The sequence below is a fragment of the Paraglaciecola arctica BSs20135 genome (genome assembly GCF_000314995.1).
Taxonomy (GTDB): domain Bacteria; phylum Pseudomonadota; class Gammaproteobacteria; order Enterobacterales; family Alteromonadaceae; genus Paraglaciecola; species Paraglaciecola arctica.
In genome coordinates, this window is sequence record NZ_BAEO01000058.1 from 1 (window position 1) to 57,671 (window position 57,671).

57 protein-coding genes are annotated in these 57,671 nt (G+C 40.5%); 31 read left to right on the top strand and 26 right to left on the bottom strand.

Annotation, left to right across the window (positions count from 1 at the left end):
• Nucleotides 1-690: phytanoyl-CoA dioxygenase family protein (locus GARC_RS19265; RefSeq protein ID WP_039990096.1), on the bottom strand; the 690-nt coding region annotated here is incomplete at its 3' end.
• Nucleotides 691-1,005: 315 nt separating this feature from the next.
• Between GARC_RS19265 and GARC_RS19270 the strand changes: the two genes are divergently transcribed.
• Both GARC_RS19270 and GARC_RS19275 read left to right on the top strand, forming a co-directional pair.
• Nucleotides 1,006-1,698: a DUF4097 family beta strand repeat-containing protein gene (locus GARC_RS19270; RefSeq protein ID WP_007623398.1), complete on the top strand. Its 693-nt coding sequence runs from the start codon at nt 1,006-1,008 to the stop codon at nt 1,696-1,698.
• A gap of 529 nt (nt 1,699-2,227) precedes the next feature.
• Nucleotides 2,228-4,081, top strand: coding sequence for a GGDEF domain-containing protein (locus GARC_RS19275; RefSeq protein ID WP_007623403.1), 1,854 nt, complete (start codon nt 2,228-2,230; stop codon nt 4,079-4,081).
• Nucleotides 4,082-4,233: 152 nt separating this feature from the next.
• Here GARC_RS19275 and GARC_RS19280 read toward each other — a convergent pair whose 3' ends face one another.
• Nucleotides 4,234-5,838, bottom strand: a complete 1,605-nt coding sequence (locus GARC_RS19280) for a methyl-accepting chemotaxis protein (RefSeq protein ID WP_007623405.1) — start codon at nt 5,836-5,838, stop codon at nt 4,234-4,236.
• A gap of 390 nt (nt 5,839-6,228) precedes the next feature.
• Here GARC_RS19280 and GARC_RS27775 point away from each other — a divergent pair, with 390 nt between their 5' ends.
• Nucleotides 6,229-6,384, top strand: coding sequence for a type II toxin-antitoxin system YafO family toxin (locus tag GARC_RS27775; RefSeq protein ID WP_161603938.1), 156 nt, complete (start codon nt 6,229-6,231; stop codon nt 6,382-6,384).
• Nucleotides 6,385-6,535: 151 nt separating this feature from the next.
• Here GARC_RS27775 and GARC_RS19285 read toward each other — a convergent pair whose 3' ends face one another.
• The gene (locus GARC_RS19285) at nt 6,536-7,192 is read right to left on the bottom strand and encodes a TetR/AcrR family transcriptional regulator (RefSeq protein WP_007623410.1); all 657 of its coding nucleotides are present in this window, start codon (nt 7,190-7,192) and stop codon (nt 6,536-6,538) included.
• Between the two features lie 144 nt (nt 7,193-7,336).
• On the opposite strand from GARC_RS19285, the gene GARC_RS19290 reads away from it, so the two are divergent.
• Nucleotides 7,337-8,434, top strand: a complete 1,098-nt coding sequence (locus GARC_RS19290) for an HlyD family secretion protein (protein WP_007623411.1) — start codon at nt 7,337-7,339, stop codon at nt 8,432-8,434.
• Nucleotides 8,435-8,449: 15 nt separating this feature from the next.
• Complete coding sequence (locus tag GARC_RS19295) at nt 8,450-10,000, top strand: DHA2 family efflux MFS transporter permease subunit (RefSeq protein ID WP_007623412.1); 1,551 nt, start codon at nt 8,450-8,452, stop codon at nt 9,998-10,000.
• A gap of 340 nt (nt 10,001-10,340) precedes the next feature.
• Here GARC_RS19295 and GARC_RS19300 read toward each other — a convergent pair whose 3' ends face one another.
• The 3 genes from GARC_RS19300 to GARC_RS19310 form a co-directional block, all read right to left on the bottom strand.
• A complete protein-coding gene (locus tag GARC_RS19300; protein WP_007623413.1) occupies nt 10,341-10,946 on the bottom strand; it encodes a hypothetical protein in 606 nt (201 codons plus the stop codon).
• A gap of 101 nt (nt 10,947-11,047) precedes the next feature.
• Nucleotides 11,048-12,280, bottom strand: coding sequence for an amino acid permease (locus GARC_RS19305; protein WP_007623414.1), 1,233 nt, complete (start codon nt 12,278-12,280; stop codon nt 11,048-11,050).
• Between the two features lie 8 nt (nt 12,281-12,288).
• A complete protein-coding gene (locus tag GARC_RS19310) occupies nt 12,289-12,876 on the bottom strand; it encodes an OsmC family protein (protein WP_007623416.1) in 588 nt (195 codons plus the stop codon).
• Nucleotides 12,877-13,293: 417 nt separating this feature from the next.
• On the opposite strand from GARC_RS19310, the gene GARC_RS19315 reads away from it, so the two are divergent.
• Both GARC_RS19315 and GARC_RS19320 read left to right on the top strand, forming a co-directional pair.
• Nucleotides 13,294-13,926 carry a PEP-CTERM sorting domain-containing protein gene (locus GARC_RS19315; protein ID WP_007623418.1) on the top strand — a complete coding sequence of 211 codons (633 nt, stop codon included), beginning with the start codon at nt 13,294-13,296 and terminating at the stop codon, nt 13,924-13,926.
• A 380-nt stretch (nt 13,927-14,306) separates the two neighbouring features.
• Complete coding sequence (locus tag GARC_RS19320; RefSeq protein WP_161603939.1) at nt 14,307-14,867, top strand: ankyrin repeat domain-containing protein; 561 nt, start codon at nt 14,307-14,309, stop codon at nt 14,865-14,867.
• Nucleotides 14,868-15,185: 318 nt separating this feature from the next.
• Here the strand turns inward: GARC_RS19320 and GARC_RS19325 are convergent, their stop codons facing one another.
• The gene (locus tag GARC_RS19325) at nt 15,186-15,632 is read right to left on the bottom strand and encodes a hypothetical protein (RefSeq protein WP_007623423.1); all 447 of its coding nucleotides are present in this window, start codon (nt 15,630-15,632) and stop codon (nt 15,186-15,188) included.
• A gap of 435 nt (nt 15,633-16,067) precedes the next feature.
• Here GARC_RS19325 and GARC_RS27055 point away from each other — a divergent pair, with 435 nt between their 5' ends.
• Complete coding sequence (locus GARC_RS27055; RefSeq protein ID WP_007623426.1) at nt 16,068-16,226, top strand: hypothetical protein; 159 nt, start codon at nt 16,068-16,070, stop codon at nt 16,224-16,226.
• Nucleotides 16,216-16,803, top strand: coding sequence for a Fic/DOC family protein (locus GARC_RS19330; protein WP_007623428.1), 588 nt, complete (start codon nt 16,216-16,218; stop codon nt 16,801-16,803). The genes GARC_RS27055 and GARC_RS19330 overlap by 11 nt, the downstream gene beginning before the upstream one ends.
• A 374-nt stretch (nt 16,804-17,177) precedes the next feature.
• Here the strand turns inward: GARC_RS19330 and GARC_RS19335 are convergent, their stop codons facing one another.
• The 8 genes from GARC_RS19335 to GARC_RS19370 form a co-directional block, all read right to left on the bottom strand.
• Nucleotides 17,178-18,755 carry a hypothetical protein gene (locus GARC_RS19335; RefSeq protein ID WP_007623432.1) on the bottom strand — a complete coding sequence of 526 codons (1,578 nt, stop codon included), beginning with the start codon at nt 18,753-18,755 and terminating at the stop codon, nt 17,178-17,180.
• A 367-nt stretch (nt 18,756-19,122) separates the two neighbouring features.
• Nucleotides 19,123-19,875, bottom strand: coding sequence for a S1 family peptidase (locus GARC_RS19340; protein ID WP_007623435.1), 753 nt, complete (start codon nt 19,873-19,875; stop codon nt 19,123-19,125).
• Nucleotides 19,868-20,173 (bottom strand): CU044_2847 family protein, encoded by a 306-nt coding sequence (locus tag GARC_RS19345; RefSeq protein ID WP_007623438.1) that lies wholly within the window; start codon nt 20,171-20,173, stop codon nt 19,868-19,870. The genes GARC_RS19340 and GARC_RS19345 overlap by 8 nt, the downstream gene beginning before the upstream one ends.
• A gap of 570 nt (nt 20,174-20,743) precedes the next feature.
• Complete coding sequence (gene rluB, locus GARC_RS19350) at nt 20,744-21,601, bottom strand: 23S rRNA pseudouridine(2605) synthase RluB (protein WP_007623439.1); 858 nt, start codon at nt 21,599-21,601, stop codon at nt 20,744-20,746.
• Entirely contained in the window at nt 21,601-22,272 is a 672-nt protein-coding gene (scpB, locus tag GARC_RS19355; RefSeq protein WP_007623450.1) for an SMC-Scp complex subunit ScpB, read from the bottom strand. The genes rluB and scpB overlap by 1 nt, the downstream gene beginning before the upstream one ends.
• On the bottom strand, nt 22,265-23,131 hold the full coding sequence (locus GARC_RS19360; RefSeq protein ID WP_007623451.1) for a segregation and condensation protein A: 867 nt from the start codon (nt 23,129-23,131) through the stop codon (nt 22,265-22,267). Before GARC_RS19360 ends, scpB begins: the two co-directional genes overlap by 8 nt.
• Nucleotides 23,132-23,148: 17 nt before the next feature.
• Nucleotides 23,149-23,769: an L-threonylcarbamoyladenylate synthase gene (locus tag GARC_RS19365; RefSeq protein ID WP_007623452.1), complete on the bottom strand. Its 621-nt coding sequence runs from the start codon at nt 23,767-23,769 to the stop codon at nt 23,149-23,151.
• An 84-nt stretch (nt 23,770-23,853) separates the two neighbouring features.
• A complete protein-coding gene (locus tag GARC_RS19370) occupies nt 23,854-24,693 on the bottom strand; it encodes a PHP domain-containing protein (protein WP_007623453.1) in 840 nt (279 codons plus the stop codon).
• A 350-nt stretch (nt 24,694-25,043) separates the two neighbouring features.
• On the opposite strand from GARC_RS19370, the gene GARC_RS19375 reads away from it, so the two are divergent.
• The 14 genes from GARC_RS19375 to GARC_RS19440 all read left to right on the top strand — a co-directional run bounded on the left by GARC_RS19375 (nt 25,044) and on the right by GARC_RS19440 (nt 37,195).
• Nucleotides 25,044-26,642: an anthranilate synthase component 1 gene (locus GARC_RS19375; RefSeq protein ID WP_007623454.1), complete on the top strand. Its 1,599-nt coding sequence runs from the start codon at nt 25,044-25,046 to the stop codon at nt 26,640-26,642.
• Nucleotides 26,642-27,289, top strand: coding sequence for an aminodeoxychorismate/anthranilate synthase component II (locus GARC_RS19380; protein ID WP_007623455.1), 648 nt, complete (start codon nt 26,642-26,644; stop codon nt 27,287-27,289). Before GARC_RS19375 ends, GARC_RS19380 begins: the two co-directional genes overlap by 1 nt.
• Nucleotides 27,290-27,294: 5 nt before the next feature.
• The gene (trpD, locus tag GARC_RS19385; protein WP_007623461.1) at nt 27,295-28,308 is read left to right on the top strand and encodes an anthranilate phosphoribosyltransferase; all 1,014 of its coding nucleotides are present in this window, start codon (nt 27,295-27,297) and stop codon (nt 28,306-28,308) included.
• Between the two features lie 18 nt (nt 28,309-28,326).
• Nucleotides 28,327-29,712, top strand: coding sequence for a bifunctional indole-3-glycerol-phosphate synthase TrpC/phosphoribosylanthranilate isomerase TrpF (trpCF, locus tag GARC_RS19390; RefSeq protein ID WP_007623462.1), 1,386 nt, complete (start codon nt 28,327-28,329; stop codon nt 29,710-29,712).
• 180 nt (nt 29,713-29,892) lie between these two features.
• The gene (gene trpB / locus GARC_RS19395; protein ID WP_007623463.1) at nt 29,893-31,080 is read left to right on the top strand and encodes a tryptophan synthase subunit beta; all 1,188 of its coding nucleotides are present in this window, start codon (nt 29,893-29,895) and stop codon (nt 31,078-31,080) included.
• Nucleotides 31,073-31,891 carry a tryptophan synthase subunit alpha gene (gene trpA, locus GARC_RS19400; RefSeq protein ID WP_007623464.1) on the top strand — a complete coding sequence of 273 codons (819 nt, stop codon included), beginning with the start codon at nt 31,073-31,075 and terminating at the stop codon, nt 31,889-31,891. The genes trpB and trpA overlap by 8 nt, the downstream gene beginning before the upstream one ends.
• Before the next feature lie 34 nt (nt 31,892-31,925).
• Nucleotides 31,926-32,225, top strand: a complete 300-nt coding sequence (locus GARC_RS19405) for a YciI family protein (protein WP_007623465.1) — start codon at nt 31,926-31,928, stop codon at nt 32,223-32,225.
• An 18-nt stretch (nt 32,226-32,243) separates the two neighbouring features.
• Nucleotides 32,244-32,654, top strand: coding sequence for an alternative ribosome rescue aminoacyl-tRNA hydrolase ArfB (gene arfB, locus GARC_RS19410; protein WP_007623466.1), 411 nt, complete (start codon nt 32,244-32,246; stop codon nt 32,652-32,654).
• Nucleotides 32,655-32,802: 148 nt separating this feature from the next.
• Nucleotides 32,803-33,255 (top strand): hypothetical protein, encoded by a 453-nt coding sequence (locus GARC_RS19415; protein WP_007623467.1) that lies wholly within the window; start codon nt 32,803-32,805, stop codon nt 33,253-33,255.
• A 127-nt stretch (nt 33,256-33,382) separates the two neighbouring features.
• Nucleotides 33,383-33,916, top strand: coding sequence for a glycine zipper 2TM domain-containing protein (locus GARC_RS19420; RefSeq protein ID WP_007623469.1), 534 nt, complete (start codon nt 33,383-33,385; stop codon nt 33,914-33,916).
• Nucleotides 33,917-34,074: 158 nt separating this feature from the next.
• Entirely contained in the window at nt 34,075-34,308 is a 234-nt protein-coding gene (locus tag GARC_RS19425; protein ID WP_007623470.1) for a PepSY domain-containing protein, read from the top strand.
• Nucleotides 34,309-34,380: 72 nt separating this feature from the next.
• Nucleotides 34,381-35,055 carry a response regulator transcription factor gene (locus GARC_RS19430; protein WP_007623471.1) on the top strand — a complete coding sequence of 225 codons (675 nt, stop codon included), beginning with the start codon at nt 34,381-34,383 and terminating at the stop codon, nt 35,053-35,055.
• A gap of 17 nt (nt 35,056-35,072) precedes the next feature.
• The gene (locus GARC_RS19435) at nt 35,073-36,404 is read left to right on the top strand and encodes an ATP-binding protein (RefSeq protein WP_007623472.1); all 1,332 of its coding nucleotides are present in this window, start codon (nt 35,073-35,075) and stop codon (nt 36,402-36,404) included.
• A gap of 140 nt (nt 36,405-36,544) precedes the next feature.
• A complete protein-coding gene (locus GARC_RS19440; RefSeq protein ID WP_007623474.1) occupies nt 36,545-37,195 on the top strand; it encodes a LiaF domain-containing protein in 651 nt (216 codons plus the stop codon).
• A gap of 184 nt (nt 37,196-37,379) precedes the next feature.
• Here GARC_RS19440 and GARC_RS19445 read toward each other — a convergent pair whose 3' ends face one another.
• From GARC_RS19445 to GARC_RS19460, 4 genes are read right to left on the bottom strand one after another with little or no spacing between them, the layout of a single operon-like run.
• Entirely contained in the window at nt 37,380-37,787 is a 408-nt protein-coding gene (locus tag GARC_RS19445) for an acyl-CoA thioesterase (RefSeq protein WP_007623475.1), read from the bottom strand.
• On the bottom strand, nt 37,777-38,721 hold the full coding sequence (locus GARC_RS19450; protein ID WP_007623478.1) for a dienelactone hydrolase family protein: 945 nt from the start codon (nt 38,719-38,721) through the stop codon (nt 37,777-37,779). Before GARC_RS19450 ends, GARC_RS19445 begins: the two co-directional genes overlap by 11 nt.
• Nucleotides 38,714-40,288, bottom strand: a complete 1,575-nt coding sequence (locus GARC_RS19455) for a BCCT family transporter (RefSeq protein ID WP_007623480.1) — start codon at nt 40,286-40,288, stop codon at nt 38,714-38,716. Before GARC_RS19455 ends, GARC_RS19450 begins: the two co-directional genes overlap by 8 nt.
• On the bottom strand, nt 40,288-42,465 hold the full coding sequence (locus GARC_RS19460) for a TonB-dependent receptor (protein ID WP_007623481.1): 2,178 nt from the start codon (nt 42,463-42,465) through the stop codon (nt 40,288-40,290). The genes GARC_RS19455 and GARC_RS19460 overlap by 1 nt, the downstream gene beginning before the upstream one ends.
• 167 nt (nt 42,466-42,632) lie before the next feature.
• Here GARC_RS19460 and GARC_RS19465 point away from each other — a divergent pair, with 167 nt between their 5' ends.
• The 4 genes from GARC_RS19465 (at nt 42,633) to gloA (ending at nt 46,456) form a co-directional block, all read left to right on the top strand.
• Entirely contained in the window at nt 42,633-43,625 is a 993-nt protein-coding gene (locus tag GARC_RS19465; RefSeq protein WP_007623482.1) for a GlxA family transcriptional regulator, read from the top strand.
• A 121-nt stretch (nt 43,626-43,746) separates the two neighbouring features.
• A complete protein-coding gene (locus GARC_RS19470; RefSeq protein WP_007623484.1) occupies nt 43,747-44,637 on the top strand; it encodes a BKACE family enzyme in 891 nt (296 codons plus the stop codon).
• Complete coding sequence (locus GARC_RS19475; RefSeq protein WP_007623486.1) at nt 44,637-45,620, top strand: L-carnitine dehydrogenase; 984 nt, start codon at nt 44,637-44,639, stop codon at nt 45,618-45,620. Before GARC_RS19470 ends, GARC_RS19475 begins: the two co-directional genes overlap by 1 nt.
• 284 nt (nt 45,621-45,904) lie before the next feature.
• Nucleotides 45,905-46,456 (top strand): lactoylglutathione lyase, encoded by a 552-nt coding sequence (gene gloA / locus GARC_RS19480; RefSeq protein WP_007623489.1) that lies wholly within the window; start codon nt 45,905-45,907, stop codon nt 46,454-46,456.
• Nucleotides 46,457-46,649: 193 nt separating this feature from the next.
• On the opposite strand, the gene GARC_RS19485 is transcribed toward gloA, so the two are convergent.
• Entirely contained in the window at nt 46,650-47,708 is a 1,059-nt protein-coding gene (locus tag GARC_RS19485; protein WP_081587586.1) for an AI-2E family transporter, read from the bottom strand.
• A 129-nt stretch (nt 47,709-47,837) separates the two neighbouring features.
• Here GARC_RS19485 and folX point away from each other — a divergent pair, with 129 nt between their 5' ends.
• Together folX and GARC_RS19495 are read left to right on the top strand one after the other, a co-directional pair.
• A complete protein-coding gene (gene folX, locus GARC_RS19490; RefSeq protein ID WP_007623493.1) occupies nt 47,838-48,203 on the top strand; it encodes a dihydroneopterin triphosphate 2'-epimerase in 366 nt (121 codons plus the stop codon).
• 17 nt (nt 48,204-48,220) lie between these two features.
• Complete coding sequence (locus tag GARC_RS19495) at nt 48,221-49,123, top strand: TIGR01777 family oxidoreductase (protein ID WP_007623495.1); 903 nt, start codon at nt 48,221-48,223, stop codon at nt 49,121-49,123.
• 75 nt (nt 49,124-49,198) lie between these two features.
• On the opposite strand, the gene GARC_RS19500 is transcribed toward GARC_RS19495, so the two are convergent.
• Together GARC_RS19500 and GARC_RS19505 are read right to left on the bottom strand one after the other, a co-directional pair.
• Nucleotides 49,199-51,733 (bottom strand): ABC transporter permease, encoded by a 2,535-nt coding sequence (locus GARC_RS19500; RefSeq protein WP_007623497.1) that lies wholly within the window; start codon nt 51,731-51,733, stop codon nt 49,199-49,201.
• A 4-nt stretch (nt 51,734-51,737) separates the two neighbouring features.
• The gene (locus GARC_RS19505) at nt 51,738-52,457 is read right to left on the bottom strand and encodes an ABC transporter ATP-binding protein (RefSeq protein WP_007623499.1); all 720 of its coding nucleotides are present in this window, start codon (nt 52,455-52,457) and stop codon (nt 51,738-51,740) included.
• A 1-nt stretch (nt 52,458) separates the two neighbouring features.
• Between GARC_RS19505 and GARC_RS19510 the strand changes: the two genes are divergently transcribed.
• Nucleotides 52,459-53,100, top strand: a complete 642-nt coding sequence (locus tag GARC_RS19510) for an arylesterase (RefSeq protein ID WP_052151536.1) — start codon at nt 52,459-52,461, stop codon at nt 53,098-53,100.
• 63 nt (nt 53,101-53,163) lie between these two features.
• Nucleotides 53,164-53,346: a hypothetical protein gene (locus GARC_RS19515; RefSeq protein WP_007623504.1), complete on the top strand. Its 183-nt coding sequence runs from the start codon at nt 53,164-53,166 to the stop codon at nt 53,344-53,346.
• 59 nt (nt 53,347-53,405) lie between these two features.
• Here GARC_RS19515 and GARC_RS19520 read toward each other — a convergent pair whose 3' ends face one another.
• From GARC_RS19520 to GARC_RS26470, 4 genes are all read right to left on the bottom strand, one after another.
• Complete coding sequence (locus GARC_RS19520) at nt 53,406-54,686, bottom strand: amidohydrolase family protein (protein WP_007623505.1); 1,281 nt, start codon at nt 54,684-54,686, stop codon at nt 53,406-53,408.
• Nucleotides 54,683-56,107: an amidohydrolase gene (locus GARC_RS19525; protein WP_007623506.1), complete on the bottom strand. Its 1,425-nt coding sequence runs from the start codon at nt 56,105-56,107 to the stop codon at nt 54,683-54,685. Before GARC_RS19525 ends, GARC_RS19520 begins: the two co-directional genes overlap by 4 nt.
• 89 nt (nt 56,108-56,196) lie before the next feature.
• Nucleotides 56,197-57,123: a tRNA dihydrouridine(16) synthase DusC gene (dusC, locus tag GARC_RS19530; RefSeq protein ID WP_007623507.1), complete on the bottom strand. Its 927-nt coding sequence runs from the start codon at nt 57,121-57,123 to the stop codon at nt 56,197-56,199.
• 85 nt (nt 57,124-57,208) lie between these two features.
• On the bottom strand, nt 57,209-57,409 hold the full coding sequence (locus GARC_RS26470; RefSeq protein ID WP_081587587.1) for a DUF1289 domain-containing protein: 201 nt from the start codon (nt 57,407-57,409) through the stop codon (nt 57,209-57,211).
• Nucleotides 57,410-57,671 lie beyond the last annotated feature (262 nt).

Below are 57,671 nucleotides of genomic sequence, written 5' to 3' on the forward strand. Positions count from 1 at the left end.
TACTACTAATGTCCCTTTTTTAACTTCTAAAGGCTTAGCATTGTCATCATCAGGCCAGGGCATATCATGTAAAACTTTCAATTCTGTGCTGTCATCTGGATAACGTAAAAACTGCTCTTTTAATGGTATAACCTCCCCACCCGATTGCACCTGCAAACATCCATTTTGTATGGTGGCATCTTCCACAGCCAGCCAAAAAGTGACCACAGAAAGAGGGGTTGTGAAAAAGTAACTGGCATCTTGGTGCCAACGAATAACACCGCCAATTTTAGGTTGTTTGAAAATATACATCGACTGATGGATCTGTGGCCGTAACAGTCCCAAATCTAATGTGATATTTTTAATTATTTCGCTGTGGCTGAAAGTCTTAAATTCGGGTACCAGTTGATGTAATGCATGGCCAATTTTATTAATGCTCAGTGATTTATCTTGCTTAAGAACACCCTCGTCATCGAAGGCATCTTCTTCAAAAAAACAGCGAACTTTATCGCCAGAGGATAAAAAATAATTATCACGAGTTTTACTATGATCTTCGGTAGAAAATACTGCACGGGTTGAATTTGGATCAAAGTCGTCCACTATTTCATTAGCAGCATTTTTTAATTGATCCATTTGCTCGGCGGTAAAACACTGCTCAAGCACCAAATATCCGTTTTGTTGGTAAGATTTTTTTTGTTCTATTGTAAGCATTTAAGTGTCTCGAACTACTAATAATGGGAGCCTAAAAAGGCAAGCAAGATGGCTTATATAAGACAAAAATTCAAGTGATTAAGCTTACTTAGTATTAAATTGAACTAAGGTAATTAACCAATTATTTGCTATTTTAACTAATATCTTGTGGTGTATTTACAACTAACTATTAGTAAAATCAAAGATAACTATAATTATCAGCCACTTACATATTTGGCACATGATCTGCTACATGTTTCCTCTTAAAGGTGTTCAGCTAAATAAAACCACCAACAAAAACGACTACAATTAACACATTACGCACTAAGGGCAATTATGACATTTTCTAAATTTACAACAGCGGCACTACTTACCGCATTAACCTTAAGCACATCAAGCTGTATCATTCATGTTGGTGGTCAAGATAATAATGATCGCGATAAAAGTGGATATAGTAGTGTATTTGGTGGAGTAGATGTTTCCGAAAACAAAGAGGTTGGTGATCTTTCATCGGTCAACGGCAATATCACTATACAAGATAATGTTAGCGCTCGTGATGTAGATGCCGTAAATGGCAATATTGAAATTAGCAATAACGTTCAGGTACATGAGTTGTCAACTGTCAATGGAGACATCCAAGCGCATACCTACTTGTCAGTTAAACGTGACGTTAGTACTGTTAATGGCAACATTACCTTAGGCACTAACTCTATGGTAGGTAAAGATGTTACAACCGTGAATGGTAATATTCATCTAACCCAAACCTTTATAAGCGATGATATTAAAACCAAAAATGGCAGTATCACCCTAGTGAAAGGTTCAGTGGTTGATGGAGATATAGAATTTGAGTCACAGGATGACGGTGGTTGGTGGGGTGACAAATCACGTGAACATAATCCACCGACCCTAACCATTGACGCTTCATCTGATGTAAAAGGAAAAATTATTTTACGCCAGGTCGTTGTGTTAGAAATTGAAAACCCTGCATTATTAGCTAAAGTGGAACGTCGCTACAAAGAACAAGAATAATCAACTTGTACCAATTTAGGGGTTAGCCTTTAAATGAGGCTGCCTCATCTTCCAATATGCCCTGTTCAAGTTTAGCTTTCATGCCTTTTTTTATATCCAAAGCAGCACCAATAAAAGCCCCAACAACTTAATACTTTGCGTCTCAGGTAGTCTAAATGACTTGGCTAACTTTTTCAGAATAAACCAAACCCGGTTTTATTATTGTCTTCAATTATTGGTTGTTTCCAACAAGATGCTAATTCCAATAAAAAAACAAAAGCGGATTAAACTACAAATTGAGTCAACTACTGATCACAGTGCAAGCCCTATGCACCAAGGTGGAGATAGAGGATATGGCTCATTCGGCCAATAATCTAATCAATGTCTCTTCCCTCATTTATTAACAGATCATTAGGGATTAGTAGCGCTGGATTTTAACCTATTGTCAGTCGTTTAGTGGTAGGATTGTTTAGATGCTTTTGGCTGATATTGAAACATACAAATAGAGGGCACTTGTTTGTTGAAATGTTTAATTTTATATAGTTGGCTTATGTTTGCTGCAGTTGTTAACGCGCAACAAACTCAGATAATGGAATTTTCTGAGCCTTTCGCGGGCTACGCAAAAACATTGATTAATCAGCCCCAAGAAATCGTAGGTACGTTAATAAATAGTAAACCTACCAAAAACCAATCCGATATTGTTCATGCACAGCACCACCTTATTTTGGCTAGGGCTTATTACAACTTAGCCTATCCGCAAAAGTCATTGGATCATGCACAATCTGCTTTAAGTTATGTTTCTGAAAAACAGCAAGCTTGGTTGTATCACAATTGTAAAATTGCAGAATCTGATGCTCTGGAACTGATTGGTAACCCCATGCAGGCAATGGATGGGGTCAACGCAGCGATAACTTGGGCGGAGCACAATAAACATCCAAAAATGTATCTGCAAGCCTTATATTCTAGGGGCATTATTCAAACCAGTCTGCCGGATTATGTGGCTGCACTTAGTGATTTTCAAGAGTCTTATTCTCTCGCTAGTATTGATCCTGATGAACTAAATAAAGCCCATGTGGCCACAATGTTGGCACAAGTCTATGAGTATCGCCGAGAATACCAATTAGCTATCCCCTTTTATGAAGAAGCCGTAGCGGCACATCGCTTACACAAAGCTGATTTAAATCTAAGTATTGCCCTCTACGGTTTAGGTAGAGCGAATCGCGGCATCGGTAAAGTTGAACTTGGGAAAGCACAGTTACAAGAATCGGCAGAGTTAGCTGAAAAGATCGATGACTTACAGGGCGTGGGTTATGCGCTAAAGGAGTTAGCTTCTATAGACATGCTTGAAAAAAACTATATCGAAGCCGAAGTTAAGCTGAAAAAAGCAGCAAGTATTTTTGCTCAGGCAAACAATCCCCAAATGAACTTTATCTTTATGATGTTATTGACAGAGCTGGCACTAGAAACAAATAAAACAGCAAAAGCCGACATTTATTTTCAACAAGCTAAAGCTCTATTCAATCGCAACGAAATGTCAATTCACGCTACCGATTATGATGTACTACAAGCTCGATTGTTATTTGAACAAAGCCATTTTCAAGCGGCCTATAAAATCCTCGAACAAGCATTTGAACGCCATAAAGAACTGCAAAATGCTGAAAGTACAGGGCAACTTCACCAGCTTCGTTCTCGTTTTGAAATGCAATTGGCACAACAGGAAAATGAAGTTTTGTCACAAAAAAATGCCTTGCAACAAATGCAATTAAAAAATGAAAAAACACAAAATATGCAGCTGATCCTCAGCACTGCCTTCGCCACTATAATCTGTGGGTTATTAGGTATTATGGTATTTCGTAATAAAGTGCATAAACGTAAACTTGTAAAACTAGCCACTCGTGACGATTTAACCGGTTTATATAATCGTCGCTACGCCTTAACTTTATTAGAACAACAGATGTCACTTGCCACTAGGTATGCTACTAACTTGTGTATTGCTATGTTAGATCTAGATTTTTTCAAGGAAATTAATGATTCTTATGGCCACGTGGCAGGTGATAAAGTATTGCGGGAATTTGCCCTTTTATGTAGGGAAAGTCTACGTGAATCAGATGTGATAGGACGTATTGGTGGAGAAGAGTTTTTATTGATCCTCAACCACACTACTAGTAAAGATGCTTTTAAAGTATTAGATAGTCTGCGTACAAAAATGTCGGAACTCAGCCAAAAAGCGGGGCTCCCTGAGGCCAAGGTGACACTCTCTATTGGTATCGCTCAATATGAACAAAATGACAATTTAGAAAACTTTATGTTATTGGCTGATACCGCCTTATACCAAGCAAAAAATAATGGCCGTGATCGAGTTGTTGTTTACGAGCGCAATAACACTATTGAGACTAGCTCTTAAGTCCTAATTGTCCTATTACAGTTCAATATCATAGAGATATCCCACCAATAAAATAAAACACCACTGTGCTATGTATATGCCCCCTTTTAGAGGCTATTTTATATGACTAAAGCCAAGACTAGGCGTCTTTGTTTTACTTTACTTAATCAAACCTATATTTGTTTGAGTTTAAAACCCTTGATGGATGATGCAATGCTGCCATAGATGTTAGCCAATACATTAGACGCTTGCTCCATGACTTGTGTTTCGTGCTGAGACTTACCACTTTGTGTATCGATCACGTCCAAAAATTGGTTAATCTGGTCAGTCTGACGCTTTTGCACCTGCATTTCTTTTTCTATCACCAAATTGAGGCGGCTGATTTGATTAAATGCAGCATGTAGTTTATCCACAAATTCCTGTGACTTTTTCGCTTGATTTAAGCTGATTTCAGCTTGTTCTTTACCTTGGCTCATGGCCTTTACGGCCTTGTCTGCTTCATTTTGCAACTTGGCAATATTTTCAGAAATTTGTTGAGTGGAGAACTGAGTTTTGGTTGCCAGTGAACGTACTTCATCGGCAACTACCGCAAAACCACGTCCGGCTTCACCAGCTCTTGCTGCCTCTATCGCCGCATTTAACGCCAACAAATTGGTCTGATCGGCAATACCACTAATCACATTCACAACATTGCCAATATTATCGGAGTCCGTTTTCAAATCAGCAATGATATCTGAGGCATAGTGAGTGGCCTCAAGCATACCTTGACTAGTTTTGACATTATCATCGAACATAAGCTGTCCTTTATCAGCCAGTTCATTTGACTCACTAACAAAGTTATTTGCTTGGTGAATTGCATCATTAACTGAATCATTCGATTGTGTCATTTCGAACATGGTGGTGCTAAGTTTTTTAGTTTCGTCAATTTGTAATACTAAACCGTGTTTTACATTTCCAAAGGCAAGCATCAAATCTTCTATCGTTATCCCTAGAGTTTTAACATCACCCCTGATACCACTTAGCGCATTACTCAAACCATCCTGTATTAAGCTGAAATTACTGGATACCTGACCTATTTGGTCATAAGTGGTGCTCTTTACCGCACCGGTAAAATCGCCTTGAGCTATTTGTGTGGAAACACGATTAACTCTATTAAGTGGTTTTAAAATTCGCGTATCTAAAAACCAAGTGATCAAAACCATAGTCAATAATATTGCTAAAAAAACCACGATAATCGTAATAGTAAAAGCTGACGAACCACGCTCATCCATAACCACCTTTTTTGTGTCTATCTGAGTGTTCATGGCCATAACGGCTTGATTCAAGTTTTCGGTTGGCGCACGGTCAATGCCTTTCACACTGGCATCTGCTATTTCAATATTCATCCCAGCAGCAACAAATGCATCATAACCTCTACGATATGCCGCCAACATAGGAGGATAACTATCAGCAAATACACCTATATGTTGATAACCAGGTTGTTGCTTAGGCATGGTCGCAAGAAGATACTGATATTTTTCTTGAATTAACTCGGCATGTTTATTGAAACTGCCCCAATACTTAGTTAATTGTTTAGGCTTTTTACCTCTAATCAGGGTGTTTTTCCACTCTTGAACTTGAGTCTTAAACAGCACATTCAGCTCACCAACTTCAGTCATGTAGTGGACATCTTGTTTAATGGTGTAACTATAATCTTCGATTACCGCCCGCAACGAAGAAAATCCAATATAAAATGCGACAACCAACAGCAACAATGATGAACAAAGCAACAATAGCAATTTGTTCCTTATGTTATGGCGTATTATTTTCAAGCTGCAACTCCTAAAAACTTGTATGGGGCGAACCGCGCGGAGTATGAAGCCAATAAATGACACCTTTATTACAGATATTACAGAAAAAGGTAATTACCTCCAAAAACCAGCCGATAATTAAGCTTTTAACTATGGCAGTTCAATCAATTTTGGCTGAAAAACGGTTTCAGTTTAGGAATTAAAGAATATTTATAGATGAACCAATAGCAGTCTTATCTAATAATAGAACTGCTGGGGACATGGTTAGTGCGATTTTTTTGAGCAGATGATTAAACTGGCAGAGTATAAATATACAGATGTTTTACCAGATAACTTTGGTCGAGGCGTACCTTACAATCCCCCCATACATTACCAATAGTGAAATCAGAAGTGGTGCAACATTTTCACCTAGGCAGTAAAGATAAATCTCTACCTTTAATGAAAATTAAATTTTACAAAACAAGTGATCTCCAGCTCATTTATTGCCAAGGTGCATCAAATATTAACGTGAGAGATTTGGGAAGGCACCGCTAGTTTCAGATCCGTAAATGGGCACTATAGTTGCTCACTAATAAAATCCTTAAGCAAAGTTATATCTGCTCTGCAACAGCCGACAAAAAACAATATTTTGTCTGTGTATTCAATAAGTTAAATAGATTAAATATTGCCTATAGTTAGTGATAAGTTATGTTTTAGTTTTACAGCCATTAAGAAAAATCGATACCGCACTTTCCACATAGCGTCTTTTTTCTTCCTCAGATAACACAACGGTATCGCCTAAGACACAACGCATATGATAATTACCTTTAAACATATTGAGCAGTTGCTGAGCTGCCATATAACAGTCAACAAGTTGTAAATAGCCAGAATCAACCAATGATTGCAAATAATCAGCGACCGCGCGCAAATTTCTTTCCGGGGCGGTTTTGATAAAAATCTCGCGCAATTGTGGATAACGTCCGGATTCTGAAATGAGTAGTCTATGTATCGCTCCCACCTGAGGGGAAATTAGCAGATCGAGAAAGCCAATTCCCATGGTGTGTAATACATCCACTGGATCTTGCTCTTGAGCGAAGGAGGAACTGAGTTTATCAATCAACTGCCCAGAAGTGCGTTCGATAACCGCCTGAAATAATCCCTCTTTATTACCAAACAGGCGATATAAGGTTGCCAAGGAGCCGCCTGCTTGTGACATAATTTCTTGCAAGTTGGCAGCATCAAAACCACTTCGACAAAATATTTCGGTGGCGGCATCGAGTATTTTGTCCCGCCTTAATAAGCCTTTCTCTCTGGGGATATAATCTGCTTCACAAATTGCCGATGTAATATTTTTGTCGCTCATCAAAATCAAAACCTATATTTTTATCCCGTGATGGTATCAAAAAACACCAGAGTTGACCTATTTGATCATTGGGACTTGAAACAAAGTGTAGTGTAATATACATTACACTTTATTGAATTGCTATCCTATGCTGGAAATTGGTACATGTCATCAATCGTCAAAAAAGTCGCTATTGTTTTAATTGCGCTGAGCCTTTTGTTTTACGCCGCAAGTAGTGCTTTTGCCTGGTATGAGCATGGTCGTTTTAGTGAAGAAACAGATAACGCTTATATCAAGGCGGACACAGTAGCAATCCGTCCGGAAATTTCTGGTCGCATTGAGTTGGTTGCGGTGCAAGAAAATCAGCGAGTGCACAAAGGCCAACTGCTAATCCAGATTGATGCGGGTGATTATCAAGCCAAAGTAAAGCAAGCCCTTGCTCAGTTAGCCGTAAGCCATGCGGCATTGGCCAATACCGATGCGCAGTTTTTATTACAAGACAAAAAATTGGATGAAGCCACGGCAAATATTGATGCTGCCAATGCTGAATTGCATCGTTCGGAATTGGAACTGAAGCGCTTTAAAGTGCTGGAAAGCCAGTCGTTCGATTCCAGACAGCAATTACAGAATGCGGAAGCCGCTGTTGAGGTTGCCAGAGCTAAAGTTGCCCAGGCAACTGCTGCTAAAGCCGCGGCCAAACAAATGCTCACGGTTCTGGAAGCGCAACGCAGCAGTGCCGAGGCGCAAATTGAAGTGGTGCAGTCTGAGCTGGATTTTTCCCAAAACCAATTGGCCAAAACCGCCATTGTCGCCCCTGGTGATGGCATTATTGGTAATCTAGGTGCGCGAGTGGGCAGCAGTGCTCAACCTAATATGACCTTATTGTACTTAGTGCCGCTAGCCAAAATTTATGTGGTAGCCAACTATAAAGAAACTCAAATTACCCATATGAGCATCGGCCAGCCGGTGAAGCTCAAAGTCGATTCGCAACCAGAGATTAAATACACTGGTGTAGTAGAGTCCTTAGCCCCTTCTACTGGTACCGAATTTAGTTTATTACCAGCTGATAATGCCACGGGTAATTTTAATAAAATCGTGCAGCGTGTGCCAGTGCGGATCCGCATCACCGGACCTGATAATGCCTTATCTATGTTACGTCCTGGTTTATCAGTGGTGCCATCGGTGGATACTCAGAGTTTTAGTCAGCAAGTGTCTTATTTAGATACGCCAGTTATGGGTAGTTCAGTGCCTGCTAACTATTAATCTGGAATTGCAGTAATGACAGACAAAAGCGATATGCCTCCTATTGCCCACCGAATTGGCTTTATTGCGATAATGGTGGGCATGTTTATGGCGATCCTAGATATCCAGATCGTCGCCAGTTCGTTAAATGAAATTCAGGCTGGCGTGTCTGCCACGCCTGACGAAATATCTTGGGTGCAAACTGCCTATCTAATTGCTGAAGTGATCATGATCCCGCTATCGGGAATGTTAACTCGCTGGCTATCCACTAGGCTGACCTTTGTGCTTAGTTGCGCGGCGTTTACGTTAGCCAGTATCGGCTGTGCCATGGCACAAACCATTGACCAACTCATTGTCTTACGTGCCATTCAAGGTTTTGTCGGTGGAGCTATGATCCCCATTGCCTATGCTCTGGGGTTTCGTTTGTTTCCACCGCGTATGATGGGCCTGATACAGGCTGTCATTGGCATGATAGCAACAACTGCGCCGTCCATTGGCCCGACTTTGGGCGGATATATTACCCTCTCATTGAGTTGGCATTGGTTGTTTTTGATGAATGTTGTCCCTGGCGTTATTGCCTGTGTAGTGGTGTGGTTTTATCTGCATATTGATGAGCCCGATTTTAGCCTGTTTAAGAAAATTGATTTTACCGGCTTGCTTTTTTTGGCTCTGTTTCTTGGTCCCTTAGAATTTGTACTTGAAGAAGGACCAGGGGAAGACTGGTTTGCCAGTACAGAAATTATTTTCTTTTCGTTATTGAGCGCTATTAGTGCCATAGCCTTTTTCTGGCGAGCATTAACTGTGGATTTCCCCATTGTGGATCTAAAGGTATTTAAAGATCGTAACTTTGCTCTGGGTACCATACTCGGATTTATCATTGGCATTGCTTTATATGGTTTAGTGTATTTAATGCCATTATTCTTTGGCACAGTGCGTATGTTTAACAGTTTGCAAATAGGCGAAATTATGTTTGTCACCGGTGCCACTATGTTTCTTACCGCACCGGTTGTTGGCAAGTTATCAGACAAGATTGATGTGCGTTATATGCTAACCTTCGGTCTGTTCATGGTCGGCTTGGGTGCCATTATGAACTCTACTCTGACCACCGAATCAGGTTATGAACAATTTTTCTTACCACAGATTGTTCGTGGTATTGGCTTATTGATGTGTATTTTAACTGCCACGAGGCTGGCAATGGGTACTTTGCCAGACCACGAAATCAGTAATGCCGCCGGACTGTTTAACGTCATGCGTAATCTGGGAGGTGCTGTGGGCTTAGCCACTATGGATACCATTCGTGACGTGCGTTTTGACTATCACTGGACCCAACTTATCCACTCTGTGGATACTACCCGTGACGTAGTAGTACAGCAGTTATATCAATCACAAATGCAATTGACTGGTATGGTGAGCGATCCTGCAGCTGCGGCAATTAAGCAAATGGCGCAACGGGTTATGAGACAAGCAAGAGTCTTGTCCTTCAACGATTTATTTTTGCTCCTTGGTGTACTGTATTTGTGTGCAGTGCCATTAATGCTCTTCATGCGGAAACCCCAGCCAGCCGAAGGAGCGAAAGCAGAACATTAAAGATGCGGCGGCAGCCTTAGTCAACAGTGATTTTAAAGGGCCTCCCCTTTATTGGTAGTATTTAACTTCAGCCACAGGCTCGAAGCTAGGTAAATAACCTGAACTCGGGTTGAGACGTTCCGCTTACTCTAAAGTAACTCTAATATAAACAATGAGTTAGAACATCATTATTTATTAGGCAGCTTATTTAATGCATCCAGTGCTGATATTATTGTGTTTATCAAGGCGAGCTTGCGAAGGAATAGCCAGCCATTGAGAGCAAGTTCAACGAAGATAGGCGCTATAATAGCGGTGCTGGACGGTATGGCTTATCCCTAGTCCAGGTTAAATAGATATAAACTCAATCTAGACTGCGTAATACACTCAATTTACCGTTATATTTCAAATCGTCCATATGACAATAAAACCGTTCTGGTTGATACGCCCCCATTAACTCATGTTCATCAAATTTCATAAACCAGGTTAGTCCAGGATGGTTTATCTGAATACAAGATAACCAGGGATCGCAAATAACAACATTTTCAGAGTCCCAACTAATAATGGAAGTAAAGGAGCTCGTCTCCAATTTCATTTTGCTGAGCACAACAAAGGTGTGAGAGTCCTTATCATCTTCCCTTTCTAACTGCATTTGAATAATTGATCTCACTGATGGTGTATTCGCTAATAATTTATAGCCAATAGAAGCCATCACATCACAATTTCCCGCTCGGCTAAGGATCCCCCACCCCACATTTTTCTCAAGATATTCTGTCATCGTCTCTTCATTATGACTCACATTCATTCGTTTTTTATGAATGAAATATTCTTGATTAAATCGAACTTGTTGTACCCGTTCTTCCGCTCCAAGCTGCGCCGGAGAGCAGCCCTCTGGAATATTGGCAGGACCGTAAGGAAGTAATTCTGTGACTCGCTGCGTAACAATTTTTGCAATCAATCTGTGATCCATAAAATGCTCTTTTTTGAGACAATAAAGACATTAAATATGATAGTTCATGACAACATAAAAGCATAAATGGTTACCCCCTTTATTTCATGTGCTTTTAAAACTTAAGCAAAGGTCGGTAACCACGAAAATAATAAGGCACTTTTTAAACCCAAAATCAAAATACCAAATAGAATGACTAACAGTGGTATTCGATTTGAGATGGTAATAACGGCCTTTTGTTTTAATGAAAGCGCCATTATTCCCGGTAAAACGAAAAAACTAAAGGCCACAAACATTCCTGCAAACCCAATCGCATAGATAAAACCATAGGGTAAGATAAAACTAGCAATGGCAGGAGGACCGAAGCAAATGGCTGCGGCAATCAAACGCTGTTTAGTTGTATCACCGAGCGATAATTTATCCTGAATAAAGTGGAAAAGTCCTAATCCAACACTTAAAAATGAGGTGATAATTGCACAATGGGAAAATATATTTAAACGAATCTCTAACGTATTATCCACCCCGTTATTAACCAGCGCAGTAACCAATTCGCCAAGATTACTACCGTCTGCAAACACTGCTCCGAAACCATCTCGGCCAATACTGCCAAAAGTTAAAATTAACCATAAGACATAAACAAATAACACTAATGCGGAGCCCCAAAATAAACTCTTATTCACGTTTTCAGGCTGGGCATGATAATGACGAACTAGGCTTGGGATCAGACCAGCACAAGCAAATGCGGTCACATAAACAGGTATCGCTGCCAATACATATTGAGGAGTGTTAATTGAGATAGTTAAGTGATTGAGCTCAACGCTTGGCATAATGCCAAGGGCTGAAACAAAAAACGCGATTGCCATCATCACTAAAAAAATAAGTAACACGCGACTCACTAATGATGTGCCAAACGCGACCGTAATAGCAATAAGAGTAGCAAACCCAATGCTCAGCCAGCGGCGATAAGAATCATCGATCCCCAGCCCCACACTTTTTAGGCTGTAATCGACGATACTCGCACCTGCACTGGTGTATGCGTACATGAGGATCATCATGATAAAAACGATACTGACATTATTCAACCTGCTCCACCAAAGTCCCAGTGAATAACGTACCAAAGAATCAAAACTGCTGCGGTGATCTAAGCTATTGTGGGTGTCGGCGATTAACGCAAAATTGACCATAACAAAAAGTTTGGCTGCCACAAATGTCATTCCCCAAACTAAAAACAAGCCAAGGGTTGACCACCATATCCATGCGCCTGCTGAAACCATAGGCAAAGCGAACATTCCAGCTCCTAACGCACCGCCAGCAACTAACAGTATGCCGTTCCACAATGGTGTAGTCTTAACCATAGATTTGACTAGCCTGCATGGGACAACACTTCTTTTTTATTGTGGACCAGTCGAGTAGACCATGGAATAGGGTTACGTAACGCATGATGAGCCATACAAGCCCCCTCTGCCTCTTGTAATAGGCCCAATATACGCTCTTCAGGCTCATCACTTTCAATGATAACGTGGGTTTCAACGTGCAGACACTCCCCCTCAGTGGTATGCCCTAGCTCTCTCATAGTGCCCAAATTAGTCATAAATTTAATGCTTTGTTCTAAACGCAAACTATCAACTGTAATTTTGCGAGCAGTTAGAATGTCGGTTAAATGCGTCATTAAGCAAAAACCGATCCCCGCCGCGAAGAACGCCAAAGGCGGTGGTGCGGTGTCATCACCAACAGGTGGTTGTTCATCACAATAGAGCTTTACCGGACTAAAACCAGGAATATTGATTTGCACTGTACCGGTTTTTTGTTGCTTATTACCCGCTTCGGCGACCAAATTCACTTCAAATTTCAATGCTTCTGGAGGTTTGGATTTTTTAAACGGCGCAGGTGTGAATTCAGTGGGCACGGGCTGTGTATCGCCCTGCTCGCCAACTTTATAATGCTTTTTCATGACATTCCTTACTCGTTCTTGTATGCAACTACGAGTAACACGCAGGGTCAGTTAAGTCAAAAGCAAAAGAGGCAGTGTCTGGGGTAGCCATTAACATAACTCTTGGAAAACTGTTCCTTCAAAAAATTTAAATTAGATTATAGATTTCAACAACCCTGCCCCTAGAAAGAACCTGTAATTCCCCTACATAATTAAAGATAAAAAAGAACATTTAAGTAATAAATATTGTCAGTTTTTTTTACAAGTGCGTGTTCAAAAAAACGACAAAAACAACTAACCAACTGTTTACTATGGAAAATTTCATCATGGTCTAATAATTGCTAATTGTGGATTGTATTTTTAAATTTGCCAGAGGGAATTAACCGTATCTGGCTTATCATTAGCTAAATTACATAATTTTATAAAAGGAATATTTCTATGAAGAAACAATTAATGAGTTCAACAATTTTAGGGGCGCTAGCGCTAGTCGTTTCGACTATATCCAGTGCGGTGCCTATTACAGATGTTCAGGAATACATAAACAACACTCCTACTGAGTTTTTTGTTATCGACGATGCCTCTAAATATGACTCCCCTTATTACCGTGAGTCTGATCAGGATTGGGGTTGGGTACATAGCGGTATTGTTGGGTCAGGCTTTACTTCAATTATTCTTGATATCTCAGCATTCGATGTAGACTTTGGTTTAGTTGACGGTGAACTCGACATGATTGATATTTATGACGGTTCTAACTGGGTTTCTTTTGGAAATTTAAACGGGTCGGATGATAGCTGGGACTTCACTTCTTTCGATTTAAGCGGATACGCATGGGCAGAAGCTCAGGTTAATGCTGGTCTCCAAGTCAGAATGGACATTGATACGTTGAACGAGGGTTGGCTAGTTACTCTTGGTCGAGCTGCATTGAGCGTTGATGGTGGAGATCAAGTTTGTGTCCCTACTCCTGGGGTACCTTGTGTTAGTGTTGATGTTCCTGAACCAACAAGCATTGTGCTGCTAAGCTTAGGTTTGGTAGGGTTAGGACTTTCACGTAGACGTCAATTTAATAAATAACCTATTTATTAAAAAAGTCCCTAAAAATTTGAGTTGATGACCTATTTGGGTTCTGTTTTGCAGAGCCCTTTTTTTATAACGCCGCTACTTATTCGAGCCTGAAATATTGAAGAGCCATACTAAATCAGCTTTGTAGTCACCTATGGCTGCTTTCTGATAAAAATAAAAACATCTATCTGTCCGTAATCCATAGGGTCAGTGTATCTCCCCTTTGCTCTTGTGATTTCAAAAATTCACCCCCTTGCTCCGCTGTTTCAAAAGGATTCAAAACGGAACTGCCCTACTTTATATTCAAACTTTTTACAACCCTTGCTCGACTACTATTATGAACCTTAAAAATAGAGAGTGAAGTTATGAAAAAATTGATCATTATCGGTTTGATGAGCGCGACCATCTTTGGCGCAACAGCAGGAATGGTGCAAAGCGTTGCTGACGATCTTAAGCCCACACACCTTGAGTTATTAGAGCAAGCCATTCACGGGAATGACTACCAGACTGTATCCAACATGCTCGACAATGGACTAGATATCAATGCAGTGATTGAAGGGGATGGCACCTTGTTGATTATGGCCATTCAGGCGGGTCATGAAGCGATGGTATATGGACTAATTGATGCCGGTGCCGATGTTAATCAGGCTGTTATCGCAGATGGTAACCCACTGATAAATGCCGCCATGACGAACAACGTAAGCGTGGCACAACGTTTATTCGATGAAGGAGCCTTGGTGGATGCGATTGTTGAACATGACGAAACGGCTCTGATAAATGCTTCACGAAAGGGACATTTTGAGATGGTGAAGTTTCTCGTCGAAAACGGCGCCGATGTTAATTTGGGCCTTCATGTGAATACCGTTAAGGGCAATATTTACCGTAGCCCACTCAACGGTGCGAAAACCGATAAAATTCGTGATTACTTGTTGAACATGGGTGCCAAATCGTAACAGCACTAAAACAGTCTACTGAAAATGCCCGTATACGTCCTGCTTGCGCGGGCATTTTTACATCAGTCTCTGAGGGTTCACTCATTTAAAACGGATCTGCCCCTTTATCAACGAACCCGCCCCCGCAAGGCGCTTCTGTTAATTTTTGTTTATGTAGAGGGATTTGAATTTATATTAAATATGGAGCAAAATCAAGCAGTTAAGTGTTACCCCAATTAGCCGCAACTTAGAGCAAAAAAGACCCGCAGGTGCTTAAAATATCTTTAAGAAAAAACCCAATGAAGTGAGTCGCTGGGTTTATACGTGACTGTTAATTCATTATCTAAAGGTCACTTCACGCAACAATGAGTTTCCTGATAAGTGTCGCATTATCACTCTTTCGCCACTCTCCTCTTCCATTTTAGCGATGCTACTTTTAGCCCACTTCATATACGCTTCGTAACGTTCATCTTCTTGTTTTTTGGTAGCCATTTCACTAAAAATACTGACCAAATACATATCAGGCTCACCCTTCCTAGGATGTTGATTTATTAAAATTTTATAATCTGAAATCCATCCTTTTGATTTTGAAAATTCCATTGACTCCTGCCATTTCCCCTTAAGATGGGTGGCATAGTTCAACCATTGTCCGTCAACAATTTCAATTGATGATACTTCCCAGTAATTTCCATTTTTAAATACTCTTTCATCTTCTGCTAGTGCATTAAAAGCCAAAAAACTAAATAACAAAGCTAGCGTTGTAGTTTTTACTATTTGTGCTTTCATTTGTTTCTTTCCTTGTTACACATGAATCGTTCAGATTTCAAACAAACCTGATTATGACATCACGGTTGAATCAAGCTTAGACCCGTACAAAAATTAAACAACTCAATAATATGTGCAATAACCTTAATAAGCGATTTCCAGCAAGCTTAGAACACCGCTAGGGTAGTCCTCGTTACTAATTTTATCTTTTTAACCGAATATCGACTTACCTGAAGGCCATCAAAATGGTCAGTGAGGAAACATATGTTCATTTTTTAATAAACGATCGGTACCTTGTAAAACAACAATGAAGTATCGAGGTCAGAACAACATTAATTAAGTAAATGAGAAAATAATCATGATCTGGCCACGATATTCAGATTGCGCTAATAATGTCAGTATATAGAATATGTACTTAGAATAAGTTATAATTTGAACAATTTCTGGGAGGACAATATGACCAATGCAATTTTAAAAACTAAGGAGCAACAAGCTCGAATTTTCACTCCTAAATTGAGTAATTTTGAGACAAGCTCTCGCTATGAAGGCTTATCCTTAAAAAAAGAAAATGAAGGCAAATCTATTAAAGAACTACAATTAAAGTATGCGCGATAAGTATGGTGTAAGTCAGGATAATTATTGTTACCCCAACTCCGATGTACTGAAAAACAAATTAAATATTCTAGATGACGCTACTTTAGAAGATGCAGAATTAGCATTTACCGCCGTCAGATATACTGAATATTCATCCGCTATATCATCCATAAATTCATTCAATTTGGCTCACCTAAAAACACTACATCAACAACTTTTTCAAGATGTGTTTGAATGGGCTGGGAAAATCAGAACTGTAGACATATCAAAAGGTTTGACTCGATTTTGTACATGTCAGCGCATTGAGCAAGAAGCCACAAAGCAATTTTCTAGGCTCCCATTGCTTATAAAGATTAATTCAACAGAAGAATTAATAACAGTCATTGCCGATATCTTTTGTGAACTCAATATTATCCATCCATTTCGTGAAGGTAATGGAAGAACTCAACGTTTTTTCTTCGAAGAATTATTTTTCTTTTTAGGATTGAATGTAGAGTGGCCAGACATCACAAAAGACAAATGGGTTGAGGCAAATATTCAAGGGTACAATGGTGATCTTAAGCCTTTTGTACAGATATTAACTGACGCTACATCTTAAGATAAATCGTAACAATTTGATTTTATTATATTTTTATTCATCACAATAGATATCTCTTTAGTTCTGCGATATCAACCGCTCTGACCCTATCGGTTCCAAGCCAGTCACTTTTTCTTCTACAGCTAAGAATAAAGTAACCAAAAAGACGCCGCCGCTAATAAAGTTTTTAAACGCATAAAATAGCTTATTCTTGGGTCGTTCCAAATGTGTCCCTTCAACTTCCACTCAAATGGCGTCCATGCCATTTGCCCCAAGAATAAGCCATTTTTTGCTGAAACTTTAAAGGCGGGAAAAGAAGTGGCGGAGCCACCATAGCTGTTATGGGCTAAGCCGATTCTCTTATAATGGATGCCTACGTAATCAATAATAACTACTTACAAACTACTTTCATCTCTTGTTGGTAGTCTATTGTCCGCAATTCGATTTGATTTCTTTTCATTTCCAAATTCATGCTTTGATAAACTAGACTTAATCAATTTTTTTAAACTAACTAATGATTTATTTGAAGCAAAACTATATCTATACTCATTTTTTAATGATGAATATAAATCCATCAAGTAATATGAATTTTTGTGTGATTTGGAAATATAGTTTTGAATGTACACGTCCCAACCTTTAGGTCTATTTTCAATAATTAATAAGTTGAGTAAATGCTGATTTAACAAATTGGTTTCAGTCTCTGCTCTGTTTAAAAGGGTTGTTCCAATCTTCTGTGAAAAAACATCTTTTCCGAACCATTTGATAATATTTGCAGGGATAGAAACTATAATATTTTTAACTCTTTCTTCACTGTCCTCCTCACCAAAATCATCAGTTAAAGAAAATGTAGCTCCGTCAATTTCAAAATATCCATTTTTACTTAATACTGGCGACAAAGTTGTTAATACATTTGAAAGTTGTCCCCAAGACAGTAGTAATTCATCTAATAAATTATGTCTCGCCTTAAGCTCTCCATAATTACTATTTCTTAGAGTTAAAGCGCCTGAATGTATAGCTTTCATTAATCGTAAAAATGAATATGTCTCTAATATATGTGTAATGTTTTGCCTTAATGGTTTCACTTGATCATAAGACTTGTCTGCATATGCATCTTTAATTTCATCAGGTAAATCTGAGTTCAAAATACCATTTGTGAGATCACTTTCTAATTTTGCAACTCCATCGGCTGTAGGAAGCCACTGTAAATTATCAAAAACGTTAAAGTCGATTGGGAAGTTGCATTTTTCAACTACAGTATTTCGAATACCTCTCAAGTCCTGTGTTATTTGATTTAAAGCATCCGTTCTTTTTCGATCAATACCTGTATAGAATTCAATAATTTCTGGATAATTAATGTAGTTCATATCAGACAAAATATAAGAAGCAAACCTTTCATTATTTAACATTCTATGGGCAGCAAAATAGAACACCCAATAGCTAAATTTGAAATAATAAAATTCACCTCTATGTGCCAAAATATTGTTATCACGTAATATTTGGAAGATGACAATTACATCTAGGTCTATTTCATTATCTTTACAGAATTTTGTTAAAGTTTTTATGAAATTCTGTTCTGTAAACAAATAGTTTTTATTTTTTAACATTAATTCACAAAAGTAGCCCATGGTGTGCTCGGTATCCATTAAATCTGGGCGTGTTTTATATTTCGGTATATATCCAGTATTAAAAATATAATTTAATACTCTAGATATCATATCAGGTCTATTTATTGGACTATCATCAAACTTATCCTCTGATATTTTTAATAAGGTCAAGCAATTTTGAGGTGTTCTTGGAATGTTAATTGCCTCAAGATCCGATAAAATTTTGTTGAGAACCTTATCTTCACTTTCAATATATTCTTCACTAGTATTGTATATTCGCACTAGTTCCCTGATAGAATTTCTAGGTAACGCCCATAAATACGCTTTTTCAAAACTCCTTTTACAAAGACTTTCGTCTTTTTCATTCAATAATGGATTTTCTCTGTTTGTAATAAAAACAATTAAAGGGATATTTCTAAACAGTTCATCAATAATATCTAATATTTTTCCTGAGTTTTCTAAAGAGCACGAAAATTCGTCTAATACAATGCATTCAATGTCCGCAACTTTTAATTTTAAAGTACCTAATTTACGAGATACCCTTTTACTTATTTCCCCTTTGTTAACCTTCAGAGAAGAAGCATCAATGTATAACCAGAAAGAGTTAGATTCACTTATCCATGCTGTCTTACATAAATAATGAGCTAGAGATGTAGAACCATATTGTTGAGATGCAATAATCTTAATATCTTTTGGGTTGGCAATGACACTTTGAATCTCTATCTTGTTGCGATTTTTAAAATTTTTTTTTGGGCGTGTCTTCCGGAATATTATAAAGCTGCGGCTCGACCCAGATGTTACTATCGGCTATAAAAGATGATAAAGATGCGGTTAAGTTTTCAGATAAACTGTGTTTTATAAATAAATGTTCTTCATCTGATAGTACTGATGTTAATTCCACTTTCCCATATGAAATGGGAATAATAACTTCTTGTTTTACTTCATTCGGAATGGAGTAAATATCTAACAAATGCTTAGAGCAAATAGCATAGTTTTTAGTCTTATCCTTTTGGATACAGACAATCCCAACTACTTTATTGGAATGATTACAGATAACTGGAGATCCGCTATATCCATTAGATATAGGTTCAGGAGTAGAAAGAGCTAAAGTATCAATTGTTAAAAAATCAGATTTTTTTATTTCGATTTTTGTTTTAACTAAAATACCCTGTATAGATTCCTTAATTGGATCGCCCAATAACCTTGTGTAGCCTATTACTTTAGCCTCTTTTGTTATTTTACTCGCTTGAATAGCTAAAGGAGGAAGTTGAATTCCCTCAACATACAAAATGGCTAAATCTATACCTTCTTTATACTTATTCTGAATAATTGTAGGTGTTGTCCCTTCGACCAAAATATTGTCGCCACAATTAGTTACTACATGTCCACATGTAGCTATGAAAATACCGTCATTATCACTATCAATAACAAAACCAGTTCCAAGTACGCTTCTATCTTTGTTGTAAATAGCTAGAATTGAATTATCCATTATGTTTCTTCAATGTCATTTCTACTTGTATATTTGCACCTGCAGAGCTCTTTGCCAAAATGAAGTTACCTTCGACACCTACCTTTACACCTATAGTCACTTTTGTGGATTCAATATCAATGTCATTTGATATCTCTTTCAATGTTTTACCAATAGGTGTGCAGACTGCCATGATTAAGGACTGAACTTTATTTATTGATGAATTTACAGTCGTGTTGTTTGAAATTAATTGCGCCTCCTCATCGGACACTTCAATTTCAACTTGTATTCCATCACTAAGTTTGATTATTTTATCCATACTGATCCTTCAATTTAAATTTAAACGTTACATACTGGAACCAATTTTTGGTTAAAACATATTTACATGGACTTCCATCCTTTCATAGGCTTAGTTTCAAATAAAGGAGTAATATTTTTATCTAAAATTACCCAAACAATTATTAAGTCAGAACAGAACAACTCAAATAGATATACCCACTTAAATAATTAAAACTTCAAATACTAGAAGGTAGGAGAGCCATCAAATCGATTATCGGCAAAGCCGATGTCTTTGCTCTACGCCTCGCATCTATGTTCGCCAATTATTTTTGAGATTTTGTAGGTCAATTTACATGGATGTAAATTGAGTCGTAGAGTGCCGGGAGCACATTACGACGACCTGCTAAATCTCATAAATAATTGGATGAAGAACATAACCGGCGAGCGGCCTTTCTTGCTTACTTCTTTTGGCTGTAGAAAAGAAGTAAGTCGCACAGAAGGGATTCTGTGAGATACCTGCCATGGATGGCAGTGCCCGCTAGGGCATAAAACCCTATAGGTAACACCAACCTTAAAAGGTGTTACCTAACTCAACAAAGCGAAGCGCGAATTAATCCCGCTTATTATTAGCCTGACGCACCCTATGCTTCTTAACCGACCGCCGCATACGACTAATCTTCACATGATCCAACTTACCGGGATCAATCTTAATCAAAGTCTCTGTCTCAGCAGGCAGTTGCACACTTTCTCTTAGGGTATTTAAATCAGGTAAACCTAATTCTACCCAGCCACCTTGAGGTAAACGTTTTTGTAATTCTAGGGTGCCATAACGCACTCTCATCAAACGGCTTACTTGTACGCCTTGAGATTCCCATAAACGTCTAACTTCACGGTTTCTGCCTTCAGACAAACTGACGTTAAACCAAGTGTTTGTGCTTTCTTCATCACCAGGCCTTTTAACAATATTGGTAAATTTGGCTTCGCCGTCTTCTAGTTGCACACCTTTAGTTAGGCGTTTAAGCATTTTATCTTCTACTTCACCAAACACCCGCACCGCATACTCGCGCTCGACTTCGTGTGAGGGGTGCATAAGGCGATTGGCCAGTTCGCCATCATTGGTGAATAACAATAATCCACTGGTATTAATATCTAAACGTCCTACTGCGATCCAGCGGCCGTTTTTGATTACTGGCAGTCGGTCAAATACAGTTGCACGGCCTTCGGGATCTTTGCGGCTACACAGTTCACCTTCGGGTTTGTTGTACATCAAGACTCGGCAAGCAGGTGTGTCATTGGATTTGTTAAGGGCATTGCCATCGACGCGAATTTTATCTGCAGGTTCAACCCTGTCACCTAAAGTTGCCAATTTGCCGTTAACAGAAATACGCCCTGCTTCTATCCATCTTTCCATTTCACGGCGCGAACCGGTTCCAGCGTTAGCTAGTACTTTTTGTAATTTATCACTCATTAATGTATTTGCTCTGATCCGTCTGGAGGAGTGGGCAAGGTCGCCTCCCCTGCTACAGACTCTGTTGGTTTACCTTTAGTTGCGACATCTTGCACGGCATCGCTTAAAAGAATGTTTAGTGGTTCGTCAGATCCTTCGGACGTAATAAAATCGTCACTACTGGGTAATTCACTCAAGCTTTTTAACCCGAAGTAATCTAAAAATATTTTGGTTGTGGCGTATAAAGAGGGGCGCCCCGGTACTTCTTTGTGTCCTATAACTTTTATCCAGCCTCTTTCACCTAAGGTTTTCATAATTTGACTACTAACAGAAACTCCCCGCACGTCTTCTATTTCGCCACGGGTAATAGGTTGCCTGTAAGCCACTAACGACAAAGTTTCTAACATCGCCCGTGAATAACGGGGCGCGTTTTCTTGCCATAACTTACCTAACCAAGGGCTAAGGCTATCCATAGATTGAAAACGATAACCTGATGCGACTTCAACTAGCTGTATGCCTCTTGCTTGATAATCTAACTGTAGCTCTTTAAGTGTATCCTTGAGCATGGTTTTACTCACCTCTAGCCCTGCTAGTACACTTAGTTGCAGTTGTTCTTGAGTAAGAGGTTCGTCAGCCACAAAAATAGCGGCTTCGACTAGTTGTTTAAGTTGTACTCTGGATATTTTAGCCATCTAGTTCGGCCTCAGCATAATTAATCGGGCCACTCATTTTGATATGAATGTTGGCATAGGGCTGGGCTTGCACTAGCTCAATTAAACTTTCTTTGGCTAACTCTAAAATTGCTAAAAAGGTCACTACTACACCAGCCTTACCTTCACTGGCATGGAACAATTCATCAAAACCGGTAAAGTGATCAGCGGAAATCTGTTCCAAAATCAAACTCATACGCTCACGGGTAGACAAGGTTTCTTTTTCAATATGGTGATGTTCAAAAGCTTGGGCTCTTTGCATCGCCCCTTGAAAGCCTAGTACCAATTCTTGCAAACTGACAGTTGGCAGAATGCGAATAGCCTCAACCGAGGGTGCTTTTTGCACATTAACCGTAAATACGTCCCTTTCTTGTCTGGGAATGTTATCCAACTCTTGAGCGGCATGTTTGATGCGTTCGTATTCTTTTAAGCGGCGGATAAGCTCGGCACGGGGATCATCTTCGTCTTCTTCCGCATCGGGGCGCTTGGGCAACAACATCCGCGATTTTACTTCGGCTAATATAGCCGCCATTAATAAATATTCAGCTGCGAGCTCTAGTTTAATGTCTTTCATCAGCTCAACATATTCCATGTACTGCTGAGTGACTTGATAAACAGGCAAGTTGACGATATCGAACTTTTGTTTGCGAATTAGGTACAACAATAAGTCTAGAGGCCCTTCAAAGGCTTCTAAAATTAATTCAAGTGCATCAGGAGGAATGTATAGGTCTTCAGGTTTCTCAATCAACGCTTCGCCATTGATAAACGCCAGCGGCAACGGCTGTTGCACTGGCTCACTGGCTAGGTTAGATGCTGAAAAAGAAGAATTATCTGCAGACATAAAAGGTAACTAGGAGTCTAAACAAAAGGGCTAGTGTCGCCACTGCCTTCTCTGATAATAGTATTTTCACCTTCTGACATATCAATCACAGTAGTAGGCTGTTCACCTAAAAATCCACCATGAATGATCAAGCCCACTTGTTTTTCTAATTCATCACGTATGTCATCAGGATTAGATTCTGCAATCAATGCACCTGGCAAAATAAGGGTAGTCGACATTAACGGTTCGCCTAACTCCTCCAAAAGTGCCAAGGCAATTTTGTTGTCTGGGATCCTGATACCAATGGTTCTGCGTTTAGGATTTTGAAGTCTTTTGGGTACTTCTTTAGTGGCTTTAAGGATAAAAGTGTAAGGACCAGGGGTGTTATTTTTAATCATTCGAAAAGCAGTATTGTCGACTCTGGCATATTCAGATAACTCAGACATGTCACGACACATCAGCGTAAAATTATGATCTTTATCAATTTGACGAATACGGCAAAGTTGTTCGAGGGCAGCTTTGTCATTCATATGACAACCGATGGAATAACCAGAATCTGTGGGATATACCACCACAGCGCCTTGATGAATTAATTCACAAGCTTGTTTGATCAAACGTACTTGCGGATTCTCGGGATGAATATAAAAAAACTGACTCATAACTTTATTCCTATTCTACTATCGCAGCAGTATTGCCTGTTAAGTTGTGTAATAACTAGCAGGCCATCTGTTAGCTAGTTTTTGTTACCCAGCAAGAGACCAATCATGCCATATTGGCACAAGTTGTTCTGGAAGCGTAAGGTTTTTACCTAATTCAGTCCAGCGGTTTGGATAATGAAAATCAGAACCACTGGATGCTTGTAAATTGTGTTCGCTGGCCATATCAGCCAACAGTTTTTTGCGCTCTGGGGTTAAATGGGAATGAACAACCTCCATCCCGTCTCCACCAGCCATGGCGAATTCGGCAACCAATCGTTTTAACCACTTAGTGGTCATATCATAATGCCCTGGATGAGCCAATACAGCCTTACCACCAGCATCGTGTATCCAGGTGATCGCTTCTGCTATTTCAATCCACTGCGGCTTAACATGGGCTTTTTTGCCTTTGCCTAAATACTTCTTAAATACAGTATCAAAGTCTTTTACAACTTGGCGTTGCACTAATACTCTAGCAAAGTGCGCTCGAGTGATTTGGCCCACGCCCGCCATTAACTTTGCATCTTCGAATACGTTGTCGATACCTACTTTGGCAAGTTTGTCGGACATTTGCTGAGCCCGCCTGTCACGCTCTTTACTTTGTTGGTCTAAGCGAGCCAAAAACTGAGTATTAGTATGATCGACATTTAAACCCAAAATATGAATATCAAAGTTATGCCAAGAAGTAGATATTTCGACACCAGACATGATTTGCATCGAACGTTTTTGCGCAGTCTGATAATCCAGCGCCTCTTGAATACCGTTAACCGTGTCATGGTCGGTAATAGCCAAAACATCGACTTGCATATTGTGCGCGCGATCAATCAACTCTTTAGGCGTAAGGTGCCCATCAGAATAATGTGTGTGGCTGTGCAGGTCGATTTTCATTCAATGGTAACTTTTATTAATTATTTTTATTTCTGAATAAGATTAATTTGAGTATTGACATAGAAGCGTTTTTGTTTTCTTCTATGCACTCAAATTTAAGTTGCTTGGCGCTATTATACTGATCCGCAGCCGAATAACCTATTTAAACTACTCAAGAGAACAATTTAAACTACTCAAGAGAACAATAACTAATGAAAAATATTCAAACACGCAACATTTGGTGGTGGCACAACCTGAACTAACGGGCTGTGAGTGTTTGCATTTTTTCAAAAAAAATTCAAAAAAAGCCCGTATAATGCGGGCTTTTTTACGCCTGCTCTTCCAGATAAATTGTATTAGAGAATCAAAAAATGAGTTTAGCCCAGTTAACAGAGCAGTTTGGCAAAGTAGAAACCTTAATAGTCGCCGCAGATTATGTGGCCGACCCTCTGCATGCATTCCAGTATTTATGCCAAGGCCGTAGCAATAATTTGCTTTTAGAATCAGCGGAAATTGATAGCAAAGACAATCTAAAAAGTTTGTTATTGGTAGATGCCGCCATAAAATTAGAATGCCATGGTCAGAAAGTATTTTGCCGCGCATTATCAGACAACGGCCATGCTGTATTACCTATGTTTGATGAATATTGTCCAGTTGGCGTGACTCATGAATATGATCCCGTTAAAGGTTTGGTCACTCTCACTTTTCCAGCGGCAGATACTGAAATTGATGAAGACAGTCGTTTAAAAGCCCCAGCGGTATTTGACGCATTACGTTTAATCACCAATAAAATCACCGCTATTCGCCAGCACCCTAATGCAGTATTTTTAGGCGGTGCATTGGCATATGATTTATTGGCGAGTTTTGAAAAACTCCCAGAAGTTGCAGATAGCGCCAATACTTGCCCAGACTTTGTATTTTATCTAGCTGAAACTTTGGTCATCATCGATCACCAAACTCAGCAAAGCGAAATCATTGGCAGTGTGTTTAGCGGTAAAAATGTCGCTAATAACTATTTTTCGGTTAGCCAAAGACTAGAACAAGTTAAACACAAACTAAGCACCATCAAACCTTTAGCTGAGTTACCTAAAACAGCCATTACAAATGATGATCTAGAGGTCAATAAATCAGACCAAGAATACATAGATGATGTGATCAAGCTAAAAGAAAACATCCTAGCTGGCGATATTTTCCAAGTGGTGCCTTCACGCACCTTTAGTTTGCCTTGCCCGCATCCTCATGACGCTTACCGAGCTTTAAAACAACAAAACCCTAGTCCTTATATGTTTTTCCTACAAGACGACGACTTTTGTATGTTTGGCGCGTCGCCTGAGTCAGCTTTAAAATACACCAAACAAAGCAATCAAGTGGAGATTTACCCCATAGCAGGCACACGCCCTAGAGGTAAACGAGCTGACGGAAGTATCGACCTCGACTTGGATTGCCGTTTAGAACTCAACCTTCAAGAAGATCAAAAAGAACGAGCCGAACATATTATGTTGGTTGATTTGGCTCGTAATGACGTAGCTAAAGTATCTAAACCCGGCACTCGTTATGTGACCGATTTACTCAAGGTTGACCGCTATTCCCACGTAATGCATTTAGTGTCTCGAGTAGTAGGCCAATTGCGCGATGATTTAGATGCACTTAATGCCTATCAAGCTTGTATGAATATGGGCACCTTAGTCGGCGCACCTAAAGTGAGTGCAGCCACCTTAATACGTCAAGTAGAAAAACAGCGCCGTGGCAGTTATGGCGGCGCAGTAGGTTATATCAACAACCAAGGTGATATGGATACTTGTATTGTTATTCGCTCGGCTTTTGTGAAAAACGATACCGCATATATTCAAGCAGGTGCAGGAGTAGTTTTTGACTCAGATCCACAATCAGAAGCAGACGAAACCCGCGGTAAAGCGCAAGCGGTTATCAGTGCCATTATTTCCAGCTCGCAAACAAAGGGAGCCTTATAATGACTTCAGTTGCCGCTCAAACTAATAAACCTATCTGTGTATTTTTGTTGGATAACTTTGATTCATTTACCTACAACCTAGTGGATGAACTTCGAACTTTAGGCCTTGAATTAATCGTGTATCGCAACAGTGTATCGGCTGAAGTGATTTTTCAAAAAATGCGTAACGAAGCTCAGCAGACAAACGAAACTGGCCAAGCTAAACAAGTGATGCTGATGTTATCACCAGGGCCGGGGACCCCTTCACAAGCGGGCTCAATGTTGGAACTACTTGATCTAGTAAAAGGCCAATTCCCAGTGTTGGGAATTTGTTTAGGCCATCAGGCGATTGTTGAGTCTTATGGTGGTGATATTATTCGTGCAGATAAAGTGATGCACGGTAAATCCTCTTTAATTGAACACTGCGCTGATAAAATGTTTACTAACATGCCACAGCCGTTACCCGTTGCACGTTACCATTCGTTGATGGCTAGCAATATCCCAGAGCAGTTAACTGTATTAGCAAATTTTGCCAACATCCCTATGGCTGTAGCGCATTTGCAAGATAAAATGCTCGGCTTTCAATTTCATCCAGAATCTATTTTGACGTCTCATGGCAGCCAGTTATTGATGCAAAGCATTAAATTTTTAACCCAAGATAAGGTTTAGGCAATATGATCCACACTATTCTTGAACAACTCTATCAAGGCAAAAATCTGAAACAAGATGATGTCACCGAAGCATTCTCGCAAGTGGTGACAGGTCAGGTAGATGACATTGTTTTATCTTCTTTACTGACAGCCTTAAAAATCAAAGGTGAGCAACCGGAAGAAATAGCCGGAGCCGCAGCAGCCTTAATAGCTAACGCGGGTGCATTTCCGCGCCCAGATTATGAATTTGCAGATATAGTAGGTACAGGCGGAGATGGCCATAATACCATTAATATCTCCTCGGCATCAGCGATAGTGGCAGCAAGCTGCGGCGTAAAAGTTGCTAAACATGGCAATCGCAGTGTTTCCAGTAAATCTGGCTCGGCTGACTTATTTAAAGCGTTCGATTTAGAATTAACCATGTCCCCAGACACTGCCCGTCAATGTCTTGATGAATCAAATTTGTGTTTTTTATTTGCACCGAATTATCACTCGGGTATTCGCCATGCAATGCCGGTACGCACCACCTTAAAAACTCGCACCCTATTTAATTTATTAGGCCCTTTGGTTAACCCAGCTCGCCCTAGTCATATCATTATTGGTGTATATGCTCCCGAGTTGTTGATGCCTTTTGCTAAAACCCTACAATTATTAGGCTATCAAAAAGCCTTAGTAGTGCATGGCAGTGGTTTAGATGAATTTGCCTTACATGGCGACTCCCAAGTAGTGGAAGTAAATGGTGATCAATTAACACAAACTAGTGTCTCACCCGCTGACTTTGGACTTGAAAACTATCCGTTAGACGCCATTAAAGGGGGGGAGCCAGAAGAAAATAAAGCCCTAATTGAAGATGTGTTATTAGGCAAAGGCCAAGCAGCTCACCAAGCTGCTGTAGCCATGAATACTGCAGCATTACTAAAACTATGTGGCAAAGTACAAACCTATGCCCAAGGGGCTGAAATGGCAATCCAGGCTATGCAGCAACAACTACCATTAGCCACTATTAAGCAGTCGGCTACCATCAGCCAAAACAAGTAAAGGGTAAAGTTAACTGACATGGCTAACGTATTAGAAAAAATTGTTATAGACAAAAAGTTAGAAATTGCCCAACGTAAAATCGACTTACCACTAGCGAGTTTTATTGATGGCTTAACGCCATCAGACCGCAGCTTTTATGATGCCTTGGCGCAGCCCAATGCTAGCTTTGTTTTAGAATGTAAAAAGGCTTCACCGTCTAAAGGTTTAATTCGTGAAAATTTTGATTTAGATGAAATCATTCAAGCTTACATTCCGTATGCTGCATGTATATCAGTGTTAACTGATGAGAAATATTTTCAAGGTAAATTTGAATACTTAGAATATGTGCGTGAACGAGTAACTCAGCCGGTAATTAACAAAGATTTTTTTGTTGAACCTTATCAAATTCATTTAGCCCGCTATCATAATGCCGACGCAGTATTACTAATGTTGTCTGTGTTAGATGACGAGCAATATCTTGAATTGGCCAATATTGCTGATCAATACCAGCTCGACGTGCTGACAGAAGTCAGTAATGAAGAAGAAGTTCTTAGAGCCTGTGCTTTAAAAGCTAAAATCATAGGTATTAATAATCGCGATTTACGTGATCTAAGTACTGACCTTGCTACAACTGAGCGTTTGGTGCCATTAATTAAACAACATGCTGAACACGAACACGTGATCATCTCTGAATCAGGTATTTATACCCATCAAGATGTGCGCAGGCTAGCACCAATAGCAGACGGTTTTTTAGTGGGCAGCTCATTAATGTCCGAAAAAAATATCGAATTAGCGGCAAAACAGTTGCTGTATGGCACAGTGAAAATTTGTGGCACAACCAGTTTAACCGGTGCCAAATTAGTTAAAGACAGCCCAGCCAGTTTTGCCGGTTTGATCTTCGCCGAAAAATCCAAACGTTTCGTGACCTTAGAACAAGCCAAACAAATAACTATTGCTGTACCATTTAGCTATGTTGGCGTATTTGTTAATGCGCCTATTGAGCAAGTAGTAAAATACGCACAAGAATTAGAATTGGCAGCGGTTCAGTTGCACGGTCAAGAAAACCAAACTTATATCGATAATTTACGCAGTAAGCTGCCAGCCAACTGTCAGATTTGGTTAGCCAAAGGTGTGAAAGATAACTTACCCACTCTAGATGAAAGTGGCGTTGACTACTTTTTACTAGATTGCCAAGTAGGCGAGCAATCAGGTGGTACAGGCCAAGCATTTAGCTGGCAACTGTTAGATGCGATAACCGACAAGTCCAACATTATACTTGCCGGAGGCATCACCCCAAATAATGTTAAACAGGCAGCTAATTTAGGGGTCGCCATGCTCGACTTAAATTCAGGTGTAGAAAGCGCACCGGGTATTAAGCAGCAACAAAAAATTAATCAGGCTTTTAGCCAACTTAGAGAGTATTAAAGCTAAAAACATATTCACCACAGAGGACACAGAGCGCTTCGCTAACACAGAGATACAATTTTAAGAAATACATTTCTTTTCTCTGTGCTCTCTGTGTCCTCTGTGGTAGTAATTTGCTTTTATGGCGAGCTCATAATTATGTCGCATAAAGCTAAAACCGTTTTAAAAAGTGAGAAATAGATGAATCATTTAGACAGTAAATTTGGTGACTATGGTGGTATGTATGTACCCGAGTTGCTGATCCCTGCCCTCGATCAACTTGAGCAGGTTTTTATTGATGCCCAGAAAGATCCTGAATTCCAAGCGGAATTTATGGGTTTGTTAAAAGATTATGCAGGTCGTCCAACGGCTATGACTTTAACTAGAAACCTAGTCAGTAACCCCAAGGTAAAACTATACCTGAAGCGTGAAGATTTATTACACGGCGGCGCCCACAAAACCAATCAAGTATTGGGTCAAGCGCTGTTAACCAAACGCATGGGTAAAACTGAAGTCATAGCCGAAACAGGCGCAGGGCAACATGGTGTGGCCACAGCATTAGCTTGTGCATTAATGGGCTTAAAAGCACGTATTTATATGGGTGCCAAAGACATGGAGCGCCAAGCACCTAACGTATTTAGAATGCGTTTAATGGGCGCAAAAGTGATCCCCGTTAATTCAGGATCTGGTACTTTAAAAGATGCGGTTAACGAAGCCATGCGCGACTGGTCAGCCAATTATGACAAAGCCCATTATTTATTAGGCACTGCCGCAGGCCCGCACCCTTTCCCGACTATAGTACGTGAATTCCATCGTATGATTGGCGAAGAAACCCGTGCACAAATTATGGAAAAAGAAGGCCGCTTGCCAGACGCAGTGGTCGCTTGTGTAGGCGGTGGATCCAATGCTATTGGTATGTTTGCTGATTTTATCGATGAGCCTAGCGTAAGATTAATAGGTGTAGAGCCAGCTGGTAAAGGGGTTCACACCAAAGAACACGGCGCAGCGATTGGCAAAGGCACCAAGGGTGTTTTGCATGGTGCATACAGCTATATCATGCAAGACAACGACGGTCAGATTGAAGAATCCTATTCAGTATCTGCCGGACTCGACTATCCAGCTGTTGGCCCACAGCATGCTTATTTATCTGATATTGGTCGTGCAGAATACGTATCGATAACCGATGAAGAAGCGCTCAATGCGTTTCAACTGTTGTCTCGTAAAGAAGGCATTATCCCTGCCCTTGAATCTTCACATGCCCTTGCCCATGCGTTAAATATGGCTGATGAAGCTGAAGACGGCACTATTATAGTGGTGAATTTATCTGGCCGTGGCGATAAAGATTTAGCCCACGTCCATAGCATTTTAGGAGATCAAATCCATGAGTAATTCTGCTGATCGTTACGGCGATATGTTCGAACAACTTGATGCTAAAAATGAAGGCGCATTTGTTCCATTTGTTATGGTAGGCGATCCTGATATACAAACCTCAGTGAATATCATCAAAGCTTTGGTTGCAGGTGGAGCGGACGCTTTGGAATTAGGTTTCCCATATTCTGATCCTATTGCCGACGGCCCAACTATCCAACAAGCGAGTATTCGTGCGCTGTCGAATAAGATTAAAACCGATGACTGTTTTGAAATCATTCGCCAAGTACGTGAAGCTCATGCCGACATCCCCATCGGTTTATTGTTGTACAGTAACTTAGTGCTTAAACGTGGCATCGAAAAATTCTATCAAGACGCAGTCAATGCAGGTGTTGATTCGATTTTGATTGCCGATGTACCGCTTCGTGAAGCTGACCGTTTTATTGCCATAGCCAAGCAAACAGGTATCAAACAAATTTTGATTGCACCGCCCAATGCCAGTGACGAAACCTTTGCTGAAATTGGTCAAAAGTCGCAGGGTTATACTTACTTATTAGGCCGTGCAGGTGTGACGGGGGCAGAAACAGCCGTGAGTATTCCAGCCAGTGAATTAATAGACAAACTCACTCAGTATAAAGTGGCTCCACCACTACTTGGTTTTGGAATATCCACGCCAGTACAAGTTGCAGATGCGATTAAATCAGGTGCTGCAGGAGCAATTTCAGGCTCGGCAACTGTGAATATTATTGCTGAAAATCTAAGCCAACCAGAGGTGATGCTAGAAAAACTAAAAAGCTTCGTCACCAATATGAAATCGGCTACTTACAAGTAGTCGTTTAATTTTTCATAATTAAATAGGATCCACCATGTGGTATGTGATTTATTCCGAAGATATTGAAAACAGTTTATCTCTTCGCAAACAAACAAGAGCGGCGCATTTAGAGCGTCTACAACTATTAAGCGACCAAGGGCGATTATTAGTGGCTGGTCCCTGCCCCGCCATTGACAGCGAAGACCCAGGCGAAGCAGGCTTCACCGGCTCATTGGTGATCGCTGAATTTAATAGTCTAGAAGAAGCTCAACAATGGGCAGATATCGACCCTTATGCATTAGCAGGGGTTTATCAAAAAGTAGTAGTGAAACCCTACAAAAAAGTACTTCCCTAAACAGCTAACGAGCCTTATATGAGTTACACACCGAACCTTGAATCACTTATGCCTGCCATTGATTTAAGTGCCATGCGCGCCCAAGGCGCTGGCGGGCAAAACGTGAATAAAGTATCTAGTGCCATTCATCTAAGGTTCGATATTCAATTAGCTGCTATTCCTGAATACGTCAAACAAAAACTTCTCTCTGGTAAAGATAAACGCATCACCCAAGAAGGCATTTTGATTATTAAAGCCCAAAGCCATCGTACTCAAGAAATGAATAAACAAGATGCATTCGAAAGGCTGACTGAAATTTTAGTAGAAGCAGGTAAATTACAAAAAGCCCGCAGAGCCACTAAACCCAGTAAAAATTCACAAATAAAACGAGTGGATAGCAAAGTAAAATCAGGAAGAACAAAAGTATTACGAAAAAAGGTGGATTTTTAACATAACTGCCTAGCAACCAATTTTTTATTGTTAAAGGTACACAGTTCTAGCAATCAAAAAGTCCTACAGATAAATTAGCTTTCAAACTAAAGATTGAGTTATTCGAATATTTGCCGATACAACACTTGAGTGTTATCTGAGGTGATATATGAGTAAATTCAAAAAATGTACTAGCAATAACGTTATATATGGTCTGACTGTATTGCTTATTTGGGTCACGTTAAGTGGTTGTATGCAAAGTAATGCAGCAACTACGGATAATGAATTTACGATGTCGGCCAAGCCTCAAAAACTGATTACAGATAATACTTTGAAAGTAGTTAACGCGGCATTTTACTCAACATTTATTTTAGGTGAGTGGCGTTATAAAGGAGCCAAAAATCTCAGAGGCAAGATCAACGCTTACATTCAAATTCCTGCACCATTAGAAATGAGTAAAGAAGTCCAAAAATCCTATCTGCGCACTGCTATATGCCCATCATCTGCACACAAAAATATGTGGAATGAGATAGATGGCATCCCTTTGAGCATTCATATCTATACCCACGGACAAAGAAACAGCCTTTATGTGGATTGTATAAACCCGTTTATCACAGGATAGTAAATTTTTGCAAACTGACCAATAGATTACACCTGCGCTTATGGGTGCCAGTTGGTTTAAAGTTAGTTCAGCTAAAATTCAGCCCCAATAGATTAATCTTGCAATCACTTTAAACAGGAGTGGTTACATGAAATTATTAATAACAAGCGCAATACTACTTTTAGCGGTTTCTCCTTTGGCGTTAGCTAAACATCAGAATAATTATCATAATAGTAGTCAGCATAGCCATAGAGAATTTAAAGCTAAGGTCATTAATGCTACTCCTATCTATAAATACCTGACTGTCAGTCAACCACAAACATACTGTGAACCGGCAGTAATACGTAAAACTTATAATCAGTCTCATGATAAAAGCGCAGCTATAGTAGGCGGTATTATAGGTGGTGTGATTGGGCATGCTGCGAGCGACAGAAAACACAAAGGTTTAGGTACTATAGTAGGCGCAGTAATCGGAAGTTCACTAGTACATAACATTGATAATGCTAACAATAAATACTCACGTACCTATCAAACAGTACCCAATAGCTGCGTAACTAGGCACAAGACAAGCAGTAAAGTACGTGTATTAGATGGATATGAGGTGACTTATCGCTTACAAGGAAAATTATATCAAACCTTTAGCCAACACAAGCCTACTAAGTATATCCGTATCTATGACTAACTCAGAAGTATCTGCAACTCATACCCTAATCCGATAATAACAAAAGCAATTGCTTTTAAGTCAATTGATGATTGGGGTAAACTAAAGTTTGAGCATCAACTAACAAGAGTACAATTTTGAAACAGAATCCTTACATTAGATTTATTATTGTTTGCTTAATGGCTATATCGTTAAGCAGCATATCTGTTTCTGCTCAAAATCCTGAAACACCTCCAAAAACCAAATCTGAAGCCGCAAAAAAGGCGCAACAAAAGGTTAGTGGTAGAGTGTTAAGAGTCGATCAAAATAAAAGTAAATATCGAGTCAAAGTGTTACAAAAATCTGGACGAGTTATCTCTGTCGATGTCGACAAAAAATCAGGGCAAGTCAGTAAAAAGCAGAAAAAAGATTAGACAGATTTTCGTTATGCTGGAAGTAAAAATCACCTCCAGCGAAGATTAACACAAAGAATAAATAGGCTCTAAATGCGCATACTAATTGTAGAAGATGATAGTCGTTTACTTACCCAACTTGACATATTACTGCAAAAAAATGGCTATAGTGTGGACTTGGCTGATGATGGTGCAAAAGCGTTATTTTTATTGCAAGAACATACCTATGACTTGGCTATTATTGATATAGGGTTACCTGTAATTGATGGCTTTGAAGTGATCCAAAAAGCTCGTAAAAATGACGTCAGTTGCCCAATATTAATTCTGACAGCACGTGACAGATGGCAAGAAAAAGTCGAAGGACTGGATGCAGGAGCAGATGATTACCTAACCAAACCTTTTCACAATGAAGAATTGTTGGCGCGAATTAATGCCCTAATACGCCGAGCCGCCGGTAAAGCCCACCCGACAATAGAAAAAGGTCCTCTCACCCTTGATACTCTTAGTGAAGAAGTAACTGTTAACGGTCAATACATTGAACTTACCGCGTATGAATACAAAGTATTAGAATACCTATTGCTCAATCCACAAAAAGTGATATCTAAAACCGAACTTACCGAACATATCTATGATCAGGACTTTGACTTAGACAGTAACGTCATTGAAGTTTTTGTAGGGCGCTTACGTAAAAAGATTGATCCAGATGGTAGCTTTAATCCCATTGAAACACTCCGTGGCCGAGGATATCGTATTAATCGTGAGCTCTAACTTGATTAGGAAAGCTAGTGCATAACCTTTCCCTTAGATTAAGGAGTTTTGCTGCCGCTATACTCGCATTGTTGATTTTTATACCTCTTACGGCAGTCACCTTAGAGCAAGCTTTCAACAGCAGTTTAAGTCAATCAATGTTGCAACAACTGCGGGTGCAAAGCTTAACCTTAATATCTGAATTTGAATTAGATGACAGTAGTAACCAAGCAGTCATGCCTGAACAGCTGTATAACGACCAATTCAATATTCCTGGATCTGGTCTGTATGCGTTTATTCAATCCCACGAGGGCGTGCTTTGGCAGTCATTATCTACCCTCAACTGGCAGCAACAACCTGAATTTATTGCGCCAGATATAGGCTCAGAAGCTTTTATCGAAGATTTTCTAATGCAAAACAACTACTTTTTATATGCCTATACCGCAGAATTTGAATCGTCTGGGGGTTACCTGCCAGTGAGCTTTTATATCCTCCAAGATAAACAAGTGTTTAATAGCGAGAAAAGAAAATTCGCTAATACTTTATGGAATTGGTTAGGCCTGATTGCGCTGCTATTACTGGTTTTATTATTGGTTAGTTTAAACGCTGCGCTGTTACCAATAAGTAGGCTAAACAAACAAATACGCTTAGCTGAAAGTGGTCATCTCAAACGAATAGATCAGCGCTACCCACCCGAACTGGAAAAACTCAAAAGCAGCATCAATCATCTACTAGAAACCGAACAACAACAGCGCAGTCGCTACAAAAACAGCCTAAGCGATTTAGCCCACAGCCTTAAAACACCTTTAGCAGTGTTATCTGGAACAGCAGGGCTTCCTGAACAAGCCAAAGAGCCTATCAGTCAAATTAACCTACAGATACAGCGACAGCTCAAACGAGCCGTCGCTGGCACCACCAGCTCTTTCGAACAAGCCGTCACTATTAAACCTGTAGTGGATAAATTATTTAACGCTATGGATAAAGTATATGCCGACAAACACCTAACACTGACCCATGATATTCCAAACCAAGAATTAGGCTTTAACGGCGATATGACGGATTTGATGGAATTATTAGGCAATGTGCTAGACAACGCCTGTAAAGCAGCAGCCAAGGTCGTCAAACTATCAGTATTAACTAATCAAAACACCTTACAAATCCAAATTGAAGACGACGGCCCTGGGATCCCAAAAGACAAACGCGAACAATTGTTAGAAAGAGGCACACGTTTAGACAGTTATAAAGAAGGTCAAGGCATAGGCATGGCGGTGGTGGCAGATTTAGTCAGTGCATACCAAGGTCAACTAGAAATAAAACAGAGTGATTTAGGTGGAGCCAAACTCATTTTGATTTTTCCGATCAGAGTGTGAAAATAACCAAAAAGTGCCAAAATCATTATATTGAAATGTCAGATGGTTTTTTAGTCCTTTGATTTTAAATGATTTTTTAACTGGCATAATATCTGCTTTATCTGTTAAAAATATCAATAACTAAAATTTAGGGAACCCAGATGGCCGTAATACTCGAAGATAGACCGATTGAAAACGTACGTGAAGAAGTGATTGATACTTTGATTTATAACTACAGTCATGGCGTAATTTCTAATGACGCTTTTGAACGCAGACTAGATCAAGCCATGGCAAGTAAAAACCATCAAGAGATATTCAATTTAGCGGCAGATCTAGATAAAACCACAGATACAGAATTCACCTCACAAAAAGAGCGTCAATTCAACGTCAACTATGCGGCCGGCGACAACGACGAATCCGAGACCATAGTTAATATCCTTGGTGGTTCCTGCCGTAGCGGTCAATGGACAGTGCCTCGTGAGATAAAGATCATTACCTTATTTGGAGGGGCTGATATCGATTTTACTGACGCTATATTTACAACCCCAAACGTCACCATAAAAATACTCTGTCTATTTGGCGGTACTGATATTTCCGTACCTGAAGACATCAATATAATCTCAAAAGCCTTTTGTATTTTAGGTGGCATAGATAATTCGGCCCCTTCTATTGCTTCGCGCCAAGCCCCTACCCTCACAATTGAAGGCTTAGTGATGTTTGGCGGCTTGGACATCAAGATCAAACGTACGATAAAAGAGAAGTTTGTAGCCTTCGCTAATCAGATGAAAACTATGTTTAACAATAAAGCTTAAGAGCAGTTGCGAGTTTCTAGCGACGAGCTGCAAGTAAAGACAAATCGGTAGCCTCTGATTAGCCAGTTCCAAATTATTACTATATCTGCTTATAAACTCAGCTTAAGTACTCTGATAAAAATAACCTAGCATTGCTTAAAAGAAGGCAGAGCTAGGTATTGCTTAGGATGTTTATTTTGGTTAATTATTCAAATTTGTTTCTAAAACTTTCTGGCAGTGGGATGGCGCAGCGTTTTTGCATATCAAATAATACCGAAGTCGCAATATTCTGCGCAGCTTGTTCACCTGTATCACTTAAATACATCACCTGTTTATAGCGAATAGACTTATTGCCGAGCTTTTCCAGACTACACTCAATATGGACCAAGGCGCCAACAGCTACCTCACTTGCATAATCAATTTCGTGTCTTACATCCGCCCAACCAATCTGGTTGTTACGCGCTTCTACTGCGTTATGCCCCAGAGTACGCATAAAATGCTGCATGGCATCATCAAACATGCCTACGTAATTACGGGTATTTAAATGCCCCATTTCGTCACATAACCAAGGGTGGGCGACGCCTTGAAAGGTAACGACTGGTTTATTGAGCATTGCTATCGGCCTCTATGATGGTTTTGATACGATGCCAAGCATCCAAAGTTGCGGCTTCATTATAACGACTACCTGCTTCTACATTTGCTTGGTTAGGCTTTGCATGGTCAAAAGTGTGTGTTACATCGGGGTACACTACCAATTCAAAATTCCCGGCATTAGATGGGTGAATTTTTGCGTAGTTTTGGCAAACGGATTCATCTATATAGCGATCAGCATCGCCTAATAACATCAGAGTATTGATATTAACTGTCCATTCAGTTGGGCAACTACCGTAAAATAAGAAAGAGCCTTTAATCACATTTTGGTAGTTATGCTCAGGTAACTGAGTCAAGCTAAGTGGCGTCTCATTATGACTAAGTTGCTCTAAAAACGACCAAATGGTTAATGCACCGTGAGAAAATCCAGTTAAGTACACTTGAGTAGGGTCAGCAAAGTCTCTATCTTTTAATGAATCTATGATCACTGCAATATCCCCCGAACGTTCCCAAGGCGTCATTTTTGTAAAGTTACAGGCATCGTTCCAATCGGTGCTTCTTCCGGCATAGCTATCAATCGCAATTACCGCAACGCCAATTTCATTGTACCTTTTGGCCCAATCTTGTTCGTGTGTAGCCGTTGCGCCGCTGCAGCCGTGCAAAAATAACACCACGGGATAAGGGGCTTGGCCGTGCTCTGGAATAAATACTCTCTCATGTGGAAGAAGCTCTTGCTTCATTTGCTCAAGCGATTTTGCAGTGACGGTTTGTTGAGCATGCTCTTTCGCCTGCTTGATCCAATCAGCGGTAGAGCCTTGTTCTATTGTTTGTTCAAGGCTGGCACGATTATCCTTAACATTATGTGCAGAGTCCTGGTTTTTGTTGTCTGGTGAGCAGGCAAACATTGTAGTTGTTGTTACAAATGCCAATGCTAGATATAGCCAAAACTTATTCATGAAAAGATTCCTTTTTAGCCCCTTGCTGAGGCGTTTGTATAATAATGTCAGGGCGATGTAATACCGCGCCAAAATCTTGTTTTAGTTGTTTCATTAGCGACTTAAACATCACTAGTAATATTGGGATAAGGGGCAAAGCTAGAATAACCGTTGAGGCTTTGACTGTATCAAGGGCATCGATAACCAATAATCCAACCGCGATTACAGCTAAAATCACGGCCCAAGCAACTCTATTCCAGCGTGCAGGTTCTTGATCAGCACTTAAGTTCTTGGTGCTAATACTTGCCAGTACATAAGCTGACGAGTCAAGCGTGGTGGCCAAAAATACAAAGCAGAGTAAAGTGAACACGACTATAACGAAGGTGCTCATTGGCAGAGTTTCCAAAATAGCCACAACTGTTTTCGGGATCCCTTGTTGTGCTAAAATATCCTGTACGGCTAATACCCCCGTAAGTTCTAAATTGAGCGCATAAGCACCACATATGGCTAAAAATGACATGCAACCTAAACTGCCCCAAAGCAGAGTGCCAAGCACTAAACTACGAATGGTTCTACCTTTTGAGATCCGACCAATAAACAACCCCATTAGCGGTGCATAGGCTACCCACCAGGCCCAATAAAACAGGGTCCAATTATTGGGAAAGCTGTTGCCGGTGACAGGTGCTAGCCAAAAGCTGATACGCGCGAAGCTGTCTAACAACAAACCTAGGCTATTAAAGGTCATAGACAGAATAAACACTGTAGGTCCTGCTATAAAAACGAATAACATGACTATGATAGCCAGGACAATATTGACATCACTTAACCAGCGGATACCATTTTTTAGCCCTCGGTATGCACTACCGCCAAACAATAACGCCCATACTCCAATAACGCCAAGTCGCATGCCTATTGAGTCTTCAATACCGAATAAATGACTAACCAATTCAGACACTAATGGCACACCTAAGCCAAGAGAGGTACCTGCACCACCTAATAAACCAAGTAAAATAAGAGTGTCGGTTACCGCACCTAAGACGCCATCGCTTTGGCCTTTAAAAACCGGACGACAAGCTTCAGATACTCGTAGAAAGTGCCGTTTACGCACATGTAAGCGATAAGCTACGGCAACCGCGGGCAGAGCATACAATGACCAAGGAACAAAACTCCAATGGAAGAGCGTATACATATGGCCCCAGCTATAGGCTTGGTCTGAGCCAGGCACAATTTCCAGAGGCGGGGTTGAAAGATAATAAATAGGTTCAACAAAAGACCAGCTCATTAAACCAATGCCAATCCCTGCTGAGAACATCATGGCTGCCCAGCTGACTTCTGAATACTCCTTTTCACCGTCTTTAGTATCTAAGCGAACACGACCATAGCGCCCAAAGGCTAAATACAAGGCAAAGATAAACGCAGAGAAACCAAAAATGACAAATAGCCAACCGAACTTAGCTGTAATAAATGCCATCGCATCGTTGGCCCATTGCTGTGAAGCTTGGGGGTGTATAATAAGAGTTAACGCAACTGCGGCCGCGATTAAAAACGCAGGACTAAAGACAGCCACATCCAATTTAGATTTATTCATTAAAACATTTTCGCGACGCTAATCCCAAAAGTACGGGGTTCACCTTCAATAACAAAGCCTAGGCCAGCTTGTGAGAAAGCATGTGATGCATATTCTTTATCTGTTAAGTTTTTTCCATAAACAGATATTTCCCACCCCTCAAGATTTTCCCAAGTTATATTCGCGTTTAATAAAGCGTGGCTGTTACCAGCGGCAACAGCATCGCTGTTTACGCTATAGTAAATACGGCTTTGATAAGTCAGGTCGGTGCGTAAATCTAAGGTTTGACTGTTCGCCAGTAACCACTGGTAATTGAAGCCTGCAGAGCCGCTTTTTTCAGGTGTTCTGGCTAAAGTGTTACCGACAACTAAAGGATCTATGGCAAACGACGTATATTCTGAGTCTGTAAAGGCTAAAGTGGCGAATAACCGCAAGCCGTCGCCTATTCTGGCATTGGCATCTAGCTCTAAACCTTTTACTTCGGCATCACCGGTAGCCGTACGAATATCACCCGTGTCTAAATCGGTGGTAAAGCTTTGTAAATCGGAATAATCAAGAAAATACACTGCAGCATTTAAAGACAGCTGGCGATCTAACAGACGGGCTTTAAACCCAGCTTCGTAGTTACGGGCTTTTTCTTGATCAAAGGGAGTTGTCGCCATAGCTTTATTGGCGGCTATACCATTATACCCACCGGCTTTATAACCTTCAGATACGGTGAAATAGAGCATGTCTTGGCTATTAGTAAAGTAATTAACTGTTACTTTAGGTGTAAAACTAGTCCAGCTTTTTTCTGCACTAACTTGATAGCTTTCTTGCAAAAATCCCAATAAATCTTCTGCACCTGTAGCATTGTTTGAAAAGTCTTTTTTATCGTAGGTGTAACGGCCACCTAAGGTAAAGTTCCAGTGATCGTTTATCTTGTAACTACCTTCACCAAATATGGCATAACTAGTGGTGTCGTTAGTCGCATCCCAAATCGGGCGTGACAGTAACTCTGGATGGCCCTGCAGCGCATACATGATACTTGAGTCCCAAGCTTCTATCCGTTGTATATCTTCATTAAAAAGATAAAGTCCGGCAGTCCATTCAAAGGGGCCATTGCTGAGGTTTTGCAATCGGAACTCTTGAGTAATCTGTTTAGAATTTTCACTGGCATCATTGGTTAACGCCAAACCAGCGGGCGCTAAATACCGACCAAATAAATCATCTTCAAAGGAGTAATCTTGCTCACGAAATGCCGTGATTGAAGTAAACAAAATATCACTCATCTCAACGGTTAAATTACCTGAAATGCCATATATTTCCCGTTTCGCATTGCCATCTTTAAACATGTCAACTTTATCAATTGCATTGCCTGTTGTTGGAGCTTGGCCAAATACAGATGTGTAATTTTTAATGGTTCGCGCACCTGGGCCATGCAAGTCATCTTTTGAATAGTCGGCAATAACCATCAATTTAGTATTATCACTTAATCTGAAATCCAGTTTACCGCGCATCGATTGATTATCTTGATCGCGCAGTTCCATATTAGTCGCAATATTATCTACCCATGCATCTCGTTGACGTATAGTACCGGCAAAGCGGCCATTGATATTATCAGTAATAGCGCCACTGACCATTCCCTGTAGCTGCATCAAATTATCGCTACCGTAAGTGGTTTTTAGCTTTGCCTCATAAAAGTCAGTTGGGTCTTTAGTAATAACGCTAATGGCACCACCAGCGACGTTTCTACCATAAAGTGAACCTTGCGGCCCTCTTAAAACTTCTACCCTTTCAATATCAAACATGTCAGAACGAAACCCGCCGGCGCGGCCAGCATACACATCATCAATAAAAACGCCAACGGAAGCATCATCACCGACAGAGCTTGAATTAGTGCCAACGCCTCGAATATAAGGCTGTGGCGTCACTGGATTATAGGTAGATAGGGTAAAGCCAGGGGTCATGCCTGCTACATCTTCAATATCTAATATATTGGCACGCTCTAAGGTAAGAGAGTCAAAGGCTGAAACTGCCATGGGGACTTCGGTTAAACTTTTTATTCTGCGGCTGGATGTAACGGAAATGACTTCAATATCGTTACTTTTTTCTGCGGTCTTGGCCTCTCTTTGTTGAGCTTGAGAGGGTGTAGCATGAATGAGAGTAATAACAGCTAATGCTATGGATGACTTAGTAAATGTTGAAAATACAATCATTATTTTTCCTGTGGATTTAGTCACTTTAAATTAAAATACGCGGACTATTTGCGATGAATTACGAACTAATGGTAGGTATGCTATAACGACTCAGAGATTTAACTTTAGATTATGCGACACTATATATCGTTTTTTTGTATATCTCCTTTAACTAAAACGAGCAATTAATGACCAATGTTTTTTTATCGCCTAAATTTAGCGACAGTGATGTAGTACATATCGCCTTTATTCTCGTGGAGCAATTTTCGTTGTTTGCTTTAGCTTGTGTCTCGGAACCTTTACGGGTGGCAAATAGGCTAGCAGGTAAAAAACTATTCGAGTTTTCATTTATATCTGAAGATGGTAACCCAGTTAAAGCCAGCAACAACATAGCTTTTAATACTCAATATAGTACCGCGAATTGCCCAGATGATTATCAAACTTTTATTGTTGTGTCTGGCTTTGATCCTCTAGTTTATGCCTCGAAAAGCTTGTTAGCAGAGCTGAGGCGCTTAGCTGCAAAGGGAGTGAGTTTAGGTGGTGTAGATACCGGTGCCCAAATATTGATAAAAGCGAGGGTTATGACAGGGCTTCGAGCAACGATGCACTGGGAAGCGGCGACAAGCTTCCAAGAAAACAACCCTAACGCAGATATTTTGCAAGAGCGGTTTTTAATTGAAGATAATCGCGTTTCCTCTGCGGGCGGCATTAGCGGTTTAGACATGATGTTAAGTATCATAGCGGTAAATAATGGCCAAAACTTAGCACTAGATGTAGCTGAACAGTTTACCTATAACAGCATCCAAAATTCCGATGATTCTCAACGTATGAGTATTCGAACCCGTTTAATGACCAGTAATAGAAAGTTGATAAAAGCAGCCGCGATCATGGAAAAGAATTTAAATAAAAACCTGTCCATAAAAGAAATATCCTCACAAGCCTCTATTTCCCAACGTAAATTAGAAAGGTTATTTGCACTAAAATTAGATACCTCACCCAAACAATATTACCGAAAAATGAGGCTTGAGCAGGCACGTTGTCTTCTGCGACAAACCGATATGTCCGTGCTTGATGTATCTATTGCTTGCGGCTTCTCTTCAGCAGCTTATTTAAGCGCCATATATAAGCAAGAATTTAACATTCAGCCAAGTAAAGATAGGAACGAGCAACAAGTCTTTTAACCACAAAGATCTACTTTATCCATTATCTGTCGTAAAAGAATAAGTTTTTCACGTGTTTCTGATAGTTCATAATTATACAAGCTATAGGATATATAGCTGAAGCTAATTTTTAGGATATATTATGAATAACAACGTGATTATCACCTGCGCGGTCACCGGCGCCGGCGCGACCACAGATAAAAGCCCGCATGTGCCAGTAACACCAAAACAAATTGCTGAGTCCAGTATTGCTGCTGCTAAGGCTGGGGCCTCGGTTGTTCATATTCATGTCCGCGATCCTAAGACAGGTGCGTCTAGCCGTGATGTTGCGCTGTATAAAGAAGTCGTCGATAGAATACGCAGTAGCAATACCGATGTAGTTTTGAATTTAACCGCGGGAATGGGCGGCGATCTATTTTTAGGGCCTGACAGTCATCCGTTGCATTTTGGCCAAGAGACAGACCTAGTCGGTGCTGAAGAAAGATTATTACACATTGAAGTATTAAAACCTGAAATTTGCACATTAGATTGTGGCTCACTTAACTTTGGTGATGATAACTTAGTGTATATATCCACCCCTGCGATGTTACGCCAAGGGTCAAAGCGAGTACAAGAATTGGGGGTAAAGCCTGAGCTTGAAATTTTTGATATGGGTAACTTAGCCTTTGCTAAGCAAATGGAAAAAGAAGGGCTACTCGACTCACCGGCACTCTTTCAATTGTGTTTAGGGATCCCCTGGGGTGCCCCAGCTGACACGACAACCATGAAAGCCATGGTTGATAGCCTGCCACAAAATTCTGTTTGGGCCGCTTTTGGTATCGGCAGACACCAGCTACCTATGGCCGCGCAAGCTGCCATTTTAGGCGGTAACGTCCGGGTCGGTTTAGAAGATAACCTGTATTTAGAAAAAGGTAAGTTAGCGACCAACGAGCAATTAGTTGCCAAAACTGTGAGCTTACTGGAGCATCTAGGTGCTGTGCCAATGACGCCACAGCAAACCCGTGAAAAACTTAATCTTATCAAGGTGGGCTAATGTCACAATTTCCAAAGCAACAAAAAATCGCTGCCATTATTGGTACTGGGGTTATAGGAGCTGGATGGGCTGCTCGTTATTTAGCGAATGGCTATATTGTCAAAGCTTGGGATCCAGGTGAAAATGCAGCAGAAAAACTGCAACAAAGCATTGAAAATGCTTGGCCGTCCTTACAAAAAATAGGCCTAAAACAAGATGCTGATCTGGCAAACTTACATTTTTGCCAGACTTTGGCAGAGGCTTGTGCCGATGCCCAGATCATCCAAGAAAGTGCCCCAGAAGTACTTGAGATAAAATCTAAGTTGCTGCAGGAAATCGCTTTATCGGCCCCTGTTGATGCAATTATTGGTTCATCGACATCGGGCTTTAAGCCAAGTTTGTTACAAAAAAGCGTCAACAACCCTGAAAGAGTCATAGTTACCCATCCTTTTAACCCAGTATATTTACTGCCGTTAGTTGAAGTAGTAGGGGGAGAACTCACCACGGCAGCCACAATTGAGCAAGCGAAAGCACTATATACTGCGCTAGGTATGCATCCGCTGCATGTTCGTAAAGAAATTGACGGTCACTTATCCGATCGTTTATTAGAAGCCTTATGGCGAGAAAATCTGCATTTAGTCAATGATGGTATTGCGACTACTGGTGAATTAGACGAAGCCATTATTTATGGACCCGGTTTACGCTGGGCGTTAATGGGCACTAATTTAACTTACCACCTTGCAGGCGGTGATGCGGGTATGCGGCATATGCTGGAGCAATTTGGTCCAGCTCTGAAATTACCCTGGACAAAGCTAGAAGCCCCAGAGCTTTCAACCCGTCTAATTGACAGTATGGTTGCCGGTACCCAACAGCAAGCAGGAGAACGCTCGGTCAAAGAATTGGAGCAATTACGTGATAACTGTTTAATCAGTATTATGGAAGCTTTAGCCCAATATGAAGTAGGCGCAGGTAAAGTGCTTAGTGATTATCGTAAAGCTATTTAACAAAATTAGGGGGTAGCTGGTTATTTTGCTTCTTTATCAGACTTATTTTTTCTATAGGTGGATGGCCTCATTATGACTCTGACGGTGGTGTTACTATTAGAAAGTGGTTACACCATAATAGGTCATCCGCTAAAAACTGCGCAATGGTGAGTTGCTCGGTTGTTTGCGAGAAAATTAGCTGAAACTCGTCGCGCTGTAGCGTGATCTTTGGCAGGTTAATAATACCAATTTAATGTAAGATACCATGCGCATTCATCGTTTTTATAAAGAATAAAGAGACCAATATGAGCCGTCATTTTGACCAAGCACCTGGCTTACAAGAACATCACGATCCTGCCACCCATGAGTTTGTGTTTAATCAAACCATGCTTAGGATCAAAGATCCTAAGCGCACGCTCAAATTTTATACCGAAGCATTAGGCATGACACTGGTAAAACGATTAGATTTTACCAAAATGAAGTTCACACTATATTTTCTAGCAAGTATTCCACCACAGAGCCACAGTGATTGGTCAAACGATAACAATCAACGCCTTGTGCAAACCTTTGGTCGACCAGCCATGTTAGAACTTACCCACAATTGGGGCGATGAGAGTGACGACAGTGTGTCTTATCATAGTGGAAACGAGAAGCCTAAAGGCTTTGGTCACATTGGTTTTGCAGTACCTGATATTGACGTTGCCTGTAAACGTTTTGAATCTTTAGGTGTCGAGTTTCAGAAAAAACCAAATGATGGCAGCATGAAAGGAATTGCCTTTATTAAAGATCCAGATGGCTATTGGATTGAGATTTTCACGCCAGCACGCCTACCCGATTTATTAGGTAAGCATTTGTAATAGCCACTAATAACAAACATTCCAGCCATTAAGCTTGGGTTCTCCTGACACACTTTCATTTACATCAAGTGTGTCAGGAGTAAAATATCGTTTGCTAAAACTCATATTTTTGACTCGCCCAGCGATTGTTAATTTCTCTATTCTACTCCAAGCTAAAAACTCGTAGCTCGCCGCTCGAAGCTAAGATTGACCTCTAAGCCTCGACCTGACTTTCTTCACTCACGGGTTCGTCATTCTCACTAGCTAGCAGTAAAGCCACCCAACGCGTATCTGGGCTAGACTCCAATGCTATTTTGACAATCATAGTGAGAGGCACCGACAACAGCATACCTACAGTTCCCAACAACCATCCCCAGAAAATCAAAGACAAAAATACCACCAAAGTAGATAACCCTAAACCACGTCCCATGTAACGAGGTTCAATCACATTGCCCATCACCATATTCGACACCACAAAACCCAAAGCAGTGAAACCGGCTGTAGCAGGACCGAGTTGCACAAAAGCTAGTAACACCGCAGGCACAGCGGCAATAATAGATCCTATGTTTGGGATATAATTAAATAAAAATGCTAAAACAGCCCATAGTAAAAAATGGTCTACACCAAGAACATACAACCAGATGCCAATGATAAGGCCGGTACCTAAACTAACTAAGGTTTTGATGGCTAAATAGTTTTTAACTGATAGTAAAAATTTATCTATTTGTTGAATTTTCATGCTGGGATCATCAAGAGCGATGTGAATTTTCTTCGGTACTGATTCTGCTTCGAACAACATAAAGACCACTATTAACAAAATCAACAAAAAATTGGTTAACACACCACCTAAACTAGACAACAAGTTTGTTGCCATATTCATGGCTGCACCAGGGTCTAGATAAGAGAGCAGTGCTTCTTTATCGACATTAATGTTGACCTTATCCAACTGACCAATCACCCAAGCAAATTCTTCAACTAATTGTTCTCTATATTTAGGCATGTTTTGGCTAAATTCATTCATCGACTGACCCACTAATCCAGCCAGGATCAATCCAAATACCACTATAATCAGTATGACTAAGATAACAGCTATGGCTCTAGGCAATTTGTAGCGATTTGCCCAAGTAATAATAGGGCTACAAGCCATGGCAATAAAAACAGACAATAAAAATGGTACTACTATGGCACTAGCGGCTTTAACACCGGCTAAGATGACCACTATTGACGCCATTATCAGTAATACCTTGGTGGATCTTTGCGATTTGATTTGCATATGAAATTTCTGAATGAATACCTTGTGAGCAAACTAGCAGATATATATGGTATTTTATAGCGCATGCTCAACAAATAAATGTTCTCAATATCTACTACAAATAGATATTCAACAGCTCCTAGGAAGAATATGAAGCTAAACCCAGCCACCATTAGGATTAAAAATTTACGTTTACGTACTTATATTGGCATTAACGACGATGAAATCGTCAATATGCAAGATGTCGTCATCAACGTAAAAATACATTACCACGCAGATCAGGCAACAGATTCAGATGAAATGGACGATGCCCTCAATTACAAAACCATCACCAAAAGAATTATTAAATTGGTTGAAAACAATCGATTTTTTTTACTCGAAAAACTCACAGCTGATGTACTCGCTATAGCGGCAGAACACCCAAGAGTGAACTATGCTGAAGTAGAAGTGGATAAACCCCACGCCTTACGTTTCGCAGATTCAGTTTCTTTATGTTTATCATGCAGTAAAACCTAGTTGTATTCAGGGGACAAATGAAAATACTTATCACCGGTGGTTCAGGCTTAATTGGTTCAAATCTTATCCCTATTCTGCGTCCATGCAATATTGCGGTTTACACCCGAAATGTGGCTATGGCTGAACAAATACTTGGTCATAAAATCCACTTTTTATCCACACTTTCCCATCTCAGCAACCTAGACGACTTTGATGTAGTGATTAATTTAGCCGGTGAACCCATTGCCGCCCAAAAATGGACTGATGAACAAAAACATAAAATCGAACAAAGTCGCTGGTCTATCACTAAAGAAATAGTGGCACTTATTAACGCCGGTGAAAATCCACCAAATTTATTGATCAGTGGTTCAGCGATAGGCTTTTATGGCCGCCAACAGGATCAAATTATTGATGAAAACTTCTTACCTACTCATGATGAATTTAGCCATCACCTCTGCGAACGTTGGGAGTTTTTAGCCAACCAGGCACAGTCAGATAAAACTCGGGTGTGTATTTTACGAACTGGAGTGGTCATTACTAAAAGAGGTGGCGCAATACAAAAAATGTTATTGCCATTTAAACTAGGTTTAGGCGGACCAATAGGTGACGGTACCCAATATATGTCATGGATACACCTTGAAGACATGCTGCAAGGTATCGCCCATTTAATTGCTAATAAAAGTTGTGAAGGCATTTATAATTTTACTGCACCTAACCCTGTCACCAATCAAGAATTTAGCCGTGAACTTGCCTCAGCGCTATCGCGCCCTTGTCTATTTAGAGTACCTAAATTTGTGCTCAGAATGATGATGGGCGAAATGGCTGATTTAGTTTTATATGGCCAACGAGTTGTACCTAAACGCTTAGAAGAAAGTGGTTATAAATTTATCTATCCTAAAATATCCCAAGCTTTGGATTGTTTTCGTAAAAAAATAAAGTGAGAAATTGAGCAAGTAATCCAATCAGTATAAATAATCAAAAAAGTTGATACCCCAAAGTATCAACTTTTTTTGTATCTAAACCATCTGACGTAACAAATGACTGGTGTTGAGTGACAACAAGCGCCAGCACCCTAAAGCACCAAGAGTACCCACTACCACAGCTCCCGCTATTGGAGCAATAACCCAATACTCTAAATGCCAACTGGCGGGCATTTGGAATATTTGGGTCTGTAACATATACAAACTGAATTCATTAGCAGCAGCAGCCATCGCTCCTGCCACCACCCCAATAATCAGAAATTCAAACACCACACTGGCTCTTATCAATCTGCCTTTAGCCCCGAGTGTACGCAAGATAGCTAATTCTTGTTGGCGTTCATCCATACTAGCCTGCACTTGAGCAATAAGCACTAAGGCTCCTGCGGCTAATACTAATATCAGAATAAACTCTACCGCCAACGATACCTGATCAACGATATTTCGCAGCTGATTTATTCGCGCATCCACATCTATCAAAGTCACATTGGCAAAAGGTTGCATCAATACAGTGATATCCGCCTTGCGCTCTGTAGGTAAATTAAAGCTAGAAATGTAGGTAGGAATAAAATTCTGTAACGCTCGAGGTTCTATCACAAAGAAAAAATTCGGCTGCATAGATTGCCAGTTAACATCCCTAATACTGGTTACTTTAAGATCAATAATTTCACTACCAATATTAAAAGTTAACTTATCACCTAAGCTTAGTTGCATACGCTCTGAGATGCCTTTTTCAATAGACACCTCATAAGGTCTTTGGGCGGCAGTATCACTATTGTTTTTTGCCCCAAACCATTGCCCGGCAACCACTTCACTACCCTGTTGTAGAGTTGTGTTCCAAGTTAAATTGGCTTCTCTTCCTAAGCCATCACGACCATTATTTTGTTCGTCTGGATCTTCTTTGGATACTGCAGTGCGCACTTTTTCATCGTTGACTGCAACAAATCGCCCGCGAACCACAGGATAAAATTTATCAATAACAACTTGGTTACTTGCAAAATGTTGCTCTAGGTTTGGTTGCTGTGCTTGACTAATATTCACCAAGAAATAGTTAGGCGTGCCTTGTGGTAACTGATTTTGCCATTGCTGTACCATGTCGTTACGCATCACTAAAACAATCAACAACAGCATAATAGTGACGGCAAAACTTATCAGTTGCACACTATTATCCATTGCTCGACGATGAATTCTCGCCCAAGCTAACTGCCAGGCACCCATTTTACCTTGACCGAGTTTACGCCCCACCCAAATCAAACCATAGGTCACAGCTAACAAACTCACTACCAAGATAATCCCTGAAACAAATAAAATAGCGCTGACTTTTAAATTTTGGCTATAGGCCCACATCAACAAAAATATAGCGCCGCCCGAAGCCACAAATTGGATTAACCTCGAACTTAAATTAGCCCCTAAGTCACGTCGTAATACCCGTAGTGGCGATACCGAAAACAGTTTCATTAAAGGATATAACGAAAATAATACCGCACACACAGTACCGGTGAAAATGGAAATAATAAGCGGGCGCCAATGCCACACATCTATGGATACATCCACTTTATTGGCAATAGCCGCGACTACGAATTGTTGTATTATAAAGCCCAATATCACGCCTATAGTGATACCTAATGCGGTGATAAATAGGATCTGTAAAAGATAGATTTGTTGCACCATTTTTTTCGGTGCACCTAAGGTTTTCATAATAGCGACTGGGTCGTAATGTCGCATGCTATAGCGCTGCGCAGCCACAGCAATAGAAACAGCGGCTAAAACAATGGCTAACAAACTGGCCAACAAAAAGTATTGCCCTGCCCGTCCTACCGCTCGGCCTATGCCGGATTCATCGTCTTCAATCGAGTCCCAATCATGGATTTCCCTGTCGAGTTGCGGCTCCAGCCAATCGTAATAATTATCCAAATCGCCACTATCGCCGGTAAAAAAATAGCTGTAATTAATTCTGCTTCCGGGACCTTCAACCTTAGTTGCGGCCAAATCTACTTTTGAAATCAATATTTTGGGATCACCTCCAAATACACTAAATCCAGCGTCGGGCACTTCGGTCAACACTTTGCTGACCTTAAATATTTTGTCACCTACTTCAATGTTGTCACCGACTTTAATGGCTAAAGTCTGGAACAATTGAGATTCAATCCAAGCCTCTCCAGACTCAGGTAGACGGTTTATGGCAACTCCCGGTGAGAAAGGCTCATCAGCGACTTTAACTGTGCCTTTAAGTGGATAACCTATACCTGCGGCTCTTAAATCCACTAAGTCCATTTGTTCATTGGCAAATACCATTGAACGGGCATAAGTTTGATGAGCCGTGTTTAAGCCCATATCTTTGGCTTTTTCAATCCAAGCAAGGTCAACAGGACTGTTTGAATCAAGTACTCTGTCGGCAGCAATAAACTCAGCACTTTTTTCAGTTAATGCTGATTTAAGCCGTTCACTAAATAATGAAAGTGATAACACAGAGGCCACAGACAGAATAATAGCCAGTAGTATAATAGTTAACTCGCCACGTTTGGTTTCATGACGAAACAAGCGCCAAGCTAGACTGAAGGTATGATTCGTCATAGCACTAACCCACTTTCTGAGCGGCTTGCTCGGTTGTTGTGTTTGCAAAAACCTCAGTCAACTCACCAGCTTGCATATGTAACTGACGCTGACATTTGCCAGCCAGCACTGGATCATGAGTCACCAATACCAAAGTGGTATTGGAGTTTTGATTTAACTCAAACAATAATTTTTCAATTTTGTCACTGTTGGCCGCATCTAAATTACCCGTGGGTTCATCAGCAAATAAAATTTTGGGTTGGGAAATAAAGGCTCTCGCTATCGCCACACGTTGTTGCTCACCACCTGATAATTGATTGGGGTAGTGACTGGCTCGGTGATCTAGGCCAACCTGTTTTAAGATATCTAATGCTCTTTTCTTAGCATCATCATGTCCGGCTATTTCAGCTGGTAACATAATATTTTCAAGGGCAGTTAAACTTTGAACTAACATAAAACTTTGAAAAATAAAGCCTACTTTCGCCCCTCGTAATTGAGCTCGTTGTTCTTCGTCCATATTATGCATAGCTTGACCATCTATGAATATTTCCCCATCGCTCACTTCATCAAGTCCAGCTAATAAGCTAAGCAAGGTAGATTTTCCGGATCCTGACGCGCCTACTATGGCAACCGACTCACCCGCCTTGACTTCAAAGCTAATTGGCTTGAGGATCTGTAATTGACCTTGAGTCGTAGTAACTGTTTTGCTAATACCGTTTGTCTTAATCATAGTTGTAGGAGTCATAGTGCTGTTTCTTAATACCAATTCGTTACGAAATAAAATTTATACATTATTAATCTTTATACCCTTATTACTGATTTCAGATCAGTTACAGGCTAAAGAAACAAAGTTATTGATTCTAGGTGATAGCCTAAGTGCAGCTTATGGTCTAAAGCAAGAGCAAGGCTGGGTAAGTTTGTTACAAGATGCGTGGCAAGATCAAGAGATCAATATTGTTAATGCCGCAATCAGCGGTGAAACCACAGATGGCGCCCTTGCCAGATTACCAAGGTTACTGGAGCAACATCAACCCACACATATTTATGTTGAGCTAGGAGGAAATGACGGACTGCAGGGCCATCCAGTGAATAAGATGCGCGATAACTTGCAGAAAATCATTCAATTGTCGCAAACAAGTGAGGTAAAAGTCATATTGCAACAAATGCAAATACCGACTAATTATGGCAAACGATACACCCAGATGTTTTCTAATACCTATGTTGATTTGGCGACAAAACACGACTTAGTATTACTGCCTTTTTTCTTAGAGAACATAGCGTTAGATAAAAATTTAATGCAAAGGGATGGCATCCATCCGACTGCCGAAGCACAAATTGTAATAGCAAAAGAGATGCAAAAAGCATTAAGGGAGATTATTTTACCCTAGCAGAATAAAAAATTACCGACTAGAATGGAGTGATATTCATTCTATTAAAAATAGGAGTACGATGTGGAAATTGGTTCATCAGGTGCAGGTTCACTGGCGCAGACTACAGCGACTCAAACAGGCTCTGTACAGCAGGTCAATAGAGCTGAACAACAAGCAGTGTTAGAAACATCAGCCCCGCAAGAGAGTCAACCGCCTCCGGCACAAGACCAGCGAGTAGGCAGTTTAGTCGATATTAGCGTTTAAAAATCAAAATAAAAAAAACCGAGTTAATTTACTCGGTTTTTATTGTCTTTATTTATCCATTACGGACGAACATATTGCATGGGTTTATCCGTTTGTAACTTCAGGTAGCGATCTCTAAGTTTACTTTGCCTAGACTGCATCTTGACTGGCTCTCCTGCAATTAAGACCATTTCCGCAGCTTCCGTTACTTCAAGAGGGTCGCCTGACCAAATCACCACATCAGCTATTTTTCCGGCTTCGAGGCTACCCAACGTATCATCAATGCCATATAACTTTGCCACGTTGATAGTTAAGGCCGCTAGCCCCTGCTCCCAAATTAATCCATTGGCAACGGCGTTACCTGCGTGCTGTCTTGCTAAGCGGATATTGTGGGTTTCCATGCCAATACTAACTTGTACACCAGCATCAGCTAACCGACCGGCATTTTTAAGTGTGGCTCCGAGCTGATCAAAACTAGAAGGTAAATTAGCTTCAGGATTAAGGATCACTGGAATATTGTTATCTGCCAACTCCTTAGCTACTCGCCAACCTTCAGTTGCATAAGTGATCACAATATTTAATTGTGAATGACGTTGTTTTAAAGCAATAACCTGCCTGATATCAGCCGCTCTGCGAGCATCCACTAGAAGCGGTATTTCACCTTTAACTAAGGGAATTAATGCCACGATATCCGTCCGACTCAATTCGCCATGCCATTCATCCCTTGGAGAGAGCGATTTACCCACTGCAAACTTGGCTTCAGCAAGGGCTTTTTCTAAGCTTACCCAAAGTACACTGCGAGAGCCTCCTATAGTGTCAGCTCCACCATTACCAACTCTAGTGCTGATAAAGGCTCGTGCTTGGATTAAAGGAGTGCTGGTATCGCCTAAAGTAATCAAAGCTCCTTGCCCGTTAAACAATTGCCCGGTGCGACCCATTGAGGTTGCTGCTGAGGTCACGCCTTCAATCCGTGCAATCGCCATTAACGAAGAATCAGGGTTAATGGCATAAGACACATCAAACGCAGCGCCTGTTGCAGAAATGCTAGTCAAACTTGAATTACTGTCATTGGTACCGGCAGAAAAACCCACGTCAACTAACCCCAACGAGGTACTTGCGCCAATCAACCCAGGCGTTACCACTTTACCTTTGGCGTCAATAATTTCGTATCCCGCTAAAGCAACCTCACCTTGCATTACTTTTTGAATTTTACCGTCTTTAATAAGCACAGTGGCATTATCAACCGTCCCTTGTGACGACATGGTATGTACCTTAGCCCCCACAATAGCGATACTTTTAGCACCAACAAATGGAGTCAATAACATACTACCAAGTAATAAATATTTAATTAGTGTGTTCATTTGCTGTCTCCTTCACCGGGTTGTCCTAGTTCAAAATCACTCACTGGCCATGAGGCTGGATCATTGCGGTCATATATTAACGCCCCGTCTAAATAAACATGTTCAGCTTGGGCATAGGTCGAAAACGGATCGGCACTCCAAATCACCACATCAGCATTTTTACCTGTTTCCAATGAGCCTGTTTGCTCAAAAATCCCCAAAGACTTAGCAGGATTAGCTGATAACCATTGCCAAGCATCTGCCTGACTAATGTCGATGCCCGCTCGACGACCATTGGCCCATGCTTTGGCAGCTTCTTGATTCAACCTTTGGATACCCAAGTCACTATCAGAATGCACTATGGTGCAGGCTTTAGCTGCATGTACCATAGGTATATTTTCTTGAATTCCATCATAAGCCTCTAATTTAAATCCCCACCAATCAGCCCACATCGCCGAACACACCTCAGCTTCTGCGAGTTGATCGGCTATTTTGTATGCCTCAACAGCATGATGAAACGCCGCTATTTTGTAATTAAACTCTTTCATTACATCCAGCATAGTGGCCATATCGTCAGCACGATAACAATGCATATGCACCAGAATTTCGCCTTTTAGTGCTAAAGCTAGAGTTTCAAGTTTTAGGTCGCGTTTGGGTATTTTAGCGTCTTTTTTACCAGCTTCGTGGTCAGCATAATAATTGTCCCAGGTACGCTGGTAGTTTTGTGCATCGGCCCAGGCTTGCCTGTAACCGGCCACATTACCCATACGTGTTGAAGGGCCCCCTTTTTTACCATATACCCTTTTTGGGTTTTCGCCGCAGGCCATTTTCATACCATAAGGAGCATCAGGAAATTTCATATCTTGCACTGTTGTGCCCGGTAAATTTTTGACTGTCACTCCTCGGCCACCAACTAAGTTGGCTGAGCCAGGAAGTATTTGCATAACAGTGACACCACCAGCCAAAGCTCGTTGAAAGCCAGCATCTTGCGGCCAAATAGAATGTTCAGCCCAAACCTCAGCAGTCACAGGGTTGGTTGCCTCGTTACCATCAGAATGCGCAGTACCACCGGGCGCCGGGTACACACCTAGATGACTATGCACATCGATTATACCTGGGGTCACCCATTTACCTTTAGCATCAACAGTCACACCATCATCAGGCAAAGATAAATCATTACCTATAGCGACAATTTTACCATCTTGTAGCAATACCGAGCTGTTATTAAAAATCCCACCTATGCCATCTAAAATCGTAGCATTAGTAATCAAAACACTTTTGCTGGGAATAGGTTTGTAGGTACTTGGGAACGGGTTTGCATTGATTTGAAACGCTGGCTCATTGGCTTTATCTTCGCTTGAGTCTGAGCAACCCAGCAAAGTTAATAGACTCGCAACGGCAGCTAATTTAAATAGCTGGCGCTTATTATCTAAAATATTCATATTTATCCCTGATATTCTGTTGTTATTATGGGTACAAGATGTAATCTTAATTGTTTACACCTAATCCTAATAACATTTACAGAATTTTACTAGGATTGGATATGTCGCAAAATATCTTCCGCACTTTTCAATGCGCGAATACGCATAAACAAAGCCTCTGCTTGTGGATATTGACGACTCAAATACCCCAACCATTGCTTCACACGATTAGGATAATATTTACCTTTATCACCAAACAATTCGTAACCAGAATATCGCACCAACAAGGCTTTAACTTGCTCCCATGGCATATGCTGCTCAGTGTTTTTAATCACTTGTGCCAAATTCGGCATCGCCAAAGCACCTCTGCCGAGCATGACATTTTCGCATTCTGATTGTTGTTGGCAATTGAATGCATCATGCTCATTCCAGATTTCGCCATTGGCCACGATCGGAATATCAACTTGCTGTTTTATCTTCGCAATCCAATCCCAATAAGCAGGAGGTTTATAACCATCGACTTTAGTTCGCGCATGAATGACCAATGAATCAGCCCCAGCTTCAGCAATGGCCTGTGCATTAGCAATTGCCAACGAAGTGTCATCAAAGCCTAAACGCATTTTGGCACTTACAGCTTGGTCTTTAGGAACAGCTTGGCGCACTGCTCTAACAATCTGGTATATAGTTTCAGGTTCGCGCAGCAACACTGCTCCCCCCTTACTTTTGTTTACGGTTTTAGCAGGGCAACCAAAGTTAAGATCCACACCGTGTGAGCCTAATTCAATTGCGCGAAACGCATTTTCCGCTAACCAATCAGCATGCTGACCCAACAATTGTACTTTTACTGGCACACCGCTTGGTGTGAAACCTTGATTGTGTAATTCAGGGCACATCCGATAAAACACACGTTTAGGCATCAATTGATCAACAATTCGCACAAATTCGGTGACACACAAATCAAAGCCACCCACTTGGGTCAACATGTCGCGCATCAGGTGATCAACTACCCCTTCCATCGGGGCTAAAGTAATATGCATTGTTAGGGGATTGTTATAGTGGCAAGTAGGACTGACTATTTTAGCAAAAAAAGAAATCCGAGAAGCAGCTTAATCCAACAGAAAGCTAAAAAGGCCTGCTATTTTTGCAGTTTTTCTTACGGGATCCACAGAGAACTAATATTTCGCGCTTTTTTTTATCATCAGCTTGGCCCCAAATCAAAATTTCATCTATGACTCTAAAGCAGCCTAAACACATATCTTTGTCATCTAAACAACAATTCCGGACACAAGGAGACTGTATTTCATTAGGAGTTGGGCTAATCATTACGCGCGCTTACACCGACTAAAATCTGTATCTATTGTTTACGCATAATACGTTGTAGATCTTGAACTGTCTGTAATTTAATCATCTGCCCAGCCGATTTTTAATTGGTTTAATAAAATACCTAAAAACACATCACAATATCTTCGGCAACCTTATTTAGACCATATATAGCTAAATGTCAGCGACATAAAATCAACAAACAGGTCTATCCGAGGCACAGAACCAAGAATAATCAAACAAGTGGTAAGACCAGTAAATTTAC

Coding starts and splice junctions, on each gene's coding strand:
- GARC_RS19475 (WP_007623486.1), top strand. CDS start 44,637: ATGTCACAATTTCCAAAGCAACAAAAAATCGCTGCCATTATTGGTACT.
- GARC_RS19405 (WP_007623465.1), top strand. CDS start 31,926: ATGTGGTATGTGATTTATTCCGAAGATATTGAAAACAGTTTATCTCTT.
- arfB (WP_007623466.1), top strand. CDS start 32,244: ATGAGTTACACACCGAACCTTGAATCACTTATGCCTGCCATTGATTTA.
- scpB (WP_007623450.1), bottom strand. CDS start 22,272: ATGGCTAAAATATCCAGAGTACAACTTAAACAACTAGTCGAAGCCGCT.
- dusC (WP_007623507.1), bottom strand. CDS start 57,123: ATGCATATTACTTTAGCCCCGATGGAAGGGGTAGTTGATCACCTGATG.
- GARC_RS19430 (WP_007623471.1), top strand. CDS start 34,381: ATGCGCATACTAATTGTAGAAGATGATAGTCGTTTACTTACCCAACTT.
- trpD (WP_007623461.1), top strand. CDS start 27,295: ATGATCCACACTATTCTTGAACAACTCTATCAAGGCAAAAATCTGAAA.
- GARC_RS19465 (WP_007623482.1), top strand. CDS start 42,633: ATGACCAATGTTTTTTTATCGCCTAAATTTAGCGACAGTGATGTAGTA.
- GARC_RS19305 (WP_007623414.1), bottom strand. CDS start 12,280: ATGGTTAAGACTACACCATTGTGGAACGGCATACTGTTAGTTGCTGGC.
- GARC_RS19420 (WP_007623469.1), top strand. CDS start 33,383: ATGAAATTATTAATAACAAGCGCAATACTACTTTTAGCGGTTTCTCCT.
- GARC_RS19345 (WP_007623438.1), bottom strand. CDS start 20,173: ATGGATAAAATAATCAAACTTAGTGATGGAATACAAGTTGAAATTGAA.
- trpA (WP_007623464.1), top strand. CDS start 31,073: ATGAGTAATTCTGCTGATCGTTACGGCGATATGTTCGAACAACTTGAT.
- trpB (WP_007623463.1), top strand. CDS start 29,893: ATGAATCATTTAGACAGTAAATTTGGTGACTATGGTGGTATGTATGTA.
- GARC_RS19425 (WP_007623470.1), top strand. CDS start 34,075: ATGGCTATATCGTTAAGCAGCATATCTGTTTCTGCTCAAAATCCTGAA.
- GARC_RS19485 (WP_081587586.1), bottom strand. CDS start 47,708: ATGCAAATCAAATCGCAAAGATCCACCAAGGTATTACTGATAATGGCG.
- GARC_RS19440 (WP_007623474.1), top strand. CDS start 36,545: ATGGCCGTAATACTCGAAGATAGACCGATTGAAAACGTACGTGAAGAA.
- rluB (WP_007623439.1), bottom strand. CDS start 21,601: ATGAGTGATAAATTACAAAAAGTACTAGCTAACGCTGGAACCGGTTCG.
- gloA (WP_007623489.1), top strand. CDS start 45,905: ATGAGCCGTCATTTTGACCAAGCACCTGGCTTACAAGAACATCACGAT.
- GARC_RS19270 (WP_007623398.1), top strand. CDS start 1,006: ATGACATTTTCTAAATTTACAACAGCGGCACTACTTACCGCATTAACC.
- GARC_RS19340 (WP_007623435.1), bottom strand. CDS start 19,875: ATGGATAATTCAATTCTAGCTATTTACAACAAAGATAGAAGCGTACTT.
- GARC_RS19495 (WP_007623495.1), top strand. CDS start 48,221: ATGAAAATACTTATCACCGGTGGTTCAGGCTTAATTGGTTCAAATCTT.
- GARC_RS19505 (WP_007623499.1), bottom strand. CDS start 52,457: ATGACTCCTACAACTATGATTAAGACAAACGGTATTAGCAAAACAGTT.
- GARC_RS19470 (WP_007623484.1), top strand. CDS start 43,747: ATGAATAACAACGTGATTATCACCTGCGCGGTCACCGGCGCCGGCGCG.
- GARC_RS19320 (WP_161603939.1), top strand. CDS start 14,307: ATGAGCGCGACCATCTTTGGCGCAACAGCAGGAATGGTGCAAAGCGTT.
- GARC_RS19295 (WP_007623412.1), top strand. CDS start 8,450: ATGACAGACAAAAGCGATATGCCTCCTATTGCCCACCGAATTGGCTTT.
- GARC_RS19315 (WP_007623418.1), top strand. CDS start 13,294: ATGAAGAAACAATTAATGAGTTCAACAATTTTAGGGGCGCTAGCGCTA.
- GARC_RS19455 (WP_007623480.1), bottom strand. CDS start 40,288: ATGAATAAATCTAAATTGGATGTGGCTGTCTTTAGTCCTGCGTTTTTA.
- trpCF (WP_007623462.1), top strand. CDS start 28,327: ATGGCTAACGTATTAGAAAAAATTGTTATAGACAAAAAGTTAGAAATT.
- GARC_RS19445 (WP_007623475.1), bottom strand. CDS start 37,787: ATGCTCAATAAACCAGTCGTTACCTTTCAAGGCGTCGCCCACCCTTGG.
- GARC_RS27055 (WP_007623426.1), top strand. CDS start 16,068: ATGACCAATGCAATTTTAAAAACTAAGGAGCAACAAGCTCGAATTTTC.
- GARC_RS19285 (WP_007623410.1), bottom strand. CDS start 7,192: ATGAGCGACAAAAATATTACATCGGCAATTTGTGAAGCAGATTATATC.
- GARC_RS19365 (WP_007623452.1), bottom strand. CDS start 23,769: ATGAGTCAGTTTTTTTATATTCATCCCGAGAATCCGCAAGTACGTTTG.
- GARC_RS19380 (WP_007623455.1), top strand. CDS start 26,642: ATGACTTCAGTTGCCGCTCAAACTAATAAACCTATCTGTGTATTTTTG.
- GARC_RS19415 (WP_007623467.1), top strand. CDS start 32,803: ATGAGTAAATTCAAAAAATGTACTAGCAATAACGTTATATATGGTCTG.
- GARC_RS19360 (WP_007623451.1), bottom strand. CDS start 23,131: ATGTCTGCAGATAATTCTTCTTTTTCAGCATCTAACCTAGCCAGTGAG.
- GARC_RS19520 (WP_007623505.1), bottom strand. CDS start 54,686: ATGAACACACTAATTAAATATTTATTACTTGGTAGTATGTTATTGACT.
- GARC_RS26470 (WP_081587587.1), bottom strand. CDS start 57,409: ATGATTAGCCCAACTCCTAATGAAATACAGTCTCCTTGTGTCCGGAAT.
- folX (WP_007623493.1), top strand. CDS start 47,838: ATGAAGCTAAACCCAGCCACCATTAGGATTAAAAATTTACGTTTACGT.
- GARC_RS19330 (WP_007623428.1), top strand. CDS start 16,216: ATGCGCGATAAGTATGGTGTAAGTCAGGATAATTATTGTTACCCCAAC.
- GARC_RS19460 (WP_007623481.1), bottom strand. CDS start 42,465: ATGATTGTATTTTCAACATTTACTAAGTCATCCATAGCATTAGCTGTT.
- GARC_RS19325 (WP_007623423.1), bottom strand. CDS start 15,632: ATGAAAGCACAAATAGTAAAAACTACAACGCTAGCTTTGTTATTTAGT.
- GARC_RS19370 (WP_007623453.1), bottom strand. CDS start 24,693: ATGAAAATCGACCTGCACAGCCACACACATTATTCTGATGGGCACCTT.
- GARC_RS19500 (WP_007623497.1), bottom strand. CDS start 51,733: ATGACGAATCATACCTTCAGTCTAGCTTGGCGCTTGTTTCGTCATGAA.
- GARC_RS19310 (WP_007623416.1), bottom strand. CDS start 12,876: ATGAAAAAGCATTATAAAGTTGGCGAGCAGGGCGATACACAGCCCGTG.
- GARC_RS19375 (WP_007623454.1), top strand. CDS start 25,044: ATGAGTTTAGCCCAGTTAACAGAGCAGTTTGGCAAAGTAGAAACCTTA.
- GARC_RS19525 (WP_007623506.1), bottom strand. CDS start 56,107: ATGAATATTTTAGATAATAAGCGCCAGCTATTTAAATTAGCTGCCGTT.
- GARC_RS19275 (WP_007623403.1), top strand. CDS start 2,228: ATGTTTGCTGCAGTTGTTAACGCGCAACAAACTCAGATAATGGAATTT.
- GARC_RS19300 (WP_007623413.1), bottom strand. CDS start 10,946: ATGGATCACAGATTGATTGCAAAAATTGTTACGCAGCGAGTCACAGAA.
- GARC_RS19450 (WP_007623478.1), bottom strand. CDS start 38,721: ATGAATAAGTTTTGGCTATATCTAGCATTGGCATTTGTAACAACAACT.
- GARC_RS19290 (WP_007623411.1), top strand. CDS start 7,337: ATGTCATCAATCGTCAAAAAAGTCGCTATTGTTTTAATTGCGCTGAGC.